The organism is Micromonospora sp. CPCC 205739 (assembly GCF_036906795.1).
Lineage (GTDB): Bacteria > Actinomycetota > Actinomycetes > Mycobacteriales > Micromonosporaceae > Micromonospora.
Genome location: NZ_JBAKHS010000026.1, coordinates 1 through 57671 on the forward strand (window position 1 = coordinate 1; position 57671 = coordinate 57671).

49 protein-coding genes and 1 pseudogene (1 of these 50 running past the window's edge) are annotated in these 57671 nt (G+C 73.8%); 33 read left to right on the top strand and 17 right to left on the bottom strand.

Annotated features, from left to right (window positions below; genetic code table 11):
* A pseudogene (locus V6U88_RS26640) lies at window positions 1–411 on the bottom strand (hypothetical protein); the annotation flags it as partial.
* Between the two features lie 292 nt (window positions 412–703).
* On the bottom strand, window positions 704–2185 hold the full coding sequence (locus V6U88_RS26645) for an aminopeptidase P family protein (RefSeq protein ID WP_334457116.1): 1482 nt from the start codon (window positions 2183–2185) through the stop codon (window positions 704–706).
* A gap of 211 nt (window positions 2186–2396) precedes the next feature.
* On the opposite strand from V6U88_RS26645, the gene asnB reads away from it, so the two are divergent.
* A complete protein-coding gene (asnB, locus tag V6U88_RS26650) occupies window positions 2397–4358 on the top strand; it encodes an asparagine synthase (glutamine-hydrolyzing) (RefSeq protein WP_334457118.1) in 1962 nt (653 codons plus the stop codon).
* 120 nt (window positions 4359–4478) lie between these two features.
* Here asnB and V6U88_RS26655 read toward each other — a convergent pair whose 3' ends face one another.
* Complete coding sequence (locus V6U88_RS26655; RefSeq protein ID WP_334457121.1) at window positions 4479–5597, bottom strand: lytic polysaccharide monooxygenase auxiliary activity family 9 protein; 1119 nt, start codon at window positions 5595–5597, stop codon at window positions 4479–4481.
* Window positions 5598–5935: 338 nt separating this feature from the next.
* On the opposite strand from V6U88_RS26655, the gene V6U88_RS26660 reads away from it, so the two are divergent.
* Window positions 5936–6868, top strand: coding sequence for a PfkB family carbohydrate kinase (locus V6U88_RS26660; protein ID WP_334457122.1), 933 nt, complete (start codon window positions 5936–5938; stop codon window positions 6866–6868).
* Window positions 6869–7005: 137 nt separating this feature from the next.
* Here the strand turns inward: V6U88_RS26660 and V6U88_RS26665 are convergent, their stop codons facing one another.
* On the bottom strand, window positions 7006–7836 hold the full coding sequence (locus V6U88_RS26665) for an MBL fold metallo-hydrolase (RefSeq protein WP_334457124.1): 831 nt from the start codon (window positions 7834–7836) through the stop codon (window positions 7006–7008).
* A complete protein-coding gene (locus V6U88_RS26670; protein ID WP_334457126.1) occupies window positions 7833–8237 on the bottom strand; it encodes a thioesterase family protein in 405 nt (134 codons plus the stop codon). Before V6U88_RS26670 ends, V6U88_RS26665 begins: the two co-directional genes overlap by 4 nt.
* A gap of 171 nt (window positions 8238–8408) precedes the next feature.
* On the opposite strand from V6U88_RS26670, the gene V6U88_RS26675 reads away from it, so the two are divergent.
* Window positions 8409–9488: a phosphatase PAP2 family protein gene (locus tag V6U88_RS26675; RefSeq protein WP_334457128.1), complete on the top strand. Its 1080-nt coding sequence runs from the start codon at window positions 8409–8411 to the stop codon at window positions 9486–9488.
* A gap of 4 nt (window positions 9489–9492) precedes the next feature.
* On the opposite strand, the gene V6U88_RS26680 is transcribed toward V6U88_RS26675, so the two are convergent.
* The 3 genes from V6U88_RS26680 to V6U88_RS26690 all read right to left on the bottom strand — a co-directional run bounded on the left by V6U88_RS26680 (window position 9493) and on the right by V6U88_RS26690 (window position 11961).
* Window positions 9493–10812: a PH domain-containing protein gene (locus V6U88_RS26680; RefSeq protein ID WP_334457130.1), complete on the bottom strand. Its 1320-nt coding sequence runs from the start codon at window positions 10810–10812 to the stop codon at window positions 9493–9495.
* Between the two features lie 377 nt (window positions 10813–11189).
* On the bottom strand, window positions 11190–11708 hold the full coding sequence (locus V6U88_RS26685) for a PH domain-containing protein (protein ID WP_334457132.1): 519 nt from the start codon (window positions 11706–11708) through the stop codon (window positions 11190–11192).
* Between the two features lie 22 nt (window positions 11709–11730).
* Window positions 11731–11961: a hypothetical protein gene (locus V6U88_RS26690; RefSeq protein ID WP_334457134.1), complete on the bottom strand. Its 231-nt coding sequence runs from the start codon at window positions 11959–11961 to the stop codon at window positions 11731–11733.
* Window positions 11962–12200: 239 nt separating this feature from the next.
* Here V6U88_RS26690 and V6U88_RS26695 point away from each other — a divergent pair, with 239 nt between their 5' ends.
* From V6U88_RS26695 to V6U88_RS26725, 7 genes are all read left to right on the top strand, one after another.
* Window positions 12201–13307, top strand: coding sequence for an AAA family ATPase (locus V6U88_RS26695; RefSeq protein WP_334457136.1), 1107 nt, complete (start codon window positions 12201–12203; stop codon window positions 13305–13307).
* A complete protein-coding gene (locus V6U88_RS26700; RefSeq protein WP_334457138.1) occupies window positions 13286–14290 on the top strand; it encodes a DUF58 domain-containing protein in 1005 nt (334 codons plus the stop codon). Before V6U88_RS26695 ends, V6U88_RS26700 begins: the two co-directional genes overlap by 22 nt.
* The gene (locus V6U88_RS26705; protein WP_334457140.1) at window positions 14287–15237 is read left to right on the top strand and encodes a VWA domain-containing protein; all 951 of its coding nucleotides are present in this window, start codon (window positions 14287–14289) and stop codon (window positions 15235–15237) included. The genes V6U88_RS26700 and V6U88_RS26705 overlap by 4 nt, the downstream gene beginning before the upstream one ends.
* A 662-nt stretch (window positions 15238–15899) precedes the next feature.
* On the top strand, window positions 15900–16604 hold the full coding sequence (locus V6U88_RS26710) for a beta-ketoacyl-ACP reductase (RefSeq protein WP_334457142.1): 705 nt from the start codon (window positions 15900–15902) through the stop codon (window positions 16602–16604).
* 23 nt (window positions 16605–16627) lie between these two features.
* Window positions 16628–17395 (top strand): enoyl-ACP reductase FabI, encoded by a 768-nt coding sequence (gene fabI, locus V6U88_RS26715; protein WP_334457144.1) that lies wholly within the window; start codon window positions 16628–16630, stop codon window positions 17393–17395.
* A gap of 70 nt (window positions 17396–17465) precedes the next feature.
* A complete protein-coding gene (locus tag V6U88_RS26720) occupies window positions 17466–18497 on the top strand; it encodes a ferrochelatase (RefSeq protein ID WP_334457145.1) in 1032 nt (343 codons plus the stop codon).
* Window positions 18446–19312 (top strand): HAD-IIA family hydrolase, encoded by an 867-nt coding sequence (locus tag V6U88_RS26725; RefSeq protein WP_442934703.1) that lies wholly within the window; start codon window positions 18446–18448, stop codon window positions 19310–19312. The genes V6U88_RS26720 and V6U88_RS26725 overlap by 52 nt, the downstream gene beginning before the upstream one ends.
* A 60-nt stretch (window positions 19313–19372) precedes the next feature.
* Here V6U88_RS26725 and V6U88_RS26730 read toward each other — a convergent pair whose 3' ends face one another.
* Complete coding sequence (locus V6U88_RS26730) at window positions 19373–20167, bottom strand: hypothetical protein (RefSeq protein WP_334457149.1); 795 nt, start codon at window positions 20165–20167, stop codon at window positions 19373–19375.
* 378 nt (window positions 20168–20545) lie between these two features.
* Between V6U88_RS26730 and V6U88_RS26735 the strand changes: the two genes are divergently transcribed.
* The gene (locus tag V6U88_RS26735; protein ID WP_334457150.1) at window positions 20546–21358 is read left to right on the top strand and encodes a DUF3097 domain-containing protein; all 813 of its coding nucleotides are present in this window, start codon (window positions 20546–20548) and stop codon (window positions 21356–21358) included.
* A gap of 32 nt (window positions 21359–21390) precedes the next feature.
* Here the strand turns inward: V6U88_RS26735 and V6U88_RS26740 are convergent, their stop codons facing one another.
* Window positions 21391–22704 (bottom strand): serine hydrolase domain-containing protein, encoded by a 1314-nt coding sequence (locus V6U88_RS26740; protein ID WP_334457151.1) that lies wholly within the window; start codon window positions 22702–22704, stop codon window positions 21391–21393.
* 90 nt (window positions 22705–22794) lie between these two features.
* On the opposite strand from V6U88_RS26740, the gene V6U88_RS26745 reads away from it, so the two are divergent.
* The 4 genes from V6U88_RS26745 to V6U88_RS26760 all read left to right on the top strand — a co-directional run bounded on the left by V6U88_RS26745 (window position 22795) and on the right by V6U88_RS26760 (window position 27680).
* Window positions 22795–23268 (top strand): NfeD family protein, encoded by a 474-nt coding sequence (locus tag V6U88_RS26745; RefSeq protein ID WP_334457152.1) that lies wholly within the window; start codon window positions 22795–22797, stop codon window positions 23266–23268.
* Window positions 23269–23273: 5 nt separating this feature from the next.
* The gene (locus V6U88_RS26750) at window positions 23274–24380 is read left to right on the top strand and encodes an SPFH domain-containing protein (RefSeq protein ID WP_334457153.1); all 1107 of its coding nucleotides are present in this window, start codon (window positions 23274–23276) and stop codon (window positions 24378–24380) included.
* A 152-nt stretch (window positions 24381–24532) separates the two neighbouring features.
* Complete coding sequence (locus V6U88_RS26755; RefSeq protein ID WP_334457195.1) at window positions 24533–25324, top strand: hypothetical protein; 792 nt, start codon at window positions 24533–24535, stop codon at window positions 25322–25324.
* A gap of 187 nt (window positions 25325–25511) precedes the next feature.
* Entirely contained in the window at window positions 25512–27680 is a 2169-nt protein-coding gene (locus V6U88_RS26760; RefSeq protein WP_334457154.1) for a transglycosylase domain-containing protein, read from the top strand.
* Between the two features lie 54 nt (window positions 27681–27734).
* On the opposite strand, the gene V6U88_RS26765 is transcribed toward V6U88_RS26760, so the two are convergent.
* Entirely contained in the window at window positions 27735–28343 is a 609-nt protein-coding gene (locus V6U88_RS26765; RefSeq protein WP_334457155.1) for a dTMP kinase, read from the bottom strand.
* 119 nt (window positions 28344–28462) lie between these two features.
* Here V6U88_RS26765 and V6U88_RS26770 point away from each other — a divergent pair, with 119 nt between their 5' ends.
* The 3 genes from V6U88_RS26770 (at window position 28463) to V6U88_RS26780 (ending at window position 31706) form a co-directional block, all read left to right on the top strand.
* Window positions 28463–29032: a dihydrofolate reductase family protein gene (locus tag V6U88_RS26770; RefSeq protein WP_334457156.1), complete on the top strand. Its 570-nt coding sequence runs from the start codon at window positions 28463–28465 to the stop codon at window positions 29030–29032.
* 69 nt (window positions 29033–29101) lie between these two features.
* Window positions 29102–29911 (top strand): TrmH family RNA methyltransferase, encoded by an 810-nt coding sequence (locus V6U88_RS26775; protein ID WP_334457158.1) that lies wholly within the window; start codon window positions 29102–29104, stop codon window positions 29909–29911.
* Between the two features lie 52 nt (window positions 29912–29963).
* On the top strand, window positions 29964–31706 hold the full coding sequence (locus tag V6U88_RS26780) for a PucR family transcriptional regulator (RefSeq protein ID WP_442934704.1): 1743 nt from the start codon (window positions 29964–29966) through the stop codon (window positions 31704–31706).
* A 112-nt stretch (window positions 31707–31818) separates the two neighbouring features.
* Here the strand turns inward: V6U88_RS26780 and V6U88_RS26785 are convergent, their stop codons facing one another.
* Window positions 31819–33168, bottom strand: a complete 1350-nt coding sequence (locus tag V6U88_RS26785) for a hypothetical protein (RefSeq protein WP_334457160.1) — start codon at window positions 33166–33168, stop codon at window positions 31819–31821.
* A 91-nt stretch (window positions 33169–33259) separates the two neighbouring features.
* Between V6U88_RS26785 and murD the strand changes: the two genes are divergently transcribed.
* Both murD and V6U88_RS26795 read left to right on the top strand, forming a co-directional pair.
* A complete protein-coding gene (murD, locus tag V6U88_RS26790) occupies window positions 33260–34606 on the top strand; it encodes a UDP-N-acetylmuramoyl-L-alanine--D-glutamate ligase (protein WP_334457161.1) in 1347 nt (448 codons plus the stop codon).
* A complete protein-coding gene (locus V6U88_RS26795; RefSeq protein ID WP_334457163.1) occupies window positions 34603–35388 on the top strand; it encodes a poly-gamma-glutamate hydrolase family protein in 786 nt (261 codons plus the stop codon). The genes murD and V6U88_RS26795 overlap by 4 nt, the downstream gene beginning before the upstream one ends.
* A gap of 29 nt (window positions 35389–35417) precedes the next feature.
* On the opposite strand, the gene V6U88_RS26800 is transcribed toward V6U88_RS26795, so the two are convergent.
* Complete coding sequence (locus tag V6U88_RS26800) at window positions 35418–36386, bottom strand: hypothetical protein (RefSeq protein WP_334457164.1); 969 nt, start codon at window positions 36384–36386, stop codon at window positions 35418–35420.
* A gap of 88 nt (window positions 36387–36474) precedes the next feature.
* On the opposite strand from V6U88_RS26800, the gene V6U88_RS26805 reads away from it, so the two are divergent.
* The 4 genes from V6U88_RS26805 to V6U88_RS26820 all read left to right on the top strand — a co-directional run bounded on the left by V6U88_RS26805 (window position 36475) and on the right by V6U88_RS26820 (window position 41202).
* Window positions 36475–37347, top strand: coding sequence for a hypothetical protein (locus tag V6U88_RS26805; RefSeq protein WP_334457165.1), 873 nt, complete (start codon window positions 36475–36477; stop codon window positions 37345–37347).
* 34 nt (window positions 37348–37381) lie between these two features.
* Window positions 37382–38206: a hypothetical protein gene (locus tag V6U88_RS26810; RefSeq protein ID WP_334457166.1), complete on the top strand. Its 825-nt coding sequence runs from the start codon at window positions 37382–37384 to the stop codon at window positions 38204–38206.
* A 183-nt stretch (window positions 38207–38389) separates the two neighbouring features.
* Entirely contained in the window at window positions 38390–39697 is a 1308-nt protein-coding gene (locus V6U88_RS26815; protein ID WP_334457167.1) for an aspartate aminotransferase family protein, read from the top strand.
* Window positions 39694–41202: a CoA-acylating methylmalonate-semialdehyde dehydrogenase gene (locus tag V6U88_RS26820; protein WP_334457169.1), complete on the top strand. Its 1509-nt coding sequence runs from the start codon at window positions 39694–39696 to the stop codon at window positions 41200–41202. The genes V6U88_RS26815 and V6U88_RS26820 overlap by 4 nt, the downstream gene beginning before the upstream one ends.
* On the opposite strand, the gene V6U88_RS26825 is transcribed toward V6U88_RS26820, so the two are convergent.
* Window positions 41174–42613, bottom strand: a complete 1440-nt coding sequence (locus tag V6U88_RS26825; protein ID WP_334457170.1) for an acyltransferase family protein — start codon at window positions 42611–42613, stop codon at window positions 41174–41176. The two genes, V6U88_RS26820 and V6U88_RS26825, sit on opposite strands and share 29 nt — an antisense overlap.
* Window positions 42614–42807: 194 nt before the next feature.
* Between V6U88_RS26825 and ngcE (V6U88_RS26830) the strand changes: the two genes are divergently transcribed.
* From ngcE (V6U88_RS26830) to V6U88_RS26840, 3 genes are all read left to right on the top strand, one after another.
* Window positions 42808–44223, top strand: a complete 1416-nt coding sequence (gene ngcE / locus V6U88_RS26830) for an N-acetylglucosamine/diacetylchitobiose ABC transporter substrate-binding protein (RefSeq protein ID WP_334457171.1) — start codon at window positions 42808–42810, stop codon at window positions 44221–44223.
* A gap of 64 nt (window positions 44224–44287) precedes the next feature.
* Entirely contained in the window at window positions 44288–45196 is a 909-nt protein-coding gene (locus tag V6U88_RS26835) for a carbohydrate ABC transporter permease (RefSeq protein ID WP_334457173.1), read from the top strand.
* Window positions 45193–46092, top strand: coding sequence for a carbohydrate ABC transporter permease (locus V6U88_RS26840; RefSeq protein ID WP_442934705.1), 900 nt, complete (start codon window positions 45193–45195; stop codon window positions 46090–46092). Before V6U88_RS26835 ends, V6U88_RS26840 begins: the two co-directional genes overlap by 4 nt.
* A gap of 90 nt (window positions 46093–46182) precedes the next feature.
* Here V6U88_RS26840 and V6U88_RS26845 read toward each other — a convergent pair whose 3' ends face one another.
* Entirely contained in the window at window positions 46183–47172 is a 990-nt protein-coding gene (locus tag V6U88_RS26845; RefSeq protein ID WP_334457175.1) for an N-acetylglucosamine kinase, read from the bottom strand.
* A 201-nt stretch (window positions 47173–47373) separates the two neighbouring features.
* Here V6U88_RS26845 and V6U88_RS26850 point away from each other — a divergent pair, with 201 nt between their 5' ends.
* Genes V6U88_RS26850 through V6U88_RS26870 form a run of 5 tightly spaced genes read left to right on the top strand, consistent with a single transcriptional unit; the run spans window position 47374 to window position 52377 of the window.
* Window positions 47374–48321, top strand: coding sequence for a MurR/RpiR family transcriptional regulator (locus tag V6U88_RS26850; RefSeq protein ID WP_334457176.1), 948 nt, complete (start codon window positions 47374–47376; stop codon window positions 48319–48321).
* Window positions 48318–49067 (top strand): SIS domain-containing protein, encoded by a 750-nt coding sequence (locus V6U88_RS26855; RefSeq protein ID WP_334457178.1) that lies wholly within the window; start codon window positions 48318–48320, stop codon window positions 49065–49067. The genes V6U88_RS26850 and V6U88_RS26855 overlap by 4 nt, the downstream gene beginning before the upstream one ends.
* A gap of 25 nt (window positions 49068–49092) precedes the next feature.
* Entirely contained in the window at window positions 49093–50529 is a 1437-nt protein-coding gene (gene ngcE / locus V6U88_RS26860) for an N-acetylglucosamine/diacetylchitobiose ABC transporter substrate-binding protein (RefSeq protein ID WP_334457180.1), read from the top strand.
* A 20-nt stretch (window positions 50530–50549) separates the two neighbouring features.
* Entirely contained in the window at window positions 50550–51458 is a 909-nt protein-coding gene (locus V6U88_RS26865) for a carbohydrate ABC transporter permease (protein WP_334457181.1), read from the top strand.
* Window position 51459: 1 nt separating this feature from the next.
* Entirely contained in the window at window positions 51460–52377 is a 918-nt protein-coding gene (locus V6U88_RS26870) for a carbohydrate ABC transporter permease (protein ID WP_334457183.1), read from the top strand.
* 83 nt (window positions 52378–52460) lie between these two features.
* Here the strand turns inward: V6U88_RS26870 and V6U88_RS26875 are convergent, their stop codons facing one another.
* Together V6U88_RS26875 and V6U88_RS26880 are read right to left on the bottom strand one after the other, a co-directional pair.
* Window positions 52461–54191, bottom strand: a complete 1731-nt coding sequence (locus V6U88_RS26875) for an ABC transporter ATP-binding protein (RefSeq protein WP_334457185.1) — start codon at window positions 54189–54191, stop codon at window positions 52461–52463.
* Window positions 54188–56008, bottom strand: a complete 1821-nt coding sequence (locus V6U88_RS26880; protein ID WP_442934706.1) for an ABC transporter transmembrane domain-containing protein — start codon at window positions 56006–56008, stop codon at window positions 54188–54190. The genes V6U88_RS26875 and V6U88_RS26880 overlap by 4 nt, the downstream gene beginning before the upstream one ends.
* Before the next feature lie 158 nt (window positions 56009–56166).
* Between V6U88_RS26880 and V6U88_RS26885 the strand changes: the two genes are divergently transcribed.
* Window positions 56167–57671, top strand: partial view of a bifunctional 3'-5' exonuclease/DNA polymerase gene (locus tag V6U88_RS26885; protein ID WP_442934707.1) — the 5' portion only. Its footprint extends 169 nt past the window's final position; only the first 1505 of its 1674 coding nucleotides appear in the window; the start codon lies at window positions 56167–56169; its stop codon lies off the right edge, out of view.

A 57671-nucleotide genomic window follows, 5' to 3' on the forward strand; every position in this document is an offset into this window, starting at 1 on the left:
ATCGACAGCCTCGATCAGCTTGTCGTCATCACACGGCACCTTCCACACCCGCCCGTGCTCATCCCGATCCCGATCCCGATCCCGATCCCGGTCCCGGTCCTTGCGGTCCTCCCCCCGGTCGCGACCGCTCCAGTCGTCGTGTTCCTTGCCGTTGTCCTCGCCGCGCTTGCCGGAATCCCGGCCCGCGGCCGGGCCGGCATCGCTGACGTTCTGCTTCGGCGCCGCCTGCGAGTCGCTGGCCCGCTGCGGGTCGTCGGCCTTGTCGTCACGGGCAGCCAGGCCGCCCAGTGCCGCCAGACCGACGACGCCGGTCAGGCCGGCCACGCCGGTGGCGACCCACAATTTGCGTCGCTTAGTCGACAGCGCGGCCGTGGGGGCCCCGCCGTCGGGAGTCGTTACGTCGTTGGACATCAGAGCCTTCCGCCCTTTCCTGCTACCAGACGGACTCGTACCGCCCGAGCGGCACGAGCAGCTACAAACGGGTTGCAGCCTGTTGTCCACACCGTATGAGAATGATCCTCGCGAGGCGGACGTATCCGAAGAAAGCCCGCATTCTTCTCATGTTGGCCGGGTAGGCGCAGCGGGTAGCATGACGTGAAGAAGGCCGTGACCAGCGCAAACGGCGGCGGGCCCCGCCATCGGTGCCGCGACGACGAAAACGTCGCGGACACCGACGGCGGGGCCCGCCGGGGTCGTACCGGTATCAGCCGGGTAGGCGGGGCCCTGCCTCCCGCTGCTCGGCCAGCCAGGTCTCCACCTCGTCAGAGCGGCGGGGCAGGCCGGCCGAGAGGTTCACCGAGCCGGTCGCGGTGACCAGGATGTCGTCCTCGATCCGCACGCCGATGCCGCGCAGCTCCTCGGGGACCAGCTCGTCCTCCGGCTGGAAGTACAGCCCCGGCTCGACGGTTAGCACGTAGCCCTCGCCGAGCGCGCCGTCGCGGTAGTGCTCCTTGCGGGCGTTGGCGCAGTCGTGCACGTCGATGCCGAGCATGTGGCTGGTGCCGTGCAGCGTCCACCGGCGGTAGACCGTCGAGGCCGGGTCCATCGCCTCGTCCACGCTCACCGGCAGCAGGCCGAGGTCCTTCAGCGCCTCGGCGAGCACGCGCATCGAGGTCTGGTGCACCTCCTTGAACGCCACACCCGGCTTGATCACGTCGATGCCGGCCTGCTGGGCGGCGTACACGGCGTCGTAGACCTGCCGCTGCAACGGGGTGAACCGGCCGTCGACCGGCAGCACCCGGGTGACGTCGGCGGTGTAGAGGTTGCGGTTCTCCACACCCATGTCCATCAGCAGCAGCTCACCCGGGCGGGTGGCGCCGTGGTTGTGCACCCAGTGCAGGATCGTCGCGTGCTCACCGGCGCCGACGATCGAGCCGTACCCGACGTCGTTGCCGTCGTGCCGGGCACGCAGCGCGAAGATCCCCTCCAGCAGCCGCTCGGAGACCCCACGGTCGGCCGGCAGCGCCCGGGCCACGTCCTCGAAGCCGCGTACGGTGGCGTCCACGGCCTCCTGGAGCTGGGCGATCTCCCACTCGTCCTTGACCAGCTTCAGCTCGGAGATCGCAATCGCCAGCTCCCGGTCGCGGGCCGGCTGTCCCTCCGCGCGGGCGCCGTCCCAGGGCCGCACGGCCGCGTCCACCCGGGCGTCGAAACCGCGCAGCACCCGGGTACGCCCCGGCGCCAGCCCGGCCAGTGCCGCGTCCAGCTCCGTCAGGTCCTCGGTCGGCAGGCCCAGCTCGGTGGACTTCTCCGCCAGGGTGTGCCGCCGGCCCACCCACAGCTCACCGTGGCGGCTGCGGAAGAACTCGTCCGTCTGGCGGGAGGAGCGGGGCCGCATGTACAGCGTGGCGTCGTGCCCGGAGCCGTTCGGGCGCAGCACGAGCACGCTGTCCGGGTCGTGGTCGCCGGTCAGGTACACGAAGTCGCTGCCCGGCCGGAACGGGTGGTCGGTGTCGTTGGCGCGGACCTTCTCGGTGCCGGTCGGGATGACCAGCGTCTCGCCCGGGAAGGCCGCCGAGAGCGCGGCCCGGCGCTTGGCGTGGTTGGGCACCTCGGGGCGCGGACCGACCGGCAGGGTGCTGTCCCGCCAGCCCTGGCGCATGAAGTCCAGGAACGCCTGCGGGAAGTCCGGGTCGTGCGATTCGGTGCCGTCCGCCGGCTGTCCGCTCGTCCGGTCCTCGGTCATGCTCGCTCCCTCCGCGTCGTTGCTGGTCCGACCGTACCGCCTCGCCCCGTCCGCCCGGGAACCGCCGGTGCGCCGGTCCGCCCGCCTCCGCCGATCCGGTACTCGTCGTCGTCGGGCGAGATCGACTGGCGACGACGATCCCTCCATCGGCGGGGAATGGCCGTGGGCGGTGGCGCGACGGCCGCTTCGGGCGCGTGGAAAGATGACCACCATGTGCGGACTCCTGGCCTTCTTCAGTGCGCGCGGCGACGCCGCCGCTCACCGCGACAACATCGCCGGGGCGTTGGAATGCCTGCACCACCGCGGCCCCGACGAGACCGGGGTCGAGGTGGTCGGGGACGCCTCCGGCCGGTACGCGGACGGGGTGTTCGCGCACAAGCGCCTGGCGATCATCGACGTGGCCTCCAGCCACGAACCGCTGCCGTACGCCGACGGCCGCTACCTGCTCACCTTCAACGGTGAGATCTACAACTACATCGAGCTGCGCGACGAGCTGGTGCGCAACTTCGGCGCCCAGTTCGCCACCGCCGGTGACGGTGAGGTGATCGTCGCCGGCTACCACTACTGGGGCGAGCAGGTGCTCACCCGGCTGCGCGGCATGTTCGCCTTCGTCATCTGGGACCGGCAGGAGCGGCGGGCCTTCGGCGCCCGCGACTACTTCGGCATCAAGCCGCTGCACTACCTGGAGACCGCCGACGGGCTCTACCTCGCCTCGGAGAAGAAGGCGCTGCTGCCCTTCGCGCGCTCGAACTACGAGGGCGACGCCGGCATCGACACGGCCAACCTGAGCCACTACCTGACCCTGCAGTACGTCCCGGAGCCCGGCACCCTGCACAAGGGGATCCGCCGGATCGGCTCGGGGGAGTACCTGACCTGGACCCCGGGTGGGCGCATCGACGTGCGCCGGTGGTACCGCCCGGTGTTCCGGCCCGCCCCGGTCACCGACGAGCAGCGGCTCTACCACGACATCCGGGAGACGCTGCGGGAGAGCGTCCGGATGCACATGCGTTCGGACGTGCCGGTCGGCTCGTTCCTGTCCAGCGGCATCGACTCGACCGCGGTGGTGGCCCTGGCCCGGGAGTTCAACCCGAACATCCTCACCTTCACCGTCGGGTACGACGTGCCCGGGTACTCCGAGATCGACGTGGCGCAGGAGTCGGCCCGGCACCTCGACGTGACCACCATCCCGACCAAGATCGGGCCGCAGGACATGATCGACGCCCTGCCGAAGATCGTCTGGCACCTGGACGACCCGGTGGCCGACCCCGCGCTGGTGCCGCTCTACTTCGTCGCCAAGAAGGCCGCGGAGCACGTCACGGTGGTCCTCTCCGGCGAGGGCGCCGACGAGTTCTTCGGCGGGTACACGATCTACCGGGAGCCGCTCTCGCTCGGCGCGGTCAACGGCCTGCCGGACGGGGTGCAGAAGGGCCTGCGCGCGGTCTCCAAGGCGATCCCGCAGGGGGTCAAGGGCAAGAGCTTCCTGGAGCGCGGCACCACCCCGATCGAGCAGCGCTACTACGGCAACGCCCGGATGTTCACCGAGGAGGAGAAGCAGCACCTGCTGCGCCGCTACGACCCCTCGGTCCGCTACACCGACGTGACCGCGCCGATCTACGCCGAGTGCACCGAGCTCGACGACGTCACCAAGATGCAGTACGTCGACCTCTACACCTGGCTGCGCGGCGACATCCTGGTCAAGGCCGACCGGATCTCGATGGCCCACTCGCTGGAGGTGCGGGTGCCCTTCCTCGACCGGGCGGTCTTCGACGTGGCCGCCGGCATCCCGGTCGACCTGAAGCTGCCGCCGCGCTCCGACGCCACCAAGTACGCCATGCGCCAGGCGTTGCAGGGCGTGGTGCCGCCGGCCATCGTCAACCGGAAGAAGCTGGGTTTCCCGACTCCGACCCGGGTCTGGCTGCGCGGCGAGATGTACGAGTGGGCCCGGCACGTGCTGGCCACCTCCGGCGCCGGCGACCTGATCGACCTGTCGTACGCGATGCGGCTGCTGGACGAGCACAAGCGGGAGGAGGCCGACCACTCCCGCAAGGTGTGGACCGTGCTGATCTTCTGCATCTGGCACGCCATCTTCGTCGCCAAGACCCTGGACCCCGGCATCCAGCGCAACCAGTCCGCACTGCTCACCAAGCCCGTGGTCGGCTCCATGGTCCGCTGACGGCCCCGCGCCGACCCCGGCGCGCCCACCGCCGTTGATCAAGAGGTTTGCGTCACCGGAGAAGCCTCCGGCCGACGCAAACCTCTTGATCGTTTCAGCGGTCCGTCGGGACGTGAGCCGTCAGCGGCCGGAGCAGGTGACGGTGGGGAGAGTGTTGGTGCCGGTGGTGGTGGCGGTGAAGCCGAACGTGGTGGTGCCCTCCGGGGCGATCGTGCCGTTCCAGGCCGCGTTGCCGACCGTCACCGCCGATCCGGTGGAGCTCACCGTGCCGTTCCAGAGACTGGTGAGCGACTGACCGCTGGGCCAGGTCCAGGCGGCCACCCAGCCGCCGTACGTCCGGGCGCTGTGATTCATGATCATGACCTCGCCCTGGAAGCCACCCGGCCAGGAGTTGACCACCTTGTACACCGCCATGCAGTCGCCGCCCGGCGGGGGCGTGGTCGGGCTCGGCGGCGGCGTGGTCGGCGACGGCGGGGGAGTCGTCGGGTTCGGCGGCGGGGTGGTGGGGTTCGGCGGCGGGGTGCCGCCGCCGGAACCGATCCCGGTCACCTCGCCGTTGCCCCCGTCGAAGGTCACGTCCGAGCAGCCGAAGAAGTTCTCCTGGCTGTCCGAGCGGACCCAGCGGGAGTAGACGATGTGCCGCCCGCTCTTGCCGGAGGGCAGGTTGCCACTGAAGTAGTAGTGCCCGTCGTTGGTGCCGACCGCGCCGCGCTGCGGCGGGTTGGTCACCGTCAGGAAGGGCTGCTCCTCCAGGTCGCTCCAGGCCAGCGGCCGGGTCGGGCTCCAACTGTCCTTCGTGACGTAGAAGTAGAACGTGCCCGGGTGGTGGGCCCAGTTGCTGTAGCGGAAGTCCAGCCGTGCCCCGGCGGTCAGGTGGGTCACCGGCCAGTCGGTGCGGGCCAGGTCGTACCCGGCGAAGCCGGGGTTGCCGCCGCTGCACAGCTTCCCGTCGGGGATGAAGCCGACGGTCCGGCCGCCGGCATCCGAGCGGAGCACGCTGAACCAGTTGTAGAGGGAGTTGGCGCCGCTCTGCGCGACCGCGGCCGAGCAGGCCGGGTTGACCGGCCTGATCTCGCCGGTCGGGCTGAGACCGTCCTTCCAGCACAGGTAGGTCCGGCTGCCCGGGGCCATCGCGGCGCCGTGCGCGGCGGCCGGGTCTCCGGCGGAGGTCAGGGCGACGGCGCCCAGGGCGAGGGTGGCGGCCGCGGTGAGCAGGGCGGCCGTACGGGAACGGATCACGAGGTTCTCCTGACCCGCGGGGCGGCGCGACGGCCGGCCCCGCTGTGTCGAGCGGATGCGACGATCGCGGCGCCACGGCCGGCGGCCCGGGAGTCGGGAGGGCCGGATGGCCGCGCACCGCCCACGGTCCGCGTCCCGCGGACCGGTGCCCTCGCGTCGGCTCCAGCTCGTCGCCGGTGGTGCGGCAGCCCCCGCACCGGCCCGGCACGCGTCATCCCACCACGCCCCGCCGACCGGGCGCAATAGCCGTTGCTCGATACGTGGAGACGGGGCTTCCGCCGCGCCGTGGCGGGCGCTGTGCCAGCCTGGTACGAAGCGACGGACGCTTGGGAGGCGACGTGGGATACGCGGTGGTACTCGGTGAGGCGCTGGTCGACCTGCTCGACGCCGAGTGCGAGGGCCGGCCGGTCTTCCGGCAGGAGATCGGCGGTGGCCCGCTCAACGTCGCCGTCGGGGTGTCCCGGCTCGGCGGCGCGGCCGAGTTCGTCGGGTCGTTCGGCGACGACGTGCTGGCCGGCCGGATCCGCGCCTTCCTCGCCGACGCCGGCGTCGGGCTGGCCGGCGCGGTCGCCGTCGGGGTGCCCACCACCCTCGCGGTCACCACGCACGCCGGGGCCGAGCCCGACTTCCGCTTCTACGGCGAGCCGCCCTCGTACGGCCTGCTCGCCGCCGACAATCTGGACCTGGCCCTGATCGAGGGCGCCGACGTGCTCTACTGCGGGTCGATCGTGCTGCTCTGCCCGCCGGTGCTCGCCGCCGCGCGGCGCGCCTGGTCGCTCGCCACCGGCCTGCGGGTGTTCGACCCCAACGTGCGGCCCCGGCTGCTGAACGGTCCGTCGACGCTGGACGGGCTGCGGGAGGTGGTCGCGGAGTTCGCCGCCGGGGCGCACCTGGTCAAGCTGAGCGAGGCCGACGCCGCGCTGCTCTACCCGCGCGAGCCGGTCGAGGGAGTCGCCGCGTACCTGCGTGAGCTGGGGGCGGGCACCGTCGTGGTCACCCTCGGCGCGGCCGGCGCGATCGTCGCCGCCGGCGCCGACCCGGTACGCGTGCCCGCGCCGAAGGTGCGCGCGGTCGACGCCACCGGCGCGGGCGACTCGGTGATGGCGGCGCTCATCGCCGACCTGCTCGTCGACGGGGAGCCGGCCGAGCCGACCGACTGGCACCAGCGGGTGGCGTTCGCGCTGCGGGTCGCCGGACTGGTCTGCGAGTCGCCCGGCGGGGCGGTGTCCATGCCCACCCGCGCCGAGGTGCTGCGCCGCTTCGTCGACTGAGCCGGACCGGACACCCCGCCGCGGGAGGCCGCCTCAGCGGGAGCGGGTGAGCACCGCATCGAGCGACAGCGCGGCGGCCGCCGGCGGTCACCGCCGCCGTCGGCAGCGCGGTGGCGTCCGGCAGCGCCCGGCGAACGTCAGAGGGTGCCGTCGAGTTCGGCGTAGCCGCGGCGGGCCGCGATCAGGCCGGGGCGGGCGCCGAAGGGCGCCTCGGCCGCGACCCGCTCGGGCGGGGCGCTGCCGGTGTGGGCCGCGCGGATCAGCCAGGCCAGGTCCACCAGCTGACGGTGCTGGGCCCGGACGAACTCGGCGTCGACCGGGTCGCCGTGGCCGGGCACGACCACCGTCGCGGGCGTGGTGAGCCGCAGCAGCTCGGCCACCGCGTCCGGCCACTGCAGGGGGTACGAGTCCTCGAAGGCGGGCGGGCCGCTCTGCTCCACCAGGTCCCCGGCGACCAGCACGTCGGCGTCGGGCACGTGCACCACCAGGTCGGCGTCGGTGTGCCCGTGCCCCGGATGGCGCAGCACCACCCGCCGGCCCCCGACGTCGAGCACGGCCTCGGTGAGCACGGTGTGCGTCGGGGCCAGCAGCTCCGTGCCGGCCACCTCGGCGGCGAACTCCGGCCGCTCGCCGCGCAACTCCTCGTACGCCTCCCGGCGCAGCGCGTCCGGCCGCTCGCGCAGCGCGGCGGCGGCCAGCTCGTGCGCGTACACCGGGCGGGGCGGGTCGGCGGCGAGGGTGGCGTTGCCGAAGCAGTGGTCGTAGTGGTGGTGGGTGTTGACCAGGGTCCACGGGTGACCGGTGACCGCGCGGGCCGCCGCGGCCAGCTCGGCGGCCTGCCCGGCGGTGGAGAGGCTGTCCACCAGCAACGCCTCGCCGTCGCCGACGACCAGGGTGACGTTGACGTCGAGCACCGGCTCGCGCAGCACGTGGACCCGGTCGGCGATCTCCACGAACCGCACGGTCACGACACCCGCGCCGCGCGCGCCACGAAGCGCTGCCGGTCCACCAGCGCCCGCTCGACCCGGCCCTCGGCCACCGTCTCGGCGCCGTCGGTGACTGTGACCTCGAACACCAGCCGCCGCCCGGCGACCTCGGCCAGCCGGGCGTGCGCCACGACCGTCCGCCCGACCGGCGTCGCCGCCCGGTGTTCCAGCTCGACCCGGCTGCCCACGGTCGTCGAGCCGGCCGGCAGGTGGGTGGCGGTGGCCGCGACGGTGGCGGCCTCGGCGAGCGCGAGCAACCGGGGCGTGCCGAGCACCGGCACGTCGCCGGAGCCCACCGCCTGCGCGGTGTCGGCGTCGGTGACGGTCAGCTCCACCCGGGCGGTCAGCCCGGTCGGGAAGGGGGTGTCCGGCTGCTCCTGCATGCGCTCAGCGTAGGTGTTCGGCGGCTGCCTGGGCGACGCCGCCGGTGAACCGGACCACCGGCCGCCGGGAGTCCGGCCCGGCGGCCGGCGGTGGCCGGGCCGGGGCGGGGGCGGTCGCCGCCCGGTGGTCGGCGTCGGCGGGCGTGTCGGCCGCCGTTAACCTTGACCGCGATGGCCGTCGTGACTGACCCCCAGCCCCCCGCCCCCACCGGACCGACCGCGTCCGCCGACGGCGGGCGTCGCCGCGTGATCGCGATGGCGATCTGGGGCGTCGCCTTCGTCGCCGCCTGGCTCGCCATCGGCCTGCCGACCGATCCGGCGTACGCGTTCGTCTGGATCTGGGCGGGGACGATCGCGTGGAACTCGTCCCGCCCGTGGCGCAGCCACCTGCGCTTCGCCCGCGACTGGGTGCCGGTGGTGCTGCTGCTGGCCGCGTACAACCTCTCCCGGGGGTTCGCCGACAACGGCGCGACGCCGCACGCCTACGAGCTGATCGTCGCCGACCGGGTGATGTTCGGCTGGGCCACCGGCGGCGAGGTGCCCACGGTCTGGCTCCAGGAGCACCTGTACCGGCCCGACGTGCACTGGTGGGACGTCCTGGCGAGCTGGGTCTACTTCTCCCACTTCGTGGTGGCGCTGGCCGCCGCCGCGGTGCTCTGGCTGCGCGACCGGGGCCGGTGGGCGGCGTTCATGCGGCGCTGGGGGTTCCTCTGCGCCTCCGGGCTGGTCACCTACTTCCTCTACCCGGCCGCCCCGCCGTGGTGGGCGGCGCAGAACGGCCTGCTCACCGAGGTGGCACGGATCTCCACCCGGGGCTGGAAGGCGTTCGGCATGCACGGCGCCGGCAACCTGCTCAACGCCGGGCAGATCGCCAGCAACCCGGTCGCCGCGATGCCCTCGCTGCACACCGCGTTCGCCCTGTTCGTCGTGCTTTTCTTCCTCCGGGCCACCCGCAAGCGGTGGTGGCCGCTGCTGCTGGCGTACCCGCTGGCGATGACCTTCACCCTGGTCTACTGCGGCGAGCACTACGTCATCGACGTGCTGGTCGGCTGGGCGTACGTGGGGATGACCTTCCTGGTGGTCGGGCTCGCCGAGCGCTGGTGGGCGGCCCGCCAGGCCCGCCGGCCGGTCCCGGCCGACGCCGCCGTCGGCGTGCCCGCCGCTCCGCCGGTGGCCGCCATCCCGGCCGCCGCTGGGCCGGGCGCCAATGCCCCGGTCGGGGAGCCGACGGAGCAGCCGGCCGTCCGCTGAGCCGTCAGCGGACGCGCTGCGCGGCGTGCGCCCGGGCGGTCAGCTCCGCGGCGAGTGCCCACGCCTCGGCCAGGTCGCGGTCGTGCGCCGCGGCACCGGACCCGCCCGCGGTGTCGGCGTGCACCGTCGCCAGCCCCAGCCGCCGCTGCGCCGGCCCCTGCACCACCCGCACGCTCTGGATCCGGGCGTACGGCACGATCGCCAGCTGCCGGGTGAGCAGCCCGGAGCGGACGGCGAAGACCCGTTCGCCCAGCCCGGCGCCGAGCACCCGGACGCCCAGCGGCCGCAGCCAGCGGGCCCGGGCCGGCGGGGGCGCCAACGGCAGGGTGGTCAGCCGCACCCCGGGCAGCACCTCGGCGACGATCTCCTCGGCGATGCGCAGGTCGCCGACGGGCAGCAGCCGGTCCGGCCGGTTCCGGTCGTCCGGCTCGCCACCGGAGTAGCCGGCCACCTCCAGCCGCAGCCGCAGCCAGCCCTTCAGCCGCCAGAGCAGCGGCCAGGTCACCCCGATCGTCTGCACCCGGTCCAGTGGCACGGTCTGCACCCGGGTCTCCAGCAGGCCGTTGCGCACGCGCAGCCGGTCGTCCTCGCGGTCGAGCCGGAAGCTCCAGTCGTCGAGCACCCGGCGGACGGGTTGCAGGATCACGCCGGCCATCGCGGTCAGCGTGCTGGCCACCGCGATGAACGACCACGAGCCCGCGGAGAGGAACTGCGCCACCACGAAGACCAGGCCGAACGGGAGCAGGAACGCCTGCGGGGTGAGTAGCTGGCTGACCAGCAGGTCGGTGTTGCGTACCGCGTGCAGCGGCCGGCCGGTCGGCTCCGGCGCCGCCCCGGGGTGCTCGGCGGCCGGGGCGACCTCGCGGCCGGGCGCCCGACCCGCCACGGCGAGCAGCCGCTGCCGCAGCGCCTCCGCGTCGGCGACCCCGAGGTACGCCAGCGGCGCCTCGGTCTTGCCGCCGCCGACCACCTCCAGCCGCAGCTCGGCCAGGCCGGTGAGCTGGGCGAGCAGCGGCCGGACCACCTCCACTGCCTGCAACCGCTCCAGCGGGATCGCCCGGGTACGCCGCCAGAGCAGCCCCTCGTGCACCCGCAGTTCCCGCCCGACGATGTGGTAGCCCGTGTTCCACCAGCTGACCACCGCCAGCACGGTCGCGCCCAGCGCCAGCACCGCCACCAGCGCGGCGAACACGCCGAAGCCCACCCGGGACAGGGTGGACCAGGACAGGCCCGCGATCACCACGACCAGTGACTTCGCGCCGTGCAGCACCGGGCTCAGCGGGTGCAGCCGCTGCCGCGGCTCCTCCTCGACCGGGCCGGGCACGGGGCCGGGTGTGCCGGGCGTCGGAGGATAGGCGGACCCGGGGACATGGTCCCCGGGCGGCGGTCCATGTCCGGCTGGGCCGGGTGTCGGACCGTGCCCAGGTGGGCCGGGTGTCGGACCGTGTCCCGGTAGGCCGGACGCAGGGCCGTGGAGCGGTGGGCCGGACGCAGGACCGTAGGCCGGTGGGCCGGATGTCGGGTGGTGCGCCGGTGGGCCGGAGACCGGGCCGTATCCGGGTGGGCCGGAAACCGCGCCGTAGCCGGGTGGGCCGGAGACCGGGCCGAGGCCGGGTGGGGCGGCCGGGGCGGACGGCTCCGGTGGGACCGGCGCGGGCCCGGCGTCGGGCCGGGCCGGCTCCGGGCCGCGCGGCCCGTCGTTCACAGCCCCTCCGCGCGGTCTTCGCCCAGCGCGGTGAGCCGGTCGCGCAGCCGGGACGCCTCCTCCGGCCGCAGGCCGGGCACCCGGGCGTCGCTGGCCGCGGCGGCGGTGTGCAGCTGCACGGTGGCCAGCCGGAAGGCCCGTTCCAGCGGCCCGGCGCTGACGTCGACGAACTGCATCCGCGAGTACGGGACGATGGAGAGCCGACGGACCAGCAGCCCGTGCCGGACCAGCAGGTCGTTCTCGCGCTCGGCGTAGCCCCAGGCGTGAACGGCCCGGACGATCGCCACCGCCCGCCAGGCGCCGAGCAGCAGCACCACCGCGAACCCGACGCCGAAGCCCCAGTGACCGCTGAGCGCCCAGCCCAGCCCCAGCGCGGCCAGCACGACGGTCAGCCCCATCGCGAGCCGGAGCAGCTCCACCTTGATCAGGTCATGGGAGATCGGCTGCCACCGGACGGTGTCCGGCCAGGGTTCCAGGGCGCTGACCGGCGGCTGGGGTGGCTCGGTGCCGTTCACCGGAAAGGTCCGCTCTGCGCGCTCACCGTTCGAGCGTATGCGATCCCGGCAGCGCTGCGACCTCGCGTAGGAAGCCGCGCGCGTCGAGGAAGTCGCCGAGTGACGTCCGGTGCTGCGGGCAGGCCAGCCACGTCTTGCGCCGTTCGGCGTCGTGCAGGCGGGGATTGTTCCAGCGCAGCGCCCACTCGGCGGGAGCGCGGCAGCCGCGGGCCGAGCAGATCGGGGCCTCGTCGGCGGTGCTGGGATCGGTCACCCGGGCCAGTCTAGGGCGGGGTGCCGGAAGTTTGAGCGCCGGGCGACCACGGGGGGAGCCGCCCGGCGACGGGGTGAATCGTACACGCGCCGGACCCCGGTGTGTCCACCCTCGTTCAGCGATTCGGCGAACGGGACGCCGCGGTGGAAATCGGCTTCTCCCTCCGTCGGCTCTCAGCCCGGCATGCGAGTCTTGATACCGCACCACGCCGCGACGATCGATCATGCTGTGGAGGACCGGTGGCCCAGCCGACCACGCCCGACGCCCCGACCCCGAACGGGACGGCCCCCGAGACACCCGTGCCGGTGAGCACGCCGGCGCAGGACGCCACCCTGCTGGAACGGGCGCTGTTCGAGATCAAACGGGTCATCGTCGGCCAGGACCGGATGGTGGAGCGGATGTTCGTCGCGCTCCTCGCCCGGGGGCACTGCCTGCTGGAGGGCGTACCCGGGGTCGCCAAGACGCTGGCGGTGGAGACCCTGGCCAAGGTGGTCGGTGGGGACTTCGCCCGGGTGCAGTTCACCCCGGACCTGGTCCCCGCCGACATCATGGGCACCCGGATCTACCGGCAGTCCAGCGAGAAGTTCGACGTGGAGCTGGGCCCGGTCTTCGTGAACTTCCTGCTCGCCGACGAGATCAACCGGGCGCCGGCGAAGGTGCAGTCCGCGCTGCTGGAGGTGATGAGCGAGCGGCAGGTCTCCATCGGCGGCGAGACGCACCGGGTGCCGAACCCGTTCCTGGTGATGGCCACCCAGAACCCGATCGAGCAGGAGGGCGTCTACCCGCTGCCGGAGGCGCAGCGGGACCGGTTCCTGATGAAGATCGTGGTGGGCTACCCGACCGACGCCGAGGAACGCGAGATCGTCTACCGGATGGGCGTCGCCCCGCCGGAGCCGGCGCAGGTCTTCACCAGCGACGACCTGATCGCGTTGCAGCACCGTGCCGACCAGGTCTTCGTGCACAACGCGCTGGTCGACTACGCGGTCCGGCTGGTGCTGGCCACCCGTACCCCGGCCGAGCACGGCATGCCCGACGTCGCCCGGCTCATCCAGTACGGGGCCAGCCCGCGCGCCTCGCTCGGCCTGGTCCGGGCCACCCGGGCGCTGGCCCTGCTGCGGGGCCGCGACTACGCGCTGCCCCAGGACGTGCAGGACATCGCGCCGGACATCCTGCGGCACCGGCTGGTGCTCAGCTACGACGCGCTCGCCGACGACGTGCCCGCCGACCACGTGGTGCACCGGGTCATGTCGACGATCCCGCTGCCGTCGGTGGCACCCCGTCAGCAGGCGACTCCCGCGCCGGTGAGCGCCCCGCCCGGCGCCGGTTGGCCCGGGCAGCGGCCGTGACCTCACCCGTGCGCCCGGCCGACGCCGGCGGCGAGCGGACCGAGGCGGTGCTGTCCCGGTTGCAGCTGCTGGTCACCCGCAAGCTCGACGGCCTGCTCCAGGGCGACTACGCCGGGCTGCTGCCCGGGCCGGGCAGCGAGGCGGGGGAGTCGCGGGAGTACCGGCCCGGCGACGACGTACGCCGGATGGACTGGCCGGTCACCGCCCGGACCACCATGCCGCACGTGCGGCGGACGGTGGCCGACCGGGAGCTGGAGACCTGGCTGGCGGTGGACCTGTCGGCGAGCCTCGACTTCGGCACCGGACGCTGGCTCAAGCGGGACGTGGTGGTCGCCGCGACGGCGGCGCTGACCCACCTGACCGTGCGCGGCGGCAACCGGATCGGCGCGGTGATCGGCACCGGCGCGGAGCCCGTGGCGCCCACCGGCCGCTGGCGCAGCGCCCCGCCGCCGCCCACCGGGCCGGGCGTGCTGACCCGGGTGCCGGCCCGCTCCGGTCGCCGGGAGGCGCAGGCGTTGCTGCGGGCGGTCGCGCACACCCCGGTCCGGCCCGGGCGCAGCGACCTGGGCGCGCTGGTCGACCTGCTCAACCGCCCGCCGCGCCGGCGGGGCCTGGCGGTGGTGGTCTCGGACTTCCTCGCGCCGCCGCAGCAGTGGGGCCGGCCGCTGCGTAAGCTGCGGGTCCGGCACGACGTGCTGGCGATCGAGGTGGTCGACCCGCGCGAGTTGGAGCTGCCCGACGTGGGGGTGCTGCCGGTGGTCGACCCGGAGACCGGGGAGCTGCACGAGGTGCAGACCGCCGATCCCCGGCTGCGCCGGCGGTACGCCGAGGCGGCGGCCGCCCAGCGCGAGGCGATCGCCACCGAGCTGCGCGCCGCCGGCGCCGGGCACCTGCGCCTGCGTACCGACCGAGACTGGCTGCTGGACATGGTGCGATTCGTGGCCGCGCAGCGGCACGCGCGCACCCGGGGGACGACGCGATGATCCGTTTTCTGCAACCGTGGTGGCTGCTGGCCCTGCTGCCGGTGCTCGGCCTCGCCGCGCTCTACGTGTGGCGGCAGCGCCACCGCCGGGCGTACGCGATGCGGTTCACCAACGTGGACCTGCTGCGGACCCTGGCGCCCAAGGGGCTGGGCTGGCGGCGGCACGCCGCGGCCACCGCCTTCCTGCTCGCCCTGGTGGCGCTGGCGGCGGGGATGGCCCGCCCGGCGGTGGACACCCGGGAGCCCCTGGAACGGGCCACCGTGATGCTCGCCATCGACGTGTCGCTGTCCATGCAGGCCGACGACGTGGCGCCGAACCGGCTGGAGGCCGCGCAGGAGGCGGCGAAGCAGTTCGTCGGGGAGCTGCCGGAAAGCTACAACCTGGGGCTGGTCTCCTTCGCCAAGTCGGCGAACGTGCTGGTCGCCCCGACCAAGGACCGGGAGGCGGTGACGGCGGCGATCGACGGGCTGACCCTGGCCGAGGCGACCGCCACCGGCGAGGCGGTCTTCACCTGCCTGGAGGCGATCCGCTCGGTCCCGGCCGACGGCGCGGCGGGCATCCCGCCGGCCCGGATCGTGCTGCTCTCCGACGGCTTCCGCACCTCGGGCCGGTCGGTGGAGGAGGCCGGGGCGGCGGCGCAGGCGGCGAACGTGCCCGTCTCCACCATCGCCTTCGGCACCGACTCCGGGCAGGTCGACATCAACGGCCAGCCGCAGCGGGTACCGGTGGACCGGCTGGCGCTGGCGCAGCTCGCCGAGACCACCGAGGGCTACTTCTACGAGGCGGCCTCGGTCTCCGAGCTGAAGCAGGTCTACCAGGACATGGGCAGCTCGATCGGGTTCCGCACCGAGCCGCGCGAGATCACCCAGTGGTACGCGGGCGTGGCCCTGCTGCTGGCGCTCTGCGCCGGCGGGCTGAGCCTGCTCTGGTCGTCCCGGATGCTCTGACGCGCTCCGGGTCGGGGCGGTGCGGACGGGCCGTACGGCCGGCGGTGGTCAGTGACCGCCGCCGGCCAGGACGAAGACGACGGCCACCCAGACGGCGGCGAGGGTGAAGCCCAGCGGGGCGACGTAACGGCTCATGGACGGCTCCGGGTGGCGGCTGGACGGTCCGCGCGTGCGGGGGCGGACCGCAGGGGTTGAGCAGGACGCGCACACGAAGTCGTGACCGGGCGGCTCCACCGTGGGCCGTCCCGAGGGTGGGACGACGCGGGCCGGCCACCCCGGCGGCGGCCGGAGCGGGCGGTGCGGGGAGCGGGAGCTGGGTCAGCTCAGCGACTGAGTCGTGGCTCAGCGGGGCTGACGGAGGGCCCGGCCACGACTGGGAGGATCGCTATCTCGCACAGCGATCACCTCCTGCGGTCGGCGGGGCCCGGAACGCGGGCCGGACGCCGACCCGCAAACGCCGATCATCGTACAACGGGGACACCGCCGGCGCGCACCCGGCCGAGCGTCCGGACCGACCCGGCCGAAGGGTCGGCGAGCAGGGGCCGTGCAGCGCGTCCGGACCCCTCGGGCGGGGTCCCGGGCGGTCCGGGCGTTAGCGCTTACCTGCCGGTAACGCCTAGGCTCCGACCGACGCAGAGATCAGCTGAGCAGAGGGAGGACCCGTGGCCCGTACCGTGCTGGTGACCGGCGGCAACCGGGGGATCGGCCTGGCCATCGCGCAGGCGTTCGCCAAGCAGGGCGACCGGGTGGCGGTGACCCACCGCAGCGGCGACGCCCCCGAGGGGCTCTTCGGCGTGCGGTGCGACGTCACCGACGCGGCCTCGGTGGACGCGGCCTTCACCGCCGTCGAGGCCGAGCTGGGTCCGGTCGAGGTGCTGGTGGCCAACGCCGGCATCACCGACGACACGCTGCTGATGCGGATGTCCGAGGAGCAGTTCACCGGCGTGCTGGACACCAACCTCACCGGCACCTTCCGCTGCGCCAAGCGGGCCTCGACCAAGATGCTCCGGGCGAAGTGGGGCCGGATGATCTTCATCTCCTCGGTGGTCGGCCTCTACGGCGGCGTCGGCCAGGTCAACTACGCCGCCAGCAAGGCCGGCCTGGTGGGCGTGGCCCGCTCGATCACCCGCGAGCTGGGCAGCCGCAACATCACCGCCAACGTGGTCGCCCCCGGCTTCATCGACACCGACATGACCGCCAAGCTGCCCGACGAGCGCCGCGCCGAGTACCGCAAGGCCATCCCGGCCGGCCGGTTCGCCGAGCCGGACGAGGTCGCCGGCGTGGTCACCTGGCTGGCCTCGGACGCGGCCGGCTACATCTCCGGCGCCGTCATCCCGGTCGACGGCGGCCTCGGCATGGGCCACTGAGCACGACGATGGAGGAAACTGCAATGTCCGGACTGCTCGCCGGTAAGCGGCTGCTGGTCACCGGCGTCATCACCGACGCCTCGATCGCCTTCTCGGTGGCGAAGCTCGCCCAGGAGAACGGCGCGCAGGTCGTGCTCACCGGCTACGGCCGGCTCTCCCTGGTCGAGCGGATCGCCAAGCGGCTCCCCGAGCCGGCCCCGGTCATCGAGCTGGACGTGACGAACCCGGAGCACCTGGCCGGCCTGGCCGACCGGGTACGCGAGCACGTCGACGGCCTGGACGGGGTGGTGCACTCGATCGGTTTCGCCCCGCAGAGCTGCCTCGGCGGCGGTTTCCTCGACGCCCCGTGGGAGGACGTGGCCACCGCGTTGCAGGTCTCCACGTACTCGTACAAGTCGCTGGCCATGGCGGCGCTGCCGCTGATGTCGGCCGGCGGCGCGGTGGTCGGGCTCACCTTCGACGCCACCAAGGCGTGGCCGGTCTACGACTGGATGGGCGTGGCCAAGGCCGGCCTGGAGTCCGCCTCCCGCTACCTCGCGCTGCACCTGGGCAAGCAGGGCATCCGCAGCAACCTGGTCGCCGCCGGCCCGCTGCGCACCATCGCGGCCAAGTCCATCCCCGGCTTCGACCAGTTCGAGGACGCCTGGACCGAGCGCGCCCCGCTCGGCTGGAGCCTCACCGACCAGGAGCCGGCCGCCCGGGCCTGCCTGGCGCTGCTGTCGGACTGGTTCCCGGCCACCACCGGCGAGATCGTCCACGTGGACGGCGGCTACCACGCGATCGGGGCCTGAGCCACCGGCGCAACCGGGTGCTCCCGGGGTGCTCGCCGGGCCGTCACGGCCGTCGGGGGAGAATGGGACCATGGCGTACGACGCGTTGGTGCTGGTCTCCTTCGGCGGCCCGGAGCGGCCCGAGGACGTGCTGCCCTTCCTGCAGAACGTGACCCGGGGCCGGGGTGTCCCGCCCGAGCGGCTGGCGGAGGTCGCCGAGCACTACCTGCACTTCGGCGGGGTCTCCCCGATCAACCAGCAGTGCCGCGAACTGCTCGCCGCCATCCGGGAGGACTTCGCCGCCAACGGCGTCGACCTGCCGGTCTACTGGGGCAACCGCAACTGGGACCCGATGCTCGCCGACACCGTGGCGCAGATGCGCGACGACGGGGTCAAGCGGGCGCTGGCCTTCGTGACCAGCGCCTACGGCGGCTACTCCTCCTGTCGGCAGTACCAGGAGGACATCGCCGCGGCCCGGGCCGCCGTCGGCGCCGACGCCCCGGTGATCGAGAAGCTGCGCCAGTTCTGGGACCACCCCGGCTTCATCGAGCCGCACGTCGACGCGGTGCGGGCCGCCCTGGCCCAGCTCGACCCGGCGAAGCGGGCCACCACCCGGGTGGTGTTCACCGCGCACTCCATCCCCACCTCGGCGGCGGCCACCGCCGGCCCCACCGGCGGCCGGTACACCGCCCAGCTGGCGGAGGTCGCCCGGCTGGTGCACGCCGCCGCCGCGCCCGACCTGCCGTACGACCTGGTGTGGCAGAGCCGGTCCGGCCCGCCGCAGGTGCCGTGGCTGGAGCCGGACATCAACGACCACCTGACCGCGCTCGCCGAATCCGGGGTGACCGGCGTGGTGGTCAGCCCGATCGGCTTCGTCTCCGACCACCTGGAGGTGGTCTGGGACCTGGACACCGAGGCGCTGGAGACGGCCAAGCAGCTCGGCCTGGACTTCGTCCGGGCGGGCACCCCGGGCACCGACCCGCGCTTCGTGGCGATGGTCCGCGAACTGGTGGCCGAGCGCACCACGCCCGACGGGGAGCGGCTGCGCCGCCGCCTCGGCGAGCTGCCGATGTGGGACACCTGTCCCACGCCGTGCTGCGTGCCGGCCGCACGCCGTCGGTGAGACCCACCGATCCCGACACCCCCTGGGAAGAGACGATGCAGGACCGCAAGCCGGTGCAGAGCTGGCTGACCGACATGGACGGCGTGCTGGTGCACGAGGGCCAGCCGGTGCCGGGCGCGCCGGAGTTCATCAACCGGCTGCGCTCCTCGGGCAAGCCCTTCCTGGTGCTGACCAACAACTCGATATACACCCCGCGCGACCTCCAGGCCCGGCTCACCCGGATGGGCTTCGAGGTGCCCGAGCACGCGATCTGGACGGCGGCGCTGGCCACCGCCCAGTTCCTCGCCGACCAGCGGCCGGGCGGCACCGCGTACGCGATCGGGGAGGCCGGGCTGACCACGGCGCTGCACGCGGTCGGCTACGTGCTGACCGACTTCGCGCCGGACTACGTGGTGCTGGGGGAGACCCGCACCTACAGCTTCGAGGCGATCACGAAGGCGGTCCGGCTGATCAACGACGGGGCGCGGTTCATCTGCACCAACCCGGACGTCACCGGCCCGTCGGTGGAGGGCGCGCTGCCGGCCGCCGGCTCGGTCGCGGCGATGATCTCCAAGGCGACCGGGGTGGAGCCGTACTTCGTCGGCAAGCCCAACCCGATGATGATGCGCTCGGCGCTGAACACCATCAACGCGCACTCGGAGACCACCGCGATGATCGGCGACCGGATGGACACCGACATCCTCTGCGGCCTGGAGGCCGGGCTGGAGACCATCCTGGTGCTCACCGGGATCAGCACCCGGGTCGAGGCGGAGCGCTACCCGTACCGGCCGTCGCGGATCGTCAACTCGATCCTCGACCTCATCGACGAGATCTGACCCCAGGCGTCGCGCCGGCCGGGCGTCCGCCGCCCGGGCCGGCATTTCCCGGGTACGCCCTCAGGGACGCAGCGGAGCGTTGCAGGCGGCGACCAGCGCCTGCCGGCAGGCGGTGGTGAGCGGACGCAGCGCGGCGTCGCGCTGCTGGGCCTCGTAGTTGTTGATCGCCCCGCCCGGGGCGCTGTGCCCGGCCAGGGCGAGCACCCGGTCCAGCACGGCCGCCCGGGCGAAGAGCCGGCGGGCGCGCGGGTCGAAGCCGGGCGGCAGGTCGGTGGCGCCGTCCGGGCGGCGCAGCGCCGCGAGGGCGCCGGCCAGCTCGGGCCGCCACTGGGCCACGTCGAGCCGGGTCAGCGCGGCGGTCGTCTCGGCCAGCGCGGCGGCCAGCTCCGCCTCGGCCTCCGCCGCGCCGGGCGCCGACAGCGACGCCTTCGGCGCGTCGGCCGGCAGCGGATACACCCGCCAGAGCACCGTCTCCCAGGTCATCCCCGACCCGGACGTGTGCGTGCGTACCTCGGGGATCAGACCCAGCGGGCCGGCCACCACCGCCTCGCCGGCGAGCAGTGCCGCGCCGGCGAAGTCGCCGGGGCCGGGCAGGCCGCGCGGGTCGCCGGGGGCGGGCAGCACCAACCGGATCTCGTCGGGCGAGAGCTTGGCCAGGCTGGGCAGCGCGTCCCGTAGCGGGACGTCGGTCCAGGTGCCGGGAGCGTCCGCGACCAGGTGCTCCTCGTCGCCGGCGATGGATTCGGCGACCTCGTCGTACGGCACCAGCCCGGCGCGCCAGGCGCGTACCCAGGCAACGAACCGGCTCGACCGGCGCGGGGCAAGGGTGGCCGCGCCCGCTGCGGGGGAGGACATGCCGAAAGGGTACGTGGTCCCCGCCTGCCCTGTCTCGACTGCCGCTCCGGCCGCGTCACCTGCCCCGAACTGCCCGCTTCGCCCCTGCCCGACCCGCTCTGCCGCCGCTCCGGCGGCCCCCTCGGCCGCTCCGGCGCGCCGACCTCCCGGCACCGGCCTCACCCGACTCGCATTCCGCCGCCTCGGGCCTCGGCGGGTTGCCGCGCCGCACTCCCGCCCCATGATCGGGTCGCATTCTCCGACCCGATCCCCGGCGTGTCGGATCGGAAACCGTGACCCGATCATGAGGAGCCCTGGTTAGGGGCGGCGGCGGGCGGCCAGGGGGTGTGGCGGCGCGTCGGCGGGCGGCGCGCCGGGGCGGCCGTTAGGTTGATCGACATGGCGCGGCGATACGGCGAGGACGTGCTGGCGGGGGACTGGCGGCGGCGGAAGGTGACCCCGGAGGTCGACGCCGAACCGGACCTGGTGGTCGAGGACGCCGACTCCGGCTTCTGCGGCGCGGTGGTCGGGTTCGAGTCCGGCGCGGTGGTGCTGGAGGACCGGCACGGCCGGCGGCGCAACTTCCCGCTGCTGCCGGCGGCGTTCCTGCTCGACGGCCGACCGGTGACGCTGCGCCGACCGACCCGGGCGCCGGTGCCGGCGGCCCGCCGGCGCACCGCGTCCGGTTCGATCGCGGTGGAGAACGTCCGGGCGCAGGTGGCCAAGGCCAGCCGGATCTGGGTGGAGGGCGTGCACGACGCCGCCCTGGTGGAGCGGATCTGGGGTGACGACCTGCGGATCGAGGGCGTGGTGGTCGAGCCCCTGGACGGCATCGACGCCCTGGATGCCGAGGTGCGCGCCTTCGCGCCGGGCCCGACCCGGCGACTCGGGGTGCTGGCCGACCACCTGGTGCCGGGCTCCAAGGAGAGCCGCATCGTGGCCAGGGTGACCTCGCCGCACGTGCTGGTCACCGGCCACCCGTACGTCGACGTCTGGCAGGCCGTGAAGCCCGCCGCGCTGGGCATCCCGGCGTGGCCGGTGGTACCGCCGGGACGGCCCTGGAAGGAGGGTGTCTGCGCGGCGCTCGGGGTGGCCGAGCCGGCGGACATGTGGCGGCACATCCTGTCCCGGGTCGACAGCTTCGCCGACGTGGAGACCCCGCTGATCAACGCGATGGAACGCCTGATCGACTTCGTCACCGAGCCCGGCTGACGCCTCGCCGGGCCGGCGACGACGGAGCGGACTCAGGGCTCCTGGTCGGGGGTGCGGGTGAAGACGAACGTGGCCAGGTCGAGGGCGACCGCCCGGCCGGCGTCGTCGCGGACGACGGTGAGGATCTCGCCGTCCTGCGCGCCGCTGCGGCCCCGCCAGCGGTCCCGGCCCTCGGGGGTGAACCGGAGCACCGGCTCGCCGACCCGGCCGGCCCGCAGCTCGCCCGCGGCGTCGACGCGGAACTCGAACTCGACGCCCATCCACCACCATCGGCCGGTCAGCTCGGCGACCTCCTCGGCGGGCGGTGCGGCGGCCGGCCGCCACGGCGTCACCGGCTCCGGCTCGGTGTCCAGCACCAGAGTGAGCAACCGCCGGGCGAGCCCGCCCAGGTGGGCCGAGCGCAGCCCGTACGAGTTGGCGTAGCCGACCACGGCGGTACGGCTCGGGCGGTGCACGGCCAGCGCGGCGACGTACCCGGGCATCGAGCCGCCGTGACCCACGTAGACCCGGTCGCCGACCCGGTAGAGCTCCACCCCGAGGCCGTGCCCGCCGGTCCATGAGTCCAGGTCGCTGATCACCACGGGCGCGCACATCTCGGTCAGCGTCTCCGGCGCCAGCACGGCCGGCGTCGGGTCGGCGAGGAACGCCGCCCAGCGGGCCAGGTCCGCCACGGTGGACCAGAGCTGCCCGGCGGGCGCCATCGCCCCGGTGTCGGTACGCGGTTCCTCCCGCAGCGTGTCGTGCCAGGGGTGCACCACGTAGCCGCGGGCGTACGGCTCGCTGGCGTCGTAGGTGGTGCGGTCCATGCCGAGCGGCGTCAGGATCCGTTCCCGCATCAGCTCCGCCCACGGCGTGCCGGTGATCCGTTCCAGCACCCCGCCGAGCAGCCCGTACGCCAGGTTGGAGTAGTGGTACGCCCGGTGCGGCGGGTACGCGATCTTCTCGGGGGTGAGCCCGGCGACCAGCGCGGCCAGGTCGCCGCCCTCGCTCCGCTCCCACCACCGCCCGTCCGGTTCCCGTTGCAGCCCGCCGGCGTGCCCGAGGAGCTGGCGCAGGGTGAGCGCGCCGACCGGCGTGCCGGGCAGGTGCCGCTCCAGCGGGTCGTCCAGGGCGAGCCGGCCGGCGTCGCGTTCCTGCATGACCAGCGTCGCCGTCATGGTCTTGCTGATCGAGCCGAGCCGGTACTGCAGGTCGGCGTCGGGGCGCGGGTGGTCCCCGGCGGCGGCGAGGTGGGCGAGCGCCCCGTCGCGGACGACACCCAGCGCCAGCGACGGCGCGCGGCCGGTGGACTGTGCCTGCGCGACCAGCGCATCGGCCCGGCGGACGGTCTCGGGCAGCAGGGGCACGGGGTTCTCCTCGGTCAGTTCCGGCCTTCCCCGCGAGCTTACTGATCATGGGGGTCGGCGCGGCGTGCGTCGGCGTGTCACGATTGATTGGTGGACGCCGTGGTGTGGGTCGTACTGGGTGTGCTGTTGGGCGTCGCCGAGATCTTCACGACGACGTTCTTTCTGATCATGTTCGCGGCCGGTGCCTTCGCCGCCGCCGGAGCCGCCGCGCTGGGCGCCCCGGTCCCGGTGCAGGCGCTGGTGTTCGCCGCTGTGTCGGTGCTCTCGGTGGCGTTGGTCCGGCCGGTCATCGCGCGGCACGCGCGCAGCGCGCTGGAGAGCGGCGAGCAGGCGTTCGGGGTGGAGGCGCTGGAGGGCGTCACCGCGCTGGTGCTGGAGCGGGTCGACGACGGGCGCGGGCTTGTCAAGATCGACGGTGAGCTGTGGAGCGCGCGGTCGTACGACGCGACGCAATCGTTCGAGCCCGGTGAGCGGGTTCAGGTGATCAAGGTCCGGGGCGCCACCGCCCTGGTGTGGCAGGACGACATTTCCTCCCCCGGCGAGTTGCCGGAAGCGAAAAGGTGAGCGGTATGGAGTTTGCAGCGGTCCTGTTGGTGGCCGTGGCCCTGATCGTCGTGGTGACGCTGGTCAAGGCGGTACGCATCGTGCCGCAGCAGCGTCAGGACGTGGTGGAGCGGCTCGGAAAGTACAAGCGCACCTTGAACCCGGGCCTGAACCTGCTGGTCCCGTTCATCGACGCGGTGCGTACCAAGGTCGACATGCGCGAGCAGGTGGTCAGCTTCCCGCCGCAGCCGGTGATCACCTCGGACAACCTGGTCGTGTCGATCGACACGGTCCTCTACTACAAGGTGGTCGACGCGGTCCGGGCCACCTACGAGATCGCCAACTTCATCCAGGCGATCGAGCAGCTCACCGTGACCACGCTGCGTAACGTGATCGGCTCGCTGGACCTGGAGCGGGCGCTGACCAGCCGCGAGGAGATCAACCGGCACCTCTCCGGTGTGCTGGACGAGACCACCGGACGCTGGGGCATCAAGGTCACCCGGGTGGAGATCAAGGCGATCGAGCCGCCGGCGAGCATCCGGGACTCGATGGAGAAGCAGATGCGCGCCGAGCGGGACCGCCGGGCGGCGATCCTGACCGCGGAGGGGCACAAGCAGTCGCAGATCCTCACCGCCGAGGGTGAGAAGCAGTCCGCGGTGCTGCGCGCCGACGGTGACCGGCAGGCCAGGATCCTCCAGGCCGAGGGTCAGGCCAAGGCGATCCGGACCGTCTTCGACGCCATCCACCAGGCCAACCCGAGCCAGAAGGTGCTGGCCTACCAGTACCTCCAGGCACTGCCGCAGATCGCCAACGGCACCGCCAACAAGGTCTGGATCGTCCCGGCCGAGCTGACCAAGGCCCTGGAAGGGATGGGCGGCGCGCTGGGCGGGCTGGCCGGAATGGTGGGTGACCTTCCCGCGCCGGAAGCGGCCGACCACGCGAGCCAGGTCGAGCGCGAGGCCGCGGAGGCGGCCCGGGCGGCGGCCTCCGCCGCCCAGGAGATCCACGACGAGGTACGCGTCGCCGAGGCGCAGGCCACCGGCGGCAAGGCCCCGCAGGGGCTGCCCGCGCCGGAACCGGTCTCCCCGGAGAGCCTGATCAACGACCCCGCGGACCAGCGCGCCCGCGGCTGATCCGCCGGCCGTCCCGAGCCGGACGGCAAATGCGAGAAACACTCATGCGGCGTCCCGGCGCCTGCCACGATCGGTCTGATGGACGGGTGGTGGCCAGGAGCCGGGGCGCCGAATGCGTCCCCACGCCGCCCGTCGGAGCGAGCGAGGTGACCATGGACCCGGCGAAGCGGCTCTTCTCCAGCACCCCCGTCCCCGGCGCGCACGATCCCACCGGCCCGCTGGGCACCCGCCGGACTGGCGGGGGATTCGGGGTGCTGCCCTTCGTCGGCGACCCGGGTCCGGCGGCGCCGGCCACCAACGCCAGCTGGGCCTTTTCCCTGCGGCGCCTCGCCCGCGCGGCGGTCTGGCTGCTGCCCGCGTACGCGGTGCTCTTCGGCGTGGTGGCGATGGCCAGCGACGGCGGGGTGGGCAACGACCCGTACCCGGCCGACGGCCGGCCGCTCTACCTGCTGGGCTGGGTCGCCGCGGTCTGGCTGGGCCTGCTCGCCCTGCTGGCGTTGACCGGGCTGCTCGCCGCCACCCGCGACCGTCGGGTGGCCGTCGCCGGGCTGCTGGTCAGCATCGCCGGCACCGTACTGATGCTGCCCTTCACCGGGCTGGCCGAGGCGACCCCGGTCTTCGGCACCACCGCCCGGATGCTGGTCCTGGTCGGCGCGACCTTCTACAGCGTGGGCTGGCTGCTCACCGGCTGGTCGGTGGCCCGCTCCGGGACGTTCTCCATCGGCGACGGGGTGATGCTGATGATCGCCGCGCCGCTGCTCGGCCTCGGTGGCGCGCTGATCGGCTCGTTGCAGACCTTCGGCGCCATCTTCGTGCTGATCGCGGGGATCGGCATCGGCTACCGGTCCGGCCGGCTGATCCCGGCCGCGATCGCCCGCGACGCCGCCACCGCCAGCGTCGCCACCCCGACCGGCGGCCCTCAGGGCCCCCTCTCCGCCGCCTGACCGTCAGATCGAGACGAGCCGCCCTCTCCACGACGACCGACCCCAGGAGGGTCCGGAGGGGAGCGGCAGGCGGGAAAGGGACGGCAGGGCGGTGGGACGGAGAGATGGCTGCCAGCTCACCGTGAGTTAGCTGACAATCGCGTGCCGGGGTGGGCCGTCGCTCACCTCGGTGGCAATCCTGGACACCATGCCCCGACCCCGGTCGCCGCTGTCGCGGCTCTTCACCGTGCTGCTCGCCGGCCTGCTGGCCGGCCTCGTGCTCGCGGTCGCCGCGCTGCCGGGCAACCTGCTCGCCGGGGTCGCCGCCAAGGCGGCCCTCGGGGCGTATGACGAGCTGCCGGCGGCGCTGCGCACGCCGGCCACCCCGCAGCGTTCCTACCTCTACGCCAACGACGGCACGACGCTGCTCACCACGTTCTACGACGTCAACCGCACCGACGTGCCGCTGGCCGAGATCGCCCCGGTGATGCGGCAGGCCATCGTGGCCGCCGAGGACCGGCGCTTCTACTCGCACAGCGGGGCCGACCTGCGCGGCCTGGTGCGCGCCGTGGTCGCCAACCTCACCGGCGGTGCGGCGCAGGGCGGCTCGACGCTGACCATGCAGTACGTCCGCAACGTGCTCAAGACCGATCCCGGCCGCAGCGCCGAGCAGCGGCAGGCCGCCACCGAGCAGACCGTCGGGCGCAAGCTCCAGGAGATCCGGTACGCCACCGCGCTGGAGGACTCCCTCGGCAAGGACGAGATCCTCAACCGCTACCTGAACATCGCGTACTTCGGCTCCGGGGCGTACGGCATCGCGGCGGCCAGCCAGCGCTACTTCGGCAAGGCGCCGGCCGACCTGACCCTCGGCGAGGCCGCCCTGCTCGCCGGCCTGGTCCAGTCCCCGGACGAGTACAGCCCGATCGACGGGGACGCCGACGCGGCGCTGACCCGGCGCGGGTACGTGCTCGACGCGATGGTCGAGACCGGCGTGATCACCGAGGCTCGGGCCGCGCAGGCGCGGGCCGAGAAGCTGACGCTGAAGCCCACCGCCCAGCCCAACGGCTGTGCGGCGACCCGGACCGACGACGCCGGTTTCTTCTGCGACTACCTGCGCCGCTGGTGGCTGCAGCAGCCCGCGTTCGGCGCCACCGCCGAGGAGCGGGAGCAGGCGTTGCGCCGGGGCGGCTACCGGGTGGTCACCTCGCTCGACCCGGACGTGCAGGCCACCGCGGCCAGCCAGGCCCGCAAGGTGTACGCCGACGACGACGCGCGGGCGCTGCCGATCGCCGCGGTCGAGCCGGGCACCGGCCGGGTGCTGGCGATGGCGGTCAACCGGCAGTACGGCGTGGCCGAGAAGCAGACGGTCAACCCGCTGATCTCCGGCGGCGGCAGCGTCGAGGGCTACCAGGCGGGTTCGACCTTCAAGCTCTTCACCATGCTCGCCGCGCTGGAGGCCGGCAAGCCCCTGGCCACCGGCTTCGACGCCCCCAGCCGCCTGCCCACCCGGTACGCCGCCGAGGGGGAGGCCAGCTGCGACGGCAGGTGGTGCCCGGCCAACGCCAACCCGGAGCGGATGGACGGCTACCGGATGATGTGGGACGGCTTCGGCCGCTCCGTGAACACCTACTTCGTCTGGCTGGCCGAGCAGGTCGGCCAGGACAAGGTGGTGGAGATGGCCCAGCGCCTCGGCATCACCTTCCGGGCCGAGGCCGACGCCGCCTTCGCCGCCGACAACGCCGCCAACTGGGGAGCGTTCACGCTGGGCGTGGCCGCCACCACCCCGCTCGACCTGGCCAACGCGTACGCCACCGTGGCCGCCGAGGGGACGTACTGCGTCCCGACGCCGGTGGTGTCGGTGACCGCGCCGGACGGCACGAAGGTGCCGGTCGGCCAGCCCTCCTGCAAGCGCGTGCTGGAGGCCGACGTGGCCCGGGCCGCCACCGACGCCGCCCGCTGCCCGGTCGGTCAGCAGTCCGCGTACGGGCAGTGCAACGGCGGCACGGCCAGCGGGGTGGACCGGATCGTGGGCCGCCCGGTCGCCGGCAAGACCGGTAGCTCCGAGCAGAACGCCACCGAGACCTTCGTCGGGTTCACCCCGCAGGTGGCGGTCGCGGGCATCGCCGCCAACCCGGACGACCCGAGCGACGCGGTCGGCGCCGCCGTGCAGACGAAGGTGATCGACGCGGTCGCCCGGACCATCCGGGCCGCGGTCGACGGCCAGCCGGTCCGCGACTTCACCGCGCCCAGCCGCGAGCTGGCCGGCAACCCGCAGCGCCCCGAGCCGCCGCGGCCGTCGCCCCGCCCCACCGAACCGCAGCGCGAGCGGGAGATCCCCTCCGACATCCTGCGCTGGCTGGAGAACCGCCGCGGCTGACCCGTCGAGATCTTGGACAGTTGCCGTTCCGTTCGGACGGTAACTGTCCAAGATTCACCGCGCCGGGGTGACCAGCGGCCGGACCAGCCGGTCGAGGGCGGCGGCCACCGCCGTCGGGTCGGCCTCGCCGTCGAGCACCCGGAAGCCGGCGAACTCCGGCAGCGCCCGGTAGGCGGCGTCCAGCGCGGTCAGGTGGTCCAGCTCCTCGGTGTCGATGCCCCGCTCGTGCACCCGCCGCTGCGCCAGCGCCGGCGACACCGCCATGAAGCAGACCAGGTCGGGGCGGGGAAAGAGCGCGTACGCCGCCCGGGCCAGCCGTATACCGCGGTCGCCGCGGGCCCGCATGATCACGTACTGGCACCAGGTCCAGCGGTCCATCACGCCGACCCGCCCGGTCAGCCGGACCCCGGCGAGCGCCCGGGCCACGGCCAGCCAGCGCACCGCCGACTCCAGCGCCGGGTAGCAGCGCCGGCCGAACAGGTGCACGCCGTCGCGCCGGCCGAGCCGGCGGGCCAGCGCGTTCCACAGCGGCCGGCCGCCGGCGTTCTCGAAGTACGTGGCCGGGACACCGCGCTCGGAGAGCCGCCGGGCCAGCGCCCGGGCCTGCGTCGACTTGCCGGAGCCGTCGACCCCGAGCAGCGCGATGATCACGGGACGGGCCATGCCGCAGCACGCTAGCCGGTCCGGGCAAAAAATCTCGGCCGAGCTGTCGGGAACCGTCGTCCCGCTCCGACCCACCGGTGAGAGCGCCCCCGCGGGCGCCCCGAGCGTGAGGAGAGGTCATGCGCAAGGTCATTTACTGGGTCCACCAGTCCCTCGACGGCTTCATCGAGGGCCCGAACGGCGAGTTCGACTGGCCGTCGATGGGGCCGGAGCTGTCCGCGTACTCCCTGGAGCTGACCGACCGGGTCGGCGCCTTCGCCTACGGACGCAAGGTCTGGGAGATGATGTCCTGGTACTGGCCGCGCGCCGAGTCGATGTCGACGGATCCGCACGACCTGGCATTCGCCCCGATCTGGCGGCGGACCCCGAAGGTCGTCGTCTCCCGGACGCTGACCGGCGCCGAGTGGGACGCGCAGGTGGTCGGCGGCGACGACCTCGCCAAGGAGATGACCGCGCTCAAGGAACAGCCGGGCGGGGACCTGCTGCTCACCGGCGGCGCCGGCGCCGCCGCAGCGCTGACCGCCCTCGGCCTGATCGACGAGTACCAGGTGATCGTGCACCCGGTCGTGCTCGGCGGCGGCCGACCGGTCTTCCCCGGCGGCGCGGAGCGGTTCGACCTGCGGCTGGCCGGGTCGTGCGTCTTCGACGGCCGGAGCGTGCTGCTGCGCTACGAGCGTGCGGCGGGGTGAGGGTGGCCCGGATCGCCCCGCCGACCCGCCCCGGCCGCCGCGCGACGGGCACCCGGCAGAATCATCGCCGTGCCCGTCCACCAGATCACCGACCCCGACGACGACCGGATCGCCGACTACCGCGCGTTGACCGACGTCGAGCTGCGTACCCGCTGGGAGCCCCCGCACGGGCTCTTCATCGCCGAGGGGGAGCTGGTGCTGCGGCGGGCTCTGCGCGCCGGCTACCCCGCCCGGTCGTACCTGGTCGACGCCAAGCGCGCCGACCAGCTCGCCGACCTCGACACCGGTGACGCGCCGGTCTACGCCGCCACCCCGGACGTGCTCCAGCGGGCCACCGGGTTCCACGTGCACCGGGGCGTGCTCGCCTCGTTCCGCCGCAAGCCGCTGCCGACCGCCGCCGAGGTGCTGGCCACCGCCCGCCGGGTGGTGATCCTCGAAGACGTGAACAACCATACGAATCTGGGCGCGATCTTCCGGGCGGTGGCCGGGCTCGGGGTGGACGCGGTGCTGCTCTCCCCGACCTGCGCCGACCCGCTCTACCGGCGCAGCGTACGGGTGAGCATGGGCGAGGTCTTCGCCGTCCCGTACGCGAAGCTGGAGCCCTGGCCCGACGCGCTCGCCGAGGTCCGGGCGGCCGGGTTCACCGTGCTGGCGATGACCCCGGCCCCGGACGCGGTGCCCATCCAGCATCTCGACGCCACCCAGCGGGCCCGCGCCGCGTTGCTGCTCGGCGCGGAGGGCGCCGGGCTGACCCGGGCCGCGATGGACGCCAGCGACGCCCGGGTGGTCATCCCGATGCGCCGGGGCGTCGACTCGCTCAACGTGGCCGCGGCGACCGCGGTGGCCTGCTGGGAGCTGGGACGCGACGACCCGCTCTGACCGGCGGGGCGGCCTCTCGTCGGGCCGGGTCACGGACGGTAGCGTGTCGCCCGTGTTCCCTACCGTGCGTGAGGTGTTGGCGCTGGACCCGGTCCGCCACGGCGCGCCGCGCCTGGTCGCCGGGGACGCCGGTCTGGACGCGTCGGTGCGGTGGGTGCACGTGGCCGAGGTGCCGGACATCGCCACCCTGCTCGGCGGGGGCGAACTGGTGCTGACCACCGGCATCGGGCTGCCCGCCGACGACGCGGGTCTGCGCGCCTTCATCGGCGACCTGGCCGACGTGGGCGTCTCCGGGCTGGTGGTGGAGCTGGGCCGCCGGTACGTCAGCGGGGTGCCCCGGGTGATGGCCGCCGCCGCCGAGCGGCGTGGGCTGCCCCTGGTGGAGCTGCGCCGGGCGACGCCGTTCGTGCGGATCACCGAGGCCGTGCACGCGCTGATCGTGGACGCCCAGCTCACCGAGTTGCGGGCCACGGAGGAGATCCACCAGCGGTTCACCGAACTGTCGGTGGAGGGCGCCGGCCCGGCCGAGGTGGTGCGGCAGGCCGCCGAACTGGCCGGCTGCCCGGTGGTGCTGGAGAACCTGTCCCGGCAGGTCCTCGCCTACGACGCGGCGGGAGAGAGCGCGGAGCTGCTGCTGGACGCCTGGGAGCAGCACTCGCGGCGGATCCGTCCCGCCGGGCGGACCGCGTACGACTCCGACAGCGGGTGGTTGGTGACCACGGTCGGCGCGCGGGGGCAGGACTGGGGTCGGCTGCTGTTGCGCTGGCCCGGCGGGGGAGACCTGGCCGGTGGGGCCACGCTCGGTGGGCGTGCGGTGGGTACCCCGCCGACCCGGCTGACGATCCTGGTGGAGCGGGCCGCGTCCACGCTGGCGCTGGGCCGGCTCATCCGGCGCGACGCCGAAGGGCTGGAACGGCAGATCCACCGCACCCTGCTGACCGCCCTGCTCGACCACTCCCGCCCGGTGGACGAGGTGGCGCTGCGGGCGCGGGCGCTCGGCGTGACGTTGGAGCGCCGGCACCTGGTCGGGGTGGTGGTCCGGCACCGCCTCGACGACCCGGCCGCCGAGGGCGCGTCGGGGGAGAGCGGGCTGTCGGCGGAGGCCGCCCCGGAGGCCGGCCCGGCGCGGCTGCGGGATCTCGCCGAGGCGGTCGGGCAGGCGTTGCGGGAGGCGAAGCTGACCGGGCTGAGCAGCGCGGTCGACGACCAGGCGGTGGGCGCCCTGCTCGCCCTGCCGGACGCGGCCGGGGAGGAACGGGCGCTGAGCGCGTTCGCCACCGCCCTGCGCCGGATCCGGCTCGACACCGCCCCGGCCCGTGCCGCGGTGGCCGGTGCCGTGGGGCCGGACGCGGTGATCGTCGCCGCCGGGTCCGGGGTGGGCGGCCTGCGGGAGGCCCGGCGTTCGCTCATCGAGGCCCGGCAGATCGCCGACGCGGCCCGCCGCGACCGCCGCGACCTGCCCATCTTCCGGCTACCCCACGTCGGGCTCGCCGGACTGCTGCACCTGCTGCGCGACGAGCCCCGGGTGCAGACCTTCGTCGAGCGGGAACTCGGCGCGCTGCTCGCCCACGACGCCCAGCACCCCCGCGACCAGCTGCTCGGCACGCTGCGCGCGTACCTGGAACAGGGGCGCAACAAGTCGGCGGCGGCCGCGGCGGCGCACCTGTCCCGGCCGGCGTTCTACGAGCGGCTGGCCCGCATCGCCCGCATCCTCGACGTCGACCTCGACTCGGTGGAGGCCTGCCTCTCCCTGCACGTCGCCCTGCTCGCCCTCGATGCCATCCGCACCCCCTGACCCTCGCACGCGCCCGCCCGGGCATTGACGCTGTTGATCATGAAGTTGGCGGCGGGATTCGCCCGTTCCGTCCCCGCCAACTTCATGATCAACCAGGCTGGTGCCGGGGGGGTCAGGTGAGGGCGGTGAGGGTTTTGGCGTAGGGGGCGGGGACGAAGTTCGGGCCGCCGGGGGTGAAGACGTCGGAGGCTGCCGCGGCCGACCAGGCGGTTTCCGGGACCGCGTCGACCAGGGCCCGGACGACCGGGGCCTCGCGCCACTGCTCCTGCTCGGCGAGCAGGCTCAGCGCCACCACCGACTCCTCCACCTCGCCGACGCACTCGAACGGCTTGTGCCCGTCCACGCCGAGCAGCTCCCGGTAGCCAGGGATCTGGCTCTCGTCGGCCAGCAGGTCGTCGCCGAAGATGCGCACCACCCGCTCGCGCGGCATGAACGGCGCCATGGCCAGGAAGACGAACCGGCACTTCGGGCAGTCGCGGCACCAGCGCTCGCTCGCGTCGCGCAGCTTGAACGCGGCGTTGCAGCTGGTCACCACCGCGTCGTACCGGTCGATCCCGGCGAAGAGCCGGGCGATGTGCAGCTCCGACAGCGAGCGCAGCAGCGAGAAGTACGGCTCGGTGAGACCGGCGTGCTCGGCCAGCGCCGCCCGCAGCAGCCCCTCCGCCTCGACGCCCTTGGACCACTGGTGGTTGATCTCGTGACCGTTCCAGATCAGGTTCGGGTCGGACGCGGAACGCTCGTTGGACATCACCACCGGCCCGAGCCCGTGCAGCACGGCGGTGGCGACCGCGATCAGCGAGTTGATCGCGGTGACCGGGATGTGGCCGTTGAGCGCGCCGGCCGCGTTGAGGTCGAACAGCACCGGGTCGATCCGCCGGCGGGCCGCCAGCGGGGCGAGACCGGACGCCTCGTTCACCGAGACGATCACGTGGTTCGGGTTGACCGAGAACGGCACCGGGTCGAAGCCGGCCTTGCGCAGCGCCTCCAGGCTGACGATGGAGTCCTTGCCGCCGCCGACCGCCGAGAGCGGACGCCGGTCGGAGTCGTCGTACTCGCGGGCCGGGGAGACGGTGCCGGAGGGCACCTCGGGGCGCAGATCGAGCACGTGCGGCAGCTGGTTGCGGTAGGCGTACTCGGCCAGGCCCTTGGTGTAGACGGCGGTGACCAGCTCGGCGGCGGCCGGGCCCAGCGGCGCCGGCAGCACCAGCCGGCGCGGCGCGGCGGCCTTGTAGTAGCTGACGCCGGCGACCACGTGCAGCAACTCCAGGACCCGGCCCAGGGCGGCCACGGTGTCGTCCGACGGTGGGTCGGCGGGCAGCGGCAGCGTGATCACCTCGGTGAACCGCTGCTCACCGTCGGGGCCGGTCAGCTTGTAGTCGAACAACGCCTCACCGGTGGCGAGGTCGATCGAGTAGGACGGGAAAGTGAAGGCGTCCATCCGCCGGAGCTGCTCGTTGGGCACACGCCATACTAGGCCCTGGTTCGTCCGGCCGTGTCCGGCTGCGCGGACCATGCCCCGTGCCACGCCGTCGAGATCCCCGAGGAGAGAGCCCGTGCGCCTGTCTGACCTGCGCGGACGTACCGTCGCCGTCTGGGGGGCCGGCCGTGAGGGCCGGGCCGCCGTGACCGCCATCGCCGCGCACGGCCCCGCCGACCTGGTCGCCGTGGACGACAGCGCCAACTTCCTCACCCTGCCCTGGGAGGGGCCGCTCGCCGAGGCCGCGCCCCTGGTCACCGGCGAGGCGGGCTTCGACCGGCTGGCCGCCGCCGACGTCGTGGTCCGCTCCCCGGGCGTGCCGAACACCCACCCCTGGATGGTGCAGCTGCGCGCCCGGGCCGCCACGATCACCCAGGGCACCGCGCTCTGGATGGCCGACCACGCGGACCGGACCGTCGGGGTCACCGGAAGCAAGGGCAAGAGCACCACGTCCAGCCTGATCAGCCACCTGCTCGCCGCGGTCGACCGGCCCAACGTCTTCGGCGGCAACATCGGGGTGCCCACCCTCGACCTGCCCGAGGCCGACCTGTACGTGCTGGAACTGTCCAGCTACCAGTGCAGCGACCTGACCGAATCGCCGCGGGTCGCCGTGGTCACCGCGCTCTTCCCCGAGCACCTCGACGCGCACGGCGGCGAGGCCGAGTACTACCGGGACAAGCTCAACCTGCTGGCGTACGGCCCGCGGACCGTGGTGGTCAACGGCGCCGACCCGCGGCTCGCCCTCGAACTCGGCGACCGGGCCGCCGTGCGCGCCGGCCGGCCCGACACCGCCCACGTGGCGAGCGGCCCCGACGGCACGCCCTGGTTCCACCTGGCCGACCAGCCGCTCTTCCCGCGCGCCGTGCTGCCGCTGGTCGGCCGGCACAACGAGGGCAACCTCTGCGTGGCGCTGGCCGTGCTCGACGCGCTCGGCGTGGACGTGGTGGCGCGCAAGGACACCCTGGCCGTGGCGGTCGCCGAGTTCCAGGGCCTGGCCCACCGGCTGACCGAGATCGCCGACCCGTCCGGGCTCACCTTCGTCGACGACACCCTCGCCACCAGCCCGTACGCGGCCATGCACGCGATCGACGCGTACGAGGGGCGGCCGTTGACGGTGATCGTCGGCGGCACCGATCGGGGCCTGGACTACAGCCCGCTCGCCGCGCACCTCGCCGAGCGGGAGATCACCGTGATCGGCATCCCGGACAGCGGCCCCCGCATCGTCGAGGCGCTGGCCGGACTGCCGGGGGTGCGTACCGAGACCGCCGAGGACCTGGTCGCGGCGGTGGGACTGTCCCGCAAGCTCACCCCGGCCGGCGGGGTGGTCCTGCTCTCGCCGGCCGCGCCCAGCTACGGGCGGTTCCGCAACTTCGAGCACCGCTCCGAGGTGTTCGCCCAGGCGGTCGCCGACACCGCGCCGTGACGGCCGCCGGAGGCCAGGCCGGAGCCGGGGAGCCCGCCGGTTCCCGTCCGCGCCGCGCGCACCCCACCGACCGGTACGGTTCCAACACCGAGCTGTATGCCAACCCGGGCCTGGTCGAGGGCGCCGAGTACGCCCTGCGCTGCTGCCACCGGTGCGCCCCGGACGACCACCCCGCCTGCGCGACGGGGAGGACGCAGACGGCGGTCCTCGCGCCGCACGGTGGCGGCATCGAGGCGGGCACGTCGGAGTTGTGCCTCGCGGTCGCCGGCCATCACCCGGCGACCCTGGAGCCGAGCACCGACGGCAAGGGGTTGCACCACTACTGGATGTTCGAGGGGCTGCTCGGCTCCGGCAACGCCGCCCTGCACGTGACCTCGGTGAACTGCGACGACCCGTGGGCGGAGTCGATCTGCGGCGGCGTCCGCCACGCGGTCGCCCTGCACGGGTGCACGGCGGCGCAGGCCGGTGAGCCGGACGGGACCGAGGCGGTGGTGATCGGCGGGCTGGACGCCACGCTGCGGGACCTGCTGCGCCGGGAGTTGGCGAAGGTCGGCGTCACGGTCGCCCGGCGGGCCAACGGCGCCATCGACGGCACCAGCCTGCGGAACATCTGCAACCGGACGTCGTCGAGGGCGGGCGCGCAACTGGAGCTGACCACGCCGCTGCGCGAGGCGATGTTCGGCACCAACACCCCCGCCGAACGCCAGCACACCACCCGGCCGCTGTTCTGGGACTTCGTGTCCGCGACCCGGACGGCACTCGCCCTGCGCGCCGACGCCTGACGGCCCTTACCCGAGCGGGCCCGGCCCGGTCAGCCCAGCGCCTCGTGCAGGGCCCGCATCGACCGGATGGCCGAGCGGATCTCCTGCAGGTAGCGCCCCGGGGTGAGGGTCGGCTCGGGGAGCCGGACCAGGTCGGGCAGGGCCGGGTCGACGCCGACGGTGTCGACCGCGCAGCCGTACGGCACCGCCAGGGTGCGCAGCGCGTCGCAGTGCTGGAACGGCACGTAGATCGGCGCGGTCACCACCAGCAGCGCGTCGCCGGGGGAGAGCCGGACGTGCCCGGCCCAGAACCGCTGGGTGTCCGCGGTGTGCGCCCGCCGCCGCTCCGGCTCGCTGGACGGGGCGGCGAGCACCCGTACCGGCGGCAGCCCTTCCGGCCGGTAGGTCCGCGAGGACCAGGAGTGGTGTGCATGACCGGCGTCGTGCCCGTCCTCCTCGCTCGGCGTGGCGACCCCGAACACCGACCGGACCGCGGCGTCGAGCGCGTCCACCTCGGTGTCGGCCGCGATCCCCGCCCCGGCCAGCACGGCCCGCTCCACCTCGGACAGCGGCCGGAAGCTGCCGAGCACGGCCACCTCCCCCGCCACCGTCGGGCCGTGCCGCACCAGGTGGGCCGCGTACGCGACGCGCCGCAGGCCGGCGTGCGCCAGCCCGCCCAGGACCACCAGGTGGGCGTACCCGGGGCGGGCCGGTGGCACCGGGCGGACCAGGCCGAGCGCCTCGGCGGTGGCGAGCACCAGAGCGGCGGTGGTCGGGTCGAGGGCCGGCTCCCGCGCCTCGGGGCGTTCCCGGCCGGCCCGGAAGTCCCAGTGCCGGGCGGAGAAGTCGTCCAACCCGGCCAGCACCGCCGCCAGGTCACCGGTCGGCCACTCGCCACCGAAGCGCGCGACCAGCGCGCGCAGCGGCGGGGACTCCACCCAGGCACGCAACCCCCGGGCGAGCTGCGCCGGCGACGCGACCGCCGACCCGGTCGGCAGCGCCACGTCCGCGATCCGCACCACCGGATCGTACCGGCGGCCGGCGGGCGCGACGGGCCCTTGTGGATCGGCACTACCCTGGCCGCATCACCAGATCGGAGGGCTGCCGATGGCGGGTGACGTGCTCCGTCGACGTTCCGCCGGGCGTACCGGCTCGGCCGGCGGTGTGGTCCGGCTGATGGCGCACACCGATCCGGTGGCCCTGATCGGCATCACGCTGTCGATCGCGCTCTCCGTCGCGCTCGACCTGACCAACGCCGCCAGCGGCGTGGAGTCGCTGCTGGCGGGGCTGATGGGCATCACCATCTCGCTGCTGGTGGACTCGCTGGCCCGCGCGGAGCGCCGGTTCCACCTGCGTACCCTGCTGGACGGCCCGCCCTGGCTGGTGCAGAGCACGCCGCAGCTGGTCAGCGCGGTCCGGGAGGCGGCCGAGCGGCACGCGGACACCCGGGTCGCGGCACAGGCGCGGCACCGCTACGAGCAGTTCCGGATCGAGGCCGAACAGCTCGCCGCGGGGCGGATCGTCCGGCCGGGCGACGACGACGAGGACCTGATCGGCGCCACCCGGGACTGCACCCGGCGGCTGGACGGGCTGACCAACCTGGCGCCCCGGGCCAGCGGCGAGCTGAGCTGGTGGCGCAGCGAGATCGGGCGGCGCTACTGGGAGGCGAACCTGGCGGCCCTGGCGCGCGGGGTGCGGATCACCCGGGTCTTCGTCTACGCCACGCTCTCCGACGAGCTGACCGAGCTGGTGGACGAGCAGCGCCGGGCCGGGGTGCGGGTGGGCCTGCTGCCGCTGGGTGCCCTCAGCCCGCACCTGCACGTCAACCTGGCGCTCTGGGACGGCGCGAGCTGCTGGGAGGCCAAGATGAGCGTGCACGGGGAGATCACCGAGAACCAGTTCTCGGTCAACCGCGCGGACGTCGACCGGCTCACCCGGGTGTTCGACCAGTGCGCGAGCGTCGCCACCTTCCAGGACTGACCGCCCCGGCGGGCGGTGGGGAGGCGGGCCGGCCATGACGTGGAGTGCCGTGCTCCTGGTGACCGCCGTGGTGTGGGCGGTCAGCGTCATCCGTTCGGTGCGGCTGCGGGCGTTCGTCTACAGCCTCCCGCTGCCGATGACGCTGGCCCTGGTCACCACCGACCACCGGGTGGACGGCGCCCAGCTGCTCGGCGTGCTCGGCCTCAACCTCTTCTTCGTCACCGTGGCGCTGACCCACCACCGGCTGCGCTGGCCGATCCTGCTGGCCGACCTGGCCGGGGTCGCCGCCTACGTGGCGTTGAGCGCCGGCCTGCTGGCGGTCCCGGTGCCGTTCGGGCCGGCCCTGGCCGGCACGGTGGTGCTCTGGCTGCTGGCCATGGCGGTGCTGCGCCGCCGCGCCCGCGTCGCGACCCCCGCGCCGACCGGTGCCCGGCGGGACGGTCTTCCCGCCCCGGCCAAGCTCGCGGTGATCTTCGCCGGGGCGATGCTCACCGGGCTGCTCGGCCAGCTGCTGCGCGGGATGGTGGTCACCTTCCCCTACTCCGGCGTGCTGGTCGCCGTCGAGGCCCGTCGTGAGCTGGTCGACTTCAGCCGGCACTTCGCCCGCAACAGCCTCGCGCTGGTCGGGTTCCTCACCGCCTACCACCACCTCCAGGACGGGCCGCCGGCCCTCGCCCTGGCCGGGGGCTGGGCCGCCTTCGCGGTGCTGGCCACCGCCCTGCACCTGCCGCGCCTCGTCCATTCCGGACGGCCCGTCCCGGCCCGCGCCGGCATGGCGGCGCGGAGGCTCCCCGGCGGGGACGCCGTGCCGGGGTCCCCGCAGGGCGGGGCTGGGCCGGCGGTACGGAATGAGTCGTAGATCGGCCTGACCCCCACCGGAAAGAGGCGCGGACGCCACGCTTCGCCCCGGAAATCGCACCGGACGAGTTGACACGCTGTCGGGCCGCCACCCCGGCTGCGCTACACAGTGACAGTTGTCCCTGTTCCCGGGTGATGGAAGCGTGCGAGGAACGCGAATCCGCCGCCGCTGAAGGGTGCGACGATGACCTCCGACGACCTGCTGGCCCGACACCGGGCCGTGCTCCCGTCCTGGATGCCGCTCTACTACGCCGAGCCGATCGAGTTGGTGTCCGGCTCGGGCCGCCGGGTGACCGACGCGCAGGGCCGCAGCTACCTGGACTTCTTCGGCGGCGTGCTGACCAACATGATCGGCTACGACATCCCGGAGATCCGCGAGGCGGTGCAGCGGCAGCTGAGCACCGGCATCGTGCACAGCTCGACCCTCTACCTGATCCGCCAGCAGGTGGAACTGGCCGAGAAGATCGCCCGGCTCTCCGGCATCCCGGACGCCCGGGTCTTCTTCACCAACTCCGGCACCGAGGCGAACGAGGCGGCGCTGCTGGTCGCCACCAACCACCGCCGCTCGCACCAGATCCTGGCGGTGCGCAACAGCTACCACGGCCGGTCGTACGCGGCGATGGGCGTCACCGGCAACCGGAGCTGGACGGCGAGCGCGCTCAACCCGCTCCAGGTGGCCTGGCTGCACTCCGGCGAGCGGCTGCGCGGCCTGCTGGCCCGCCTCGACGAGTCCGACCGGATCGACGCGGCGGTGGAGGACCTGCGCGAGGTCCTCGCCACCCAGACCGCCGGGGACGTGGCCTGCCTGATCGCCGAGCCGATCCAGGGCGTGGGCGGCTTCGTCGCCCCGCCGGACGGGCTCTTCGCCGCCTGGAAGAAGGTCCTCGACGAGCACGGCATCCTGCTGATCTCCGACGAGGTGCAGACCGGCTGGGGGCGTACCGGCGAACACTTCTGGGGCTACCAGGCGCACGGCGTCACGCCGGACCTGCTCACCTTCGCCAAGGGCATCGGCAACGGCTTCGCCCTCGCCGGCGTGGTCGGCCGGGCCGACGTGCTGGAGTCGGTGCCGGCGATCAGCTTCTCCACCTTCGGCGGCAACCCGGTCTCCACCGCCGCCGGCAACGCCGTCCTGGACTACCTGCGCGACCACGATCTCCAGGCCAACGCGGCCCGCACCGGCGCGATCCTCGCCGACGGCCTGCGCGCCGCCGTGGCCGGCCTCGACTGCGTCGCCGAGGTACGCGGCAAGGGGCTGATGCTCGGGATCGAGTTCGTCCGGCCGGGCGGCACGGAGCCGGACCCGGCGCTGACCACCCGGATCTTCGAGGCGTGCCGGGCCGGTGGGCTGCTCGCCGGCAAGGGCGGCCTGCACGGCAACGTGCTGCGAATGGGCCCGCCCCTGACGCTGACCGAGGACGAGGCCCGCGAGGGGCTGGCCATCCTGGTCGACGCCATCCGCTCCTGCGCGGCGGCGGAGGTGGCGGCATGAGCGCGGCGGAGAACGGGACGCTCATCGGGCACTTCGTCGACGGCAAGCGGATCTCCGGCGGCGCGCAGCGGCGCGGGGACGTCTTCGATCCGGCCACCGGCCGGCGTACCGGGCAGGTGGAGCTGGCCTCCGCCGCGGACGTCGCGGTCGCGGTGGAGGCGGCCGAGCGCGCGGCGCGCAGCTGGCGCGACGCCTCGCTGGCGAAGCGCACGGCGGTGCTGTTCGCCTTCCGCGAGCTGGTCCACGCCCGCCGCGACCGGCTCGCCGAGGTGATCACGGCCGAGCACGGCAAGGTGCTCGCGGACGCCGCCGGCGAGGTGCAGCGCGGCCTGGAGGTGATCGAGTACGCCTGCGGCATCCCCGCCGCGCTGCGGGGCGGGTTCAGCGAGAACGTCTCCACCGAGGTCGACTCGTACAGCATCCGGCAGCCGCTGGGCGTGGTGGCGGTGATCTCGCCGTTCAACTTTCCGGTGATGGTGCCGCTGTGGTTCGTGCCGGTGGCGGTGGCCTGCGGCAACGCGGTGGTGCTCAAGCCGAGCGAGAAGGACCCGAGCGCGGCGCTGCTGCTGGCCGAGTGGTTCGTCGAGGCGGGCCTGCCCGACGGGGTGCTCAACGTGGTCAACGGCGACAAGGAGGCGGTCGACGCGCTGCTGGAGCACCCGGCGGTGCGGGCGGTCTCGTTCGTCGGCTCCACCCCGGTCGCCCGCTACGTGCACCAGCGCGGGTCGATGGCCGGCAAGCGGGTGCAGGCGCTCGGCGGGGCGAAGAACCACATGGTGGTGCTCCCGGACGCCGACCTGGACCTGGCCGCCGACGCGGCGGTCAACGCCGGCTTCGGCTCGGCGGGGGAGCGGTGCATGGCGATCTCGGCGCTGGTCGCGGTCGAGCCGGTGGCCGACGCCCTGGTGGCCAAGATCGCCGAGCGGATGGCCGGGCTGCGCACCGGCGACGGGCGGCGCGGCTGCGACATGGGTCCGCTGGTCACCGCCGCGCACGCGGAGCGGGTCCGCTCCTACGTCGCGGCGGGCGTGGCGGCCGGCGCGGTGGCGGTGGTCGACGGGCGGGACGTCACCCCGGACGGGGAGTCCGGCGGCTTCTGGCTGGGCCCGACCCTGTTCGACCGGGTCACCCCGGACATGTCGATCTACACCGACGAGATCTTCGGTCCGGTGCTCGGCGTCGTCCGGGTCGGCTCGTACGACGAGGCGGTCGAGCTGGTCAACGCCAACCCGTACGGAAACGGCACGGCGATCTTCACCAACGACGGTGGCGCCGCTCGCCGCTACCAGCACGAGGTGGAGGTCGGCATGGTCGGGATCAACGTGCCGATTCCGGTGCCGATGGCGTACTACTCGTTCGGCGGGTGGAAGTCGTCGCTCTTCGGCGACCTGCACGCGCACGGTGAGGACGGGGTGCGCTTCTTCACCCGGGGCAAGGTGGTCACCAGCCGCTGGCTCGACCCGCGCCACGGCGGGGTCAACCTCGGCTTTCCCACCCAGACCTGAGCAGCCGCAGCACGCCCGCCCCGGCCAGGTACGCCACCAGCGCCGGGACGGGCATCCCCAGCGGCTCGGGCGCCGACTTCGACGTCACCGCGTTGACCACCAGGGCGTAGACCACGGCGGCGAAGCCGGCGGCGACGAGCGCGGCGCGGGCGGTCGCCCACCCGCCGGCCCACCGCCGGCCGGCGGCGCCCTGCCCGTCGCGGGGGCGCCGCCGGTCCGTACGGCGGCGCCCGGCGCGGGCCTCGACGGGGCCGAAGACGGCGACCAGGACGGCCAGCACCACGGTCAGCATGAGCACCCAGGGCACCCGCCAGGCCAGCCAGGCGGCCGAGCCCGCCGGCGGCGTCGGCAGCAGCCCCACCGCGTCCAGGGCGCCGACCAGCAGCACCGCGGCGCTCAGGTGCCACAGGAAGATCGTGAGCACGACGGCGTTCACCGCGATCACCGCCTGCCACGGCCGGGTGCGGTGCAGCCACCGCTCGGCCGGGTCGCGCAGCAGCAGGATCAGCCCCACCTGGGCGGTGGTCAGGGTGAGCAGGGCCAGGCTGGGCGGCGCCGCGTTGTCCAGCCGCTCACCCGGCATGTTGAGCATGGCGACCGGGTACGGGCCGACGCCGGTCAGCAGCACCGTCGCGGCCAGCCCGCCCAGCAGTGCCGTCCAGCCCGCCCGGCGCGACAGCGGCAGGCGGCGCGACCGCACGCCGCCCGGTTGCCCTGGCCCGGCGGGCCGGGGTGCGCGGGCGTCGTGCCGGTCCGGTCGCCGGGCCTCGTACCAGGCGAAGCCGAGCTGGTGGACGGCGAGCCAGCCGAAGAGGTAGTTCGGCAGCGCCAGCTCCGCCGGTCCCACCGCCCGTCCCACGTCACCGGCCGCGACCAGCGCCGCCAGCACCAGCGGTACGGCCAGGCCGAAGCGCCGGTGCAGCGCGTACGTCAGCGGGGTCAGCGGCACCACCACGAGGTAGGCGGCGAGGAACCAGAGCGGGATGCTGGCGAACCAGACGACGGTGCGGACCATCGGCGCGTCGACGCCGGCCGTGCGGGCCACCACCGCCCCGGCGACGAGGACCAGCAGCAGCGCGGTGGTGGGCCGCAGCAGGCGGGCGGCCCGGTCCAGCAACCAGCTCGTCGCCTCGCCGCCGCGGTCCCGGCGCCGGGTCAGCGAGGCCGCGTTGGCGTAGCCGCCGACCAGGAAGAAGATCGGCATCACCTGGGCCGGCCAGGTGAACGGATACAGCCAGGGAAGGTCGCCGAGCGCCGACCGTCCGGTGGGCTGGCCGGCGGCGTCGCGGCCGATCACGGCGACGGCCCAGTGACCGAGGACCACCATCGCAATCGCGAGCGCGCGGAGCAGGTCGACGTAGCGTTCCCGGTCGGCCGGGGTGCGCTCGGCGAGCTGGCGCAGGCGGCGCATGGGATCAGGCTATGCCAGCCCGGGGAGGGCCGGTGGTGATAACGGATCGGTCGCCGGGGGTTGAAGTCGTCGCGCTCCTGCCGTAGAAATTCTTCAGCAACATCAGGCGAACTGAAGAGAATCGACGAGCCTCGCGCGGTGGACGCCATCCCCCATGCACCGGGCGCCCGCCCGACCCGATCCGAGGAGAGCTGATGAACAGGCGTGACATCCTGCGACGTACCGCTGCCGCCGGCCTGCTGGCCACCCCCGCCGCCGGCCTGCTTGCCGGCTGCGCCACCGGTGGTGGCGACGACAAGGCCGACGGCGGCACCTACAAGGGCACCAAGAGCGAGCAGAACCCCCTGGGGGTCAAGGAGGACGCCCCGCTCGAGGTGGTGATCTTCAACGGCGGCTTCGGCGAGGAGTACGCCAAGTCCCACGAGGCCATGTACAAGGAGAAGTACCCGAAGGCCGAGATCAAGCACTCGGCCACGCAGGAGATCAGCAAGACCCTCCAGCCGCGCTTCGTCGACGGCACCCCGCCGGACGTGGTCAACAACTCCGGTGCCAGCCAGATCGACTTCAACGGCCTGGTCTCGCAGAACGCCATCGCCGACCTCGGCGAGCTGCTCGCGGCCCCGAGCCTCGACATCCCCGGCAAGACCGTCAAGGAGACCCTGCTGCCCGGCGCGGTCGAGGTCGGCTCGTACGACGGCCGGTTCCTGGTGTTCAACTACACCTACACCGTCTACGGCATCTGGCACTCCACCAAGCTCTTCGGCGAGCGCAACTGGGCGTACGCCAAGACCTGGGACGAGCACATCGCGCTCTGCAAGCAGATCAAGGCCGCCGGCATCGCCCCGTGGACGTACGCCGGCCTGCACCCCCGCTACATGAGCTGGCCGTTGATCTCCACCGCGATCAAGTTCGGCGGGCCCTCGGTCGCCACCGCGATCGACAACCTGGAGCCGAACGCCTGGAAGTCCGACGCGATGAAGGCGGCGGCCGACGCCTGGCACCAGATCGTCAAGGACAAGTACATCCTCGAAGGCTCGCCCGGCCTGGACCACAAGCAGTCGCAGACCGCCTGGTGCCAGGGCAAGGCCGCCTTCATCTCCTGCGGCTCCTGGCTGGAGAGCGAGCAGAAGGACGTCACGCCGGCCGGGTTCAACATGACCATCCAGCCCACGCCCAGCCTGGGCAGTGGCGACAAGCTGCCGTTCGAGGCGGTCCGGGGCACCGCGGGCGAGCCGTTCATGGTGCCGGCGAAGGCGAAGAACGTCGCCGGTGGCCTGGAGTACTTCCGGACCATGCTGTCCAAGAAGGGCGCCCAGGACTTCACCAAGAAGGTCTCCAGCCTCACCGTGGTCGCCGGCGCCACCGACGGTGTCGAACTGCCGTACGGGCTGAGCACCGTGGTCAAGGCGCTGGACGCGTCCGGCGCCAACGGCTTCAACTGGGTCTACAACAACTACTACCGCAAGCTGGAGCGCAACCTCGTCGACGCCGCGTGCGGCGAGTTCTTCAGCGGCCGGATCGGCCCGGCGGAGTTCCTCGACCAGTGCCAGAAGGGCGCCGACTCGATCGCCCAGGACAGCTCGGTCAAGAAGTACAAGCGCACCGCGTGACATCCCGGCCGGTGGGGACGCGCCAGCGTCCCCACCGGCCGCCCGCCGGGAGTTGGGGCCCACCGTGAAACATGGCAAGTACCCGCTGATCATCACCTTCCTGGTGCCGCCGGTGCTGCTCTACGTCGTCTTCGTCGTATCGCCGTACCTGCAGGCGTTCCAGATCTCCACCACCGACTGGCTCGGCTACTCCGCCGACGCCAACTCCGTCGGGCTGGCCAACTTCAAGGCGCTCTGGCGCGACGACTACGTCTGGAACGCGCTGAAGAACAACGCGGTCCTGCTGGCCCTGGTGCCGGTGCTGACCATCGTGCTCGGGCTCTTCTTCGCCACCATGCTCAACATGGGCGGGCGCAAGGGCCGGGCCGGCGTGACCGGGGTACGCGGCAGCGCGCTCTACCGCACCGTCTACTTCTTCCCCCAGGTGCTCTCGGTGGTGATCATCGCGCTGCTCTGGAAGGAGGTCTACCACCCCAACAAGGGCCTGCTGACCAGCGCGCTGCACGCGGTGGGGCTCGCCTCGCCGACCTGGCTCGGCGACCCGCGGACCGCCTTCTGGTGCGTGCTGGCCGTGATGGTCTGGAGCAACGTCGGCTTCTACGTGGTGCTCTTCGGCGCCGCGATGTCGGCGGTGCCGAAGGAGATCTACGAGGCGGTCATGCTCGACGGCGCGTCCCGGCTGACCACCCTGCGCCGGGTCACCCTGCCGCTGCTCTGGGACACCGTCCAGGTCGCCTGGGTCTACCTGGCCATCTTCGCCCTGGACGGCTTCATCCTGGTGCAGCTGATGACCAACGGCGGCCCGAACTTCTCCACCGACGTGATCGGCGTGCGGATGTACGACACGGCGTTCGGCAGCGAGACCAAGTTCGGCTACGCCTCGGCGATCGGCGTGGTGATGTTCTTCCTGACCCTGTCGGTCGCGGTGCTGTCCCTGCGCGCCGGCCGACGCGACCGAATCGAGTACTCGTGACCACCCTGGACGAGGCCGCCCCGGTCGCCGTGCCGACCGCGCGCTCCGCCGACCGCCCGGTGCGCCGGGAACTCGGCGTCGCCAACGTCTTCTCGCACGGCTTCCTGCTGGTCTGGACCGCGCTGACGGTGCTGCCGCTGCTCTGGATGTTCGTCAGCTCGTTCAAGAGCAACGGTGAGATCCTGGCCGACCCGTGGGGGCTGCCCGAGACGCTGCGCCTCGAGAACTGGGCCCGGGCCTGGACGGGCGCGCACATCGGCCGGTACTTCCTCAACAGCCTGGTGGTGGTGGCCGGGTCGGTCAGCCTGACCATGCTGATGGGCGCCACCGCCGCGTACGTCTTCGCCCGGTACGAGTTCCGGGGCCGGCAGGTCGTCTACTACCTCTTCGTCGGCGGCCTGATGTTCCCGGTGTTCCTCGCCCTGGTGCCGCTCTTCTTCGTGGTCCGAAACGCCGGGCTCTTCGGCACCTGGACCGGCCTGATCCTGGTGTACGCGGCGTACTCGCTGCCGTTCACGGTCTTCTTCCTGACCGCCTTCTTCCGCACCCTGCCCACCTCGGTGGCGGAGGCGGCGCTGGTCGACGGCTGCGGTCACTTCCGGCTCTTCTTCCGGGTGATGCTGCCGATGGCTCGTCCGGGACTGATCAGCGTCGCGATCTTCAACTTCCTCAGCCACTGGAACCAGTTCCTGCTGCCGCAGGTGCTGATGCAGGGCGACGAGTCGAAGTGGGTGCTCGCCCAGGGGCTCTTCGCCCTCTCGGTCAGCCAGGGCTACGCCGGCGACTACGCCCGGCTCTTCGCCGGTCTCAGCATCGCGGTGCTGCCCGTGCTCGCCGTGTACGTGGCCTTCCAGCGGCAGGTGCAGTCCGGCCTGACCGCCGGCCAGCTCAAGTAGGGCCTGTCTGCTACCGATCAGCCTGACCGAACCCCTCCGGCCCGCCGGGCAGCGACAGTCCCTGGGTCGGCGGGGGGGGGCGGGAGGGGATCAGCGGGGGACGGGGACCAGCAGGGCGTGCAGGGCCAGCGGGTCGCCGACCTCGGGCAGTTCCCGGGCGGCGAGCCAGGCCGCCGCGGCGGCTCCGTCGCCGGCCGTACGCACGTCGGCGTCCGGCCAGCGCCGGTGCGCCTCGGCGCGGACCGCCGCCGCCAGCGGCGTGTCCCCGGTGAGCAGTCCGCCGCCGAGCACGATCGGGGTGACCGCGTCCGCCGGCCGGATCCGCGCGGCGCTGTCGACCAGGTGCGCGGCGGCCCCGTCGAGCAGCGCCACCGCCTCCGGCTCGCCCTCGACGGCGGCGGTCACCACCAGCGGCGCGAGCCGGGCCAGCTCGACCGGGGGTCGTCGGGTCACCGCCTGGATCAGCGCGTCGACGGTGTCCCGGGAGCGGGCCGCCACCTCGGCCGCGCCGAGCAGTTCGGTGAGCAGCCGGCGGCCCAGCGGACCGGGCGCGGCGGCGCGGTCCAGAGTGGCCAGCAGCCGCCGGACCGCCTCGCGGCCCAGCCAGAAGCCGGAGCCGGCGTCACCCAGCAGCCAGCCGTGCCCGTCCGCGACCCGGTCCAGCCGCAGGTCGCGTACCTGGGCGGCGATCGCCCCGGTGCCGGCGATCAGCACGGTGCCGTCCGGGGCGGCGGTGCCCGACGCGTACGCGACGAGGGCGTCGCCGTGCACCGCGTACGGGCAGCGCAGGCCGGCCTCGGCCCAGGCCCGGTCGAAGGCGGCCCGCCCCGCCGGGTCGGCCAGCAGGCGGGCGGCGCCGGCGAGGCCGATCGTGCCGGCGCGTACCCGGGTCGGGTCGACCCCGGCGAGCGCGCCGCGCAGCGCGGTCAGCAGCTCGGCGGCGGCGCGCTCGGCGCCGTGACTGGTCGGGTTGCCGCCGCCGCCCCGGCCGGTGCCCAGCCGCTCCCCGGCGAGGGTGAACGCGGCCGCGCGGGTGGACGTACCTCCGACGTCGAGACCGACCACGACGGTGTCGGACATGCTCACGGGCCTCCCGGTGCGGCGGTACGGGCGGGTTTCATGCTGGTCCGCCGCGTGCCGTCGGGGCAAGCTGGGGGACCGTCGCGGCCCTGTGCGCCAGGTAACAGTTTGAAAACTTCGCCCACGCTATTGACAAGGAGGGGCCTTCAGTAAGAACTTTTACCACTAACAGTAAACACTCTTATCCGAAAGGCGCTCCCGATGGTGGATCATGAGGTGGACGCTTCCGCGGGGACCGCGGTGGTCGACGCCGACACGGTCGACCGGCGGGGTGCCGACGGGGTGCTGGCCAGGGTCAGGGCCGGCGCGGGCGAGCTGACGGGGGCGTTGCGCCGGGTCGCTGAGCACGTGCTCAGCGACCCGGAGGCGGCGGCCCGAGCCACCATCGTGGAGCTCGCCGAGCGCAGCGGCACCTCCCCGGCCACCATCACCCGGTTCTGCCGGGCCATGGGTTTCGACGGCTACGCCGACCTGCGGCTCGGCATCGCCTCGGAGACCGGCCGGGCCCGGTCGGCCGGCTGGACCGTCGACATCGGCCGCGAGATCCAGCCGAGCGACCCCCTGGAGCGGGTGCTCGACCAGATCATGGCCGCCGACACCCGGGCCATGCACGACACCGCCGCGCTGCTGGACCTCGCCGAGGTGGAACGCGCCGCGGTGGCCATCGCCGGAGCGTCCCGGGTGAACATCTTCGGCGCCAGCGGCAGCGCGCTGGTCGGCGAGGAGATGCAGTTCAGCCTGCACCGCATCGGGGTGGCCGCCTGGGCCTGGAGCGACGTGCACGAGGGACTGGCCAGCGCCGCGCTGCTCGGCGTCGGGGACGTCGCGCTCGGCATCTCGCACACCGGGCAGACCCGGGAGACCATCGAGATGCTGGCCGAGGCGGACAGCCGGGGCGCGACCACCGTGGCGCTGACCGGCTTCCCCCGCTCGCCGCTGGCCGAGCTGGCCGACATCGTGCTGCTCACCGCCAGCCAGGCCACCACCTTCCGGCCGGACGCGCTCTCCGCCCGGCACCCGCAGCTCGTCGTGCTCGACCTGCTCTACATCGCCGTGGCGCAGCGCACCCACGACCGCGCCCACGCGGCCTTCCGGCGTACCGCCCAGGCCGTCGACGGGCACAAGGCCGCGAAGGGGGCCGCCTCATGATCAGCGCACAGGGGTACGCCGAGGCCGTCCGCCCGGTCCTCGACCGGGTGGTCGACTCACAGACCGAGGCCCTCGGCCGGGCCGCCGACCTGATCGTCGCCAGCCTTCGCGCCGGCGGGGTGCTCCAGGCCTTCGGCGCCGGGCACTCCGAGGCGTTCGCCGCCGAGCTGGTCGCCCGGGCCGGCGGGCTGGTGCCCACCAACCGGCTCTCCCTGCACGACCTGGTGCTGCACGGCGACGCCCCCCGCGACCTGCTCGCCGACCCGAAGCTGGAGCGCGACCCGGCCGTCGCCCACCAGCTGCACGCCCTCGCCGACCCGCACCCGGCCGACGTCTTCGTGGTCGCCTCCCAGTCCGGCATCAACGGCTCGGTCGTCGAGCTGGCGCTGCTGGTCAAGGCCGGCGGCCACCCGTTGATCGCGGTCACCTCGGTCGCCCACACCGCCCGGGTGGCCCCGCGCCACCCGTCCGGTCACCGGCTCGCCGATCTCGCCGACGTCGTGCTGGACAACGGCGCGCCGTACGGCGACGCACTGCTGCCGCTCGAGGGCGGCGGCGCGGTCTGTGCGGTCTCCTCGGTCACCACCGCGCTGCTGGCGCAGCTGTTGACCGCGGAGGTCGTACGACGGTTCCACCAGGCCGGAGAGGTACCCCCTATCTACCTCTCCGCCAACGTCCCCGGTGGGGACGAGCACAACCTCGCCCTCGAGTCGCGGTACGCCGGGCGTCTCCGGCGAACCGCCTGACCCGACACCACAAGGAGAGACGACGATGTCGATTACCCCCGACCAGCCTTCCGAGGTCAGCCGCCGTACCCTGCTCGGCCGCGCCGCCGCCGCGGGCCTGCTCGCCACCCCGGCGGTCAGCCTGCTCGGCGCCTGCGCGACCAGCACCTCCGACGAGGGGGGCAGCAAGGCCGAGACGGGCACCAAGAGCGCCACCAACCCGCTGGGCGTCAAGGAGGACGCGCCGCTGGAGGTGGTCATCTTCAACGGTGGCTACGGCGAGAAGTACGCCACCGACGTGCACCAGCCGCTCTACAAGAAGGCGTTCCCCAAGGCGGAGGTGAAGCACCAGGCCACCCAGGCGGTCTCCACGGTGCTCCAGCCCCGCTTCGCCTCGGGCAACCCGCCGGAGTTCGTCAACAACTCGGGCGAGAAGCTGATCGACTTCGGCTCGCTGGTGGCCGACGGTCAGCTGATGGACCTCACCGAGCTGTGGGACGCCCCGTCGGTCGACGACCCGAACAAGAAGGTCCGCGACACCGTCGTGCCGGGCACCGTCGAGGCGGGCTCGTTCAACGGCAAGCCGTACGTGCTCTACTACGTCTCCACGGTCTTCGGCATCTGGTACTCGGGCAAGCTGTTCAACGACAACGGCTGGGCGCCGGCCAAGACCTGGTCGGAGTTCACCGCCCTGCTCGACAAGATCAAGGCCAAGGGCATCACCCCGTACGGCTACGCCGGTGCGAACGCCGCCTACTACCAGTGGAACGTGATCCTCACCCACGCCGCCAAGATCGGCGGCACGGACGTGCTGAAGAACATCGACAACCTGGAGGACGGCGCCTGGCAGCAGGACGCGGTCAAGCAGGCTGCCGAGGCGTGGGCCGAGATCGGCGCCAAGTACGTCGACAAGAGCTTCGAGGGGCTCAAGCACACCGACGTGCAGCTGCGGCAGAACCAGTACAAGCTGGCCTTCTACCCCAGCGGCGACTGGCTGGAGGGCGAGCAGAAGAAGGACACCCCGGCCGGCTTCGAGTACCAGCTGATGCCGGTGCCGAGCCTGTCCGCCTCGGACAAGCTGCCGGCCACGGCGCTGCGCGCCACCGCCGGTGAGGGCTACTTCGTCTCCGCCAAGTCCAAGAACCCGCGTGGCGGCCTGGAGTACATGCGCCAGATGCTCTCCGTCGCGGGCGCCAAGGGCTTCACCGAGGTGGTCAAGGCCCCGACCGTGGTCACCGCCGGCAGCGAGGGCTTCGCCTTCCCGCCGGGTGTGGCCAGCTCGCAGGCCGCCCTCAAGGCGGCCGGCCAGGACGTGTTCAACCTGTACTTCGACGGCTGGTACAAGGAGCTCGACACGGAGGCGCGGACCGCCACCAACGAGCTGATGTTCGGCCGGATCAAGGCGGACGCCTTCGTGGAGCGGATCCAGAAGCGTGCCGACGCGATCAAGAAGGACAGCTCCGTCGCCAAGTTCAAGCGCTGACCGATCGGAGTAGCGGGATCATGCGGCACGGCAAGTATCCATTTGTGATCGGGTTCCTCTTCGTCCCGGTCACGCTGTACGTCGTCTTCGTCATCGCGCCGTACGCGCAGGCGTTCCAGATCTCGATGACCAACTGGCGGGGGCTCTCCGCCCCGCAGTGGGTGGGCCTCGACAACTACCGGCGGCTGCTCGACGACGGCAGCTTCTGGAAGGCGGTCCAGCACCACGGCGTACTGCTGCTTGCCCTGCCGCTGATCACCATCGTCATCGCGCTCTTCTTCGCCTTCCTGCTCAACGTGGGCGGGCGGAGCGTGGGTGGGCAGCGCCAGGGGGTCCGGGGGGCGAAGTTCTACCGGGTGGTGTTCTTCTTCCCCCAGGTCCTGGCGGTGGCCATCATCGCGGTGCTGTTCCAGATGGTCTACCGGCCCAACGAGTCCGGGCTGATCAACGGCGTGCTGATGAAGATCGGCCTCGACCCGGTGCTCTTCCTGGTCAAGCCGAACCTGGCGCTCTGGTCGATCATCGCGGTGCTGGTCTGGCAGGCCGTCGGCTTCTACGTGGTGCTCTTCTCGGCCGGGATGGCCTCCATCCCGGGCGAGATCTACGAGGCGGCCGAGATGGACGGGGCGAGCAAGGTGACCCTGTTCTTCCGGGTCACCCTGCCGCTGCTCTGGGACACCCTCCAGGTGGCCTGGGTCTATCTCGGCATCGCCGCCTTCGACGCGTTCGCCATCGTCGCGGTCCTCTCGGTGGACAACGGTGGCCCGGACGGCGCGACGACGGTGCTGGCGGTGGAGATCTACCGCAACGCCTTCGTCTACTCGAAGTACGGCTACGCCTCGGCGATGGGCGTGGCGCTGTTCTTCCTCACCCTCACGTTCGCGGCGCTGACGCTGCGGCTGACCAAGCGGGAAAGCGTGGAGTACTGAGATGACATCGCAGACGACGCTGCCGCCGACGTCCGGGGCCACGCCGCCGGCCGCGGCTCCCGACGCCCGCCGCCGCAAGCGCCAGCACCAGGAGGTACGGCTGCTCAGCAGCCTCGGGCAGATCGCGCTCGCCGTCTGGGCGGTGATCGTGATCGTGCCGATCCTCTGGACGTTCCTGGCCGCGTTCAAGAACACCAGCGAGATCTTCAGCAGCCCCTGGACGCTCCCGGCGGAGCTGCGCTGGGAGAACTTCGGTCGGGCCTGGACCAAGGCGCACGTCGGCCGGTACTTCCTGAACAGCGTGTTCGTGGTGGCGTGCAGCACCTTCGGCACCATGCTGCTCGGCTCGATGGCCGCGTACGTGCTGGCCCGCTACAAGTTCTGGGGCAACCGGGCGATCTACTACCTGTTCGTCTCGGGGCTGGCCTTCCCGGTCTTCCTGGCCTTGGTGCCGCTCTTCTTCGTGGTGAAGAACCTGGGCCTGCTGGACACCCACACCGGCGTGATCCTGGTCTACATCGCCTACTCGCTGCCGTTCACGATCTTCTTCCTGGCCGCGTTCTTCAAGACGCTGCCGAACTCGGTGGCCGAGGCCGGGATGATCGACGGCTGCTCGCACACCCGGCTGTTCTTCCAGGTGATGCTGCCGATGGCCAAGCCGGGCCTGATCAGCGTGGCGATCTTCAACATCATCGGCCAGTGGGCGCAGTACCAGCTGCCGCTGGTGCTGCTCTCCAACGCCAAGGACAAGTGGGTGCTCACCCAGGGCATCGCCGACATCTCGGTCAACGCCGGCTACGAGGCGGACTGGTCCGGCCTGTTCGCCGCGCTGACCATCGCCATCCTCCCGATGATCCTCGTCTACGCGCTCTTCCAGCGGCAGATCCAGTCCGGCCTCACCTCCGGCGCCGTCAAGTAACCCCACCCCCGCCCCGCCCGCCGACCCAGGCCGTGCCGGTCGATCTCCCGGCGCGACAACGCGGGCGGGGCGGGGTCGGTGGGTCAGGGGTGCCAGGAGCGCCAGAGCGCGGCGTAGGCGCCGTCGGCGCGGACCAGGTCGTGGTGGCTGCCGATCTCGGTGATCCGGCCGTCGGACAGGACGGCCACCCGGTCGGCGTCGTGCGCCGTGTTGAGCCGGTGCGCGATCGCGATGACGGTACGCCCGGTGAGCACGGCGGCGAGGGCCCGCTCGGTGCGCCGGGCGGTGGTCGGGTCGAGCGCGGCGGTCGCCTCGTCGAGGATGAGCGTGTGCGGGTCCGCGAGCACCAGCCGGGCCAGGGCGAGCTGCTGGGCCTCGGCCGCGGCGAGTTGCCGGGCGCCGTCGCCGAGCGGGGTGTCCAGGCCGTCGGGCAGCTCGGCGTACCAGTCGGCGCCCACGGTGCGCAGCGCGGACCGCATCTGCTCGTCGGTGGCGTCCGGGGCGGCGATGGCGAGGTTGTCGCGTACCGAGCCGATGAAGACGTGGTGCTCCTGGGTCACCAGGGCGATCCGCCGGCGGCGCTCGGCCGGGTCGAGGTCGGTGACCGGGCAGCCGCCGATGCTGACGACGCCCTGCCGGGGCGCGTCGATCCCGGCCAGCAGCCGGGCCAGGGTGGACTTCCCGGCCCCTGACGGGCCCACGACGGCGAGCCGTTCGCCGGGGCGTACCTCCAGGTCGATGCCGTGCAGCACGTCGTGGCCGGCGGCGTAGGAGAAGTGGGCCCCGCGTACGACGAGTTGCTCGCCGCGGGGGGCGCGCGTGGTGCGGGGCGCCTCCGGCGGCACCAGGCCGACGCCGAGCACCCGGGCGAACGAGGCGAAGCCGCGCTGCGCCTGCTCCGTCCAGAGCAACAGCTGGTCCAACGGTTCGATGGCCTGTTGCAGGTAGAGCGCGGCGGCGACCACCGCGCCGAGCGAGACCGAACCCTGGGCGAGCAGGTACCCGCCGGCCAGCAGCGCCGCGGCGACCGGCAGCGGGTAGCTGGCCTCCACGACGCTGAAGAAGACCGTCCGCAGCCTGAGCGTCGCCCGCCGTGCGGCCCACAGCCGGGCGATCCGCGCGGTGCCGTGGGCGATCCGCTCGTCGGCGAGCCGGAACGCCTCGACGGTGCGGGCACCCTCGGCGGTGCTGGTCAGCGTCTCGGTCAGCGCGGCGGCGGCCGCGCCCTCGGTGAGGTACGCGGGGCTGGCCCGCCGCAGGTACCACCGGGTCGCCGCGCCGATCGACGGCAGCCCGGCCAGCGCCGCCAGGCCGAGCAGCGGGTGCAGCAGGAAGACCGCCCCGAACAGCAGCGACAGCTGCACCGAGGCGATGACCATGGTGGGCACCACGTCCCGGACGGTGGTGCCGACGGTGGACACGTCGACCGAGCTGCGGGTGGCCAGGTCCCCGGAGCCGGCCCGCTCGACGACGGAGACGGGCAGTTCGAGCGTGCGGTGGACGAAGTCCTCGCGCAGCTCCGCCACGGCCCGTTCCCCGAAGCGGTGGCCCGCGTACTGGGCGTACCGGGAGAGCAGTGCCTGCACCAGGACCGCCGCGCCGATCGCCAGGGCCAGCCGGTCGACGTCTGCGACGCCGGCGCCCCCGGTCACCCCGTCGACGATGCGGCCCAGCAGCCACGGCGGGGCGAGCCCAGCGATCGCGGCGGCGCTGTGCAGCGCCAGGACGGCCAGCACGGCGCGGCGGTGCCGGCCGATCAGGTCCCGCAGCGCGCGGCGTACCGTGCTCCGGTCGGCCACCGGCAGTGCGCTCACGGGAAGGCCCCCTCGGCGTCGGCGGGCCGGTCGAGGTCGGGCTCGGCGCTGTCCCGGTCCACCAGCCGTCGGTAGCCCGGGTCCCGGTCGAGCAGGTCGGCGTGGCTGCCGGTGGCGACGATCCGGCCCGCCTGGAGGTGGGCGACCGTGTCGGCCCGGCCGAGCAGCAGCGGCGACGTGGCGAGCAGCAGGGTGGTCCGACCGGCCCGCGCGGCGTGCAGCCGCTCGGCGATCCGCGCCTCGGTGTGCGCGTCCACGGCGGACGTCGGGTCGACCAGGATCAGCACCTCCGGCTCGGCGAGCAGCGCCCGGGCCAGGCGGATCCGTTGCCGCTGGCCGCCCGAGAGCGTGCGGGCCCGGGCGTCGAGCGGGGTGTCGAGCCCGTCCGGCAGGGCCTCGGCGACGTCCTCGGCGGACGCGGCGCGCAGCGCCGCCACCAGGTCGTCGTCGGTGCCCGGCCCGGGGTGGTCGTCGGCGCCCGGCCGGGGGCGCAGGATGTCGCGCAGGCTCCCGGCGAACAGGTACGAGTCGTGGTCGGCGACCAGGATCCGGGCCCGCACCTCGTCCAGCGCGATCCCGGTCAGCGGCACGCCGCCCCAGGTGGCGTCGGAGACGACGTACCGTCCGAGCCGGTCGGCCAACGCCAGCGCCGCGCCCGGGTCGTCGGCGGCGACGGCGGTGAGCCGACCGGCGCGGACGGTCAACCCGGTCGCCGGGTCGTGCAGGTCGGCGGGGCCGGCGGGCGCGGGTGCCGCCGCCGGCCGGCGGGCGCCGGGCACCGGAGGTCGCCCACCGGGTCCGGTCCGTGGGCCGCCGACATCGTCCGGGGTCAGGTCGAGCAGGGCGACGATCCGGCGGGCGGCCACCCGGCCGCGGATCAGCTGGTGGCTGCCCTCCAGCAGGAACCAGACCGGCACGACGAGGGTCGCCACGTATCCGTAGACGGCGACCAGCTCCCCGATGCTGATGTCGCCGGTCACCACCATCCGCGCCGCCAGCCACACCACCGCCGCGAGGAAGAGCCCGGGAATGGCGATCGTGGCCGCGTCGATCCAGCTGTTGACCGCGCCGACCCGGTAGCCCTCGGCGAGCAGGGCCCGGGACCGGGCGGCGTACCGGCGGGCGAACAGGTCCCGGCCGCCGACCCCGGCGAGCACCCGCAGCCCGGCCACGATGTCGCCGGAGCGGGCGGTGAGGGCGCCCTGCTGCTGCCGGTAGACGGACTCGGCCCGTTCGAGGCGGCGCAGCAGGGGCCCGACCACCAGCCCGACCGCCGGCACGCCGACCAGCACGCAGAGCGCCAGGAAGGGGGAGATGGACCAGAGCACGACGGCGATGACCGCGTAGGCGACGACCGCGCCGACCCCCGGCCCGGTCAACGTCAGCACCTGCGCCGTCCAGTCGATGTCGGAGCCGCCGACGGTGGCCACCTCGCCGGCGGCCGCGCGGCGCGGCAGCACCGCGCCGATCCGGGAGAGCTGCCGCAGCACCACGGCGGCCGAGCGGGCCTTCGCGTCCTCCCGGATGAAGGTCATCGTGCGGTGGCGCATGATGCCCAGGTACGACAGCCCGACGCCCGCCACGACGATCGCCGCGATCCAGAGCCACAGGGCGCGGTTGTCGTGGGCGCGCAGCCCGTCGTCGACCGCACGGGCGATCAGCCAGGGCCGGACCGACAGCCCGATCATCCAGGCCGTGCCGAGCAGGCTGCCGCGCAGCACCCGCCAGGGCTGGCAGCGGATCAGCCACCAGATGTAGCGCAACGGCCCCCTGGTGTCCGCGATGCCGGGTTCGGGATGGGGGATCTGCGGGGGCACCCGCCCACGCTACCGATCAGATCGACGCCGCACCGACCCGTATGTCGGCTTCCTGCCGCCGGGAACGACCGCCCCGGAAGAGGGCTCGACGCGCGCCGGGGGAGCGGCGCGGGCGTTCGGCTGCGCCGCTGTCACAGGGGCGAGGCAGAATCGCATCCGTGCTGGTGGCGGTGGTGGCGGACGAGCGGGGCGGGGGAGTGCTCCAGCCCCTCGACGCCCAGGGGCGTCCCGCCGGCGCGGCGGAGGCGGTCGTCGACCTCGCCGCCGCCGTCGCCGCGCGGGAGGCCGCCGATCACCCGCGCTGGGTCTGGGCGTCGGGTGTGGCGCTCTATCCGGCGCTGCTGCGCGCCGGGGTGCGGGTCGAGCGCTGCCACGACGTCGAGCTGACCGAGGCCCTGCTGCTCGGCCACGCGGGCCGCTGGGGCGAGCCGCGCTCGCTCGCCGCCGCGTACGCCCGGCTCACCGGCGCCGCCGTGCCACCCGACCCGCCACCGCGTCCGCCCGCTCCACCCGGGGACGGCCAGGGCGCCCTCTTCGAGGCCGTCCCCGGGCCGCCGGGTCCGGGCATCGAGGCCCTGGTGCAGGTGTACGCCGACCAGCTCGCCCGGATCGCGGCGACGGAGCACCCGGGCCGGTTCCGGCTGCTGGTCGCCGCCGAGTCGGCCGGCGCGTTGATCGCGGTGGAGATGGGCGCCGCCGGCCTGCCCTGGCGCGCCGACGTGCATGACGCGATCCTCGGCGAGCTGCTCGGTGAGGCGTCCCCGGTCGGCGGGCCGCCCCGCCGGCTCGCCGAGCTGGCCGCCCGGATCGCCGACGCCTTCGGCGTACGCCAGGTGCACGCCGACTCCCCGGCGGAGCTGCTGCGGGCCTTCGCCCGGGCCGGGGTGGAGCTGCCCAACACCCGGGCCTGGGTGCTGCGCGGTGTCGACCACCCGGCGGTGCCGCTGGTCCTGGAATACAAGGAGCTCTACCGGATCTGGACGGCGCACGGCCGCGCGTGGCGCGACGCCTGGGTCCGCGACGGCCGCTTCCAGCCGGAGTACGTCCCGGGCGGGGTGGTCTCCGGCCGGTGGGCGACCCGTGGCGGCGGCGCGTTGCAGATCCCGAAGGTGATCCGGCGGGCGGTGGTGGCCGACCGGGGCTGGCGGTTCGTGGTCGCCGACGCCGGCCAGTTGGAGCCCCGGGTGCTCGCCGCGGTCTCCGGCGACGCCCGGCTGGCCGCGGCCGGTGGGGCGGGTGACCTCTACGCGGCGCTGGCCCAGGACGCCTTCGCCGGTGACCGGGCCCGCGCCAAGGTGGCCCTGCTCGGCGCGATGTACGGCCAGACCGGCGGGGCGGCGCTGCCCGCGCTGGCGGTGCTCCGGCGCAGCTACCCGACGGCGTTCGGCTACGTGGAGGCGGCGGCCCGCACCGGCGAGGCGGGCGGGCTGGTCCGATCCTGGCTGGGGCGGACCTGCCCGCCGGGCACGGCGGGGTTCGTCGACGGCGACGACGCGGGCGTCGATCCCGGTGCCGACCCGCAGTCCCCGCGCGCCCGGGCGGCCCGCTCCCGGGGGCGGTTCACCCGCAACTTCGTCATCCAGGCCACCGCCGCCGAGTGGGCCTCGACGCTGCTCGCCACGCTCCGGGGCGAGCTGGCCGGCACCGATGCCGAGCTGGTCTT

Bases quoted from the DNA above. Each gene is read 5' to 3' on its own strand.
- V6U88_RS26645 (WP_334457116.1), bottom strand. From the start codon at position 2,185: ATGACCGAGGACCGGACGAGCGGACAGCCGGCGGACGGCACCGAATCG.
- asnB (WP_334457118.1), top strand. From the start codon at position 2,397: ATGTGCGGACTCCTGGCCTTCTTCAGTGCGCGCGGCGACGCCGCCGCT.
- V6U88_RS26670 (WP_334457126.1), bottom strand. From the start codon at position 8,237: ATGCAGGAGCAGCCGGACACCCCCTTCCCGACCGGGCTGACCGCCCGG.
- V6U88_RS26675 (WP_334457128.1), top strand. From the start codon at position 8,409: ATGGCCGTCGTGACTGACCCCCAGCCCCCCGCCCCCACCGGACCGACC.
- V6U88_RS26705 (WP_334457140.1), top strand. From the start codon at position 14,287: ATGATCCGTTTTCTGCAACCGTGGTGGCTGCTGGCCCTGCTGCCGGTG.
- fabI (WP_334457144.1), top strand. From the start codon at position 16,628: ATGTCCGGACTGCTCGCCGGTAAGCGGCTGCTGGTCACCGGCGTCATC.
- V6U88_RS26720 (WP_334457145.1), top strand. From the start codon at position 17,466: ATGGCGTACGACGCGTTGGTGCTGGTCTCCTTCGGCGGCCCGGAGCGG.
- V6U88_RS26730 (WP_334457149.1), bottom strand. From the start codon at position 20,167: ATGTCCTCCCCCGCAGCGGGCGCGGCCACCCTTGCCCCGCGCCGGTCG.
- V6U88_RS26735 (WP_334457150.1), top strand. From the start codon at position 20,546: ATGGCGCGGCGATACGGCGAGGACGTGCTGGCGGGGGACTGGCGGCGG.
- V6U88_RS26750 (WP_334457153.1), top strand. From the start codon at position 23,274: ATGGAGTTTGCAGCGGTCCTGTTGGTGGCCGTGGCCCTGATCGTCGTG.
- V6U88_RS26755 (WP_334457195.1), top strand. From the start codon at position 24,533: ATGGACCCGGCGAAGCGGCTCTTCTCCAGCACCCCCGTCCCCGGCGCG.
- V6U88_RS26760 (WP_334457154.1), top strand. From the start codon at position 25,512: ATGCCCCGACCCCGGTCGCCGCTGTCGCGGCTCTTCACCGTGCTGCTC.
- V6U88_RS26765 (WP_334457155.1), bottom strand. From the start codon at position 28,343: ATGGCCCGTCCCGTGATCATCGCGCTGCTCGGGGTCGACGGCTCCGGC.
- V6U88_RS26770 (WP_334457156.1), top strand. From the start codon at position 28,463: ATGCGCAAGGTCATTTACTGGGTCCACCAGTCCCTCGACGGCTTCATC.
- V6U88_RS26805 (WP_334457165.1), top strand. From the start codon at position 36,475: ATGGCGGGTGACGTGCTCCGTCGACGTTCCGCCGGGCGTACCGGCTCG.
- V6U88_RS26810 (WP_334457166.1), top strand. From the start codon at position 37,382: ATGACGTGGAGTGCCGTGCTCCTGGTGACCGCCGTGGTGTGGGCGGTC.
- V6U88_RS26815 (WP_334457167.1), top strand. From the start codon at position 38,390: ATGACCTCCGACGACCTGCTGGCCCGACACCGGGCCGTGCTCCCGTCC.
- V6U88_RS26820 (WP_334457169.1), top strand. From the start codon at position 39,694: ATGAGCGCGGCGGAGAACGGGACGCTCATCGGGCACTTCGTCGACGGC.
- V6U88_RS26825 (WP_334457170.1), bottom strand. From the start codon at position 42,613: ATGCGCCGCCTGCGCCAGCTCGCCGAGCGCACCCCGGCCGACCGGGAA.
- ngcE (WP_334457171.1), top strand. From the start codon at position 42,808: ATGAACAGGCGTGACATCCTGCGACGTACCGCTGCCGCCGGCCTGCTG.
- V6U88_RS26845 (WP_334457175.1), bottom strand. From the start codon at position 47,172: ATGTCCGACACCGTCGTGGTCGGTCTCGACGTCGGAGGTACGTCCACC.
- V6U88_RS26850 (WP_334457176.1), top strand. From the start codon at position 47,374: ATGGTGGATCATGAGGTGGACGCTTCCGCGGGGACCGCGGTGGTCGAC.
- V6U88_RS26855 (WP_334457178.1), top strand. From the start codon at position 48,318: ATGATCAGCGCACAGGGGTACGCCGAGGCCGTCCGCCCGGTCCTCGAC.
- ngcE (WP_334457180.1), top strand. From the start codon at position 49,093: ATGTCGATTACCCCCGACCAGCCTTCCGAGGTCAGCCGCCGTACCCTG.
- V6U88_RS26865 (WP_334457181.1), top strand. From the start codon at position 50,550: ATGCGGCACGGCAAGTATCCATTTGTGATCGGGTTCCTCTTCGTCCCG.
- V6U88_RS26870 (WP_334457183.1), top strand. From the start codon at position 51,460: ATGACATCGCAGACGACGCTGCCGCCGACGTCCGGGGCCACGCCGCCG.